The sequence below is a fragment of the Algoriphagus namhaensis genome (genome assembly GCF_042649705.1).
Lineage (GTDB): Bacteria > Bacteroidota > Bacteroidia > Cytophagales > Cyclobacteriaceae > Algoriphagus > Algoriphagus namhaensis.
Genome location: NZ_JBHRZS010000003.1, coordinates 1 through 57,671 on the forward strand (window position 1 = coordinate 1; position 57,671 = coordinate 57,671).

Sequence of the window (57,671 nt, forward strand, 5' to 3'; positions counted from 1 at the left end):
TGCTGAACAGAATGCCGAACCTGATGCTGTATATCGAGGGCCATACTGACCAAAGAGGCAGCGATGAGTACAACCAGAGCCTGTCAGAGCGCAGAGCAGAAGTGGTGAAGGAATACCTGAGAAACCGCGGCGTAGAAGACGGAAGAATGGAAGACACCTGGTTTGGGGAGACCCGTCCGGTGCATGACTGTAACTCGGTGACCTGTACACCAGCAATGCATCAGCTGAACAGACGTACCGAGTTGAGAGTAGGCAAGTCCTCCTTCAGCTACACCGGTAGAAAGAAGAAAGTAGATACCATGGAGGAGTAGTCCTTCATCAGGAAACTAGATAAAGAAAAGGCTTCTGCAATGCGCAGAAGCCTTTTTTNGTGGCGTAGAAGACGGAAGAATGGAAGACACCTGGTTTGGGGAGACCCGTCCGGTGCATGACTGTAACTCGGTGACCTGTACACCAGCAATGCATCAGCTGAACAGACGTACCGAGTTGCGAGTAGGCAAGTCCTCCTTCAGCTACACCGGTAGAAAGAAGAAAGTAGATACCATGGAGGAGTAGTCCTTCATCAGGAAACTAGATAAAGAAAAGGCTTCTGCAATGCGCAGAAGCCTTTTTTGGTTTTGGGATACCAAATCAAGAATAGACTTGAATCTGAAAGTGAATGATTAATAGCCAGCCTTCTCTAATAATTGATTGAATTCAGTATTTATGAGGCATTTGTTCTTTTGATTCTAAGTCGCGGGGGGTGACGATATCGTAATAAATTTTAGGGTCGCTTGTCAATCAATATTCAACTCTTGCTTTAAAAATTTAACCGAATAACCAATTTTGGAGGATATTTCCTCCAAAGGAACTCCGGATTTTAAATACTCTTTTGCCTCCTTTAACTTGATCTTTTTTAGAAACTTTCCTGGAGTGGTCCCAAGTTTTTTGAAGTTTCTGTTAAGCTGAACGGTATTCGTCTCAAAGTGGGCTGCTAATGAATCAACCGTCAGAATGTTTTCTGACCTAATTATGTGTTCAATGTTTGACAATTGCCAAGTACTTTCATTTTCCTTTTCATCCCTCGGGAAGATCTTATTTCTTTTTTTGAAATAGAGCCAAAAAGAACCGAGACCTAGTAAGAAGCCGAGTATTAATAGTCCTAGAACTCCATAATTTTCGAATGCTGAAGGCGTGATACTTAGGCTACTGATTTTGTTGGGGATATAGGATTTGGCTAATTCATAAGTATCTAATTCATAAAGTCCATTAACGGCGCCTACATAGAGAATGTGATTTTTAAGAAGTAGTGCCTCCCTGTTGAATTCTACACCAGTGATAATGGGTATGGGTTCTGGGTATTCAGAAGTTAAAACAAAGAGCCCATTTTCAGAAGCAATCCAGAAGTTACCCAAGTCATCGATTTGGGTCATCACATTATTTTTGGTAGTAGAGATTTGCTCGAGGGTGCTAGGATCAATGCCTCGAAGACTATAGACTCCGGCGTCTGATGCTAAAAAGATGTTCGCTCCTTCCGTATAAATATCCTTTATTCTAGAAGGTAAAACGGCCAAAGTATCGACCATGCCGTTTGTCCAGTGAAAGCTGATTCCCTGGCTGGTAGAGAATATTAAAGATGTACCGAAAGATTCCAAATCAAGATAGTCCAACCCTTGATGAATCGGTTCCAGACTGAATTCAGAGTTTACCTTGCTTACAGATTTCGTGTTTAGAGCATATAGCTCTTCGTTTAGAGAGATGAGTTTCCTAGCCTTTCCTGCAAACAAACTGGTTCCTGAAGGGATTGCTTGGAGAGAGTCTGGGGGAAAAAACTCAGCCAAATCATCCCATGAAAGAAAAAAGCGATTACCTATTTTTTGTAATGGGCCGTTTGAATACTCCGGGAGCTCTGGCCTCAGCGTGTCATTTACATATATTCCAGAGTAAGTGGACACCACTTTCAGACTATCTTCTATGTAGATATCTCGGATCGAAAGAGTATGATAGGACTTTGAATAATGTCTCCTTATCTCGTATTCAAAAAGGGCGCTACCGATGGCCACAAATAGTCTTGAACCTGTGGCAGCGGCTGTAGCAATAAAAGAACCTTTTAAAGGAATCAGTTCTTTCATAGGGTCTGCATCAAACAACTCCACTTTTGGAATAAAGTCTGATTCATAGAAATTCTCATTGTAAAAAACATAGGGTTTTGAAAACTGAAGATCTATTGGCTCCCAATCTCCTTCGTCTCTAAATTGATAAAGACCAGATACGGTTTTTGCATAAATAGCGCCATTTGCGTCAAATACATTTTGTACTGCGCTCTCAAAGTGGTGCTTGGCTACAAAGAGTGTGTCTTGGCCAAAGCTGTTTGAAAAAACATTCAGAAGCAGATAAATCGAAATGATTTTTTTCATTTTTCCATAAAAATTACATTTCAAAATAACAGCTTTAATAAAAAAAACAGAGGATGTTATAAATAATATATGTATCCTAGTTAAAAAAATGAATGGCCTTTAACAAATTTGAGTACAATTAAACCACAAAAAAATGAAAAAATTTCTTTTGAGTCTAGCAGTAATTGCATTTGTCGGATCGCAGGCCTTTGCACAAACGCAAGTTAAGCCGGGGGTCGGTGTAAACACCACGAACATCACTGGTGATGGGCTAGATGCTACGGGTCAATTCGGTTGGCAAATTGGTGCATCAGTAGCTTTTGGTGAAAAACTATATTTCGAGCCTGGTCTGTTTTATCAAACGAATTCATTTGAAGTACAGCCTGTAGGAAACATGCCAGTAACGGATGCAAGGTATAATGGTATCCGTATACCAGTCGCGGTAGGCTTAGATGTTTTGGGTAATGCTGATTCTTTTGCCGGTCTTCGAGTCTTTGGCGGTGGTTCAGCACTTTTAGTTACCGGAACCAATAGTGATTTCTTAGACAAGGATATGGTTGAGTCTCCACAGTGGGGTGTTTTCGCTGGGGTTGGGCTAGACATTGCTCTTTTTTATCTTGATTGGACATATCAGTGGTCACTTTCAAATGTTCAGACCGACATAGACCAAATTGATCTTGGAAAAACCAGAGGTATTTTCTGGACTGCAGGTCTTAGATTCTAAAATTTGACTAATCATGAAAAGAGGATAATCATTATCCTCTTTTTTTTTCTTAAAAATATTGAGTCATGAAATACTTACAGATTCTTTTCCTTTCTAGCCTTTTCTTGATTGCTGCATGTGCTAGTCCAACGGAATCAAACAACAGCGGGGTTGATTCTATGAATGTAGTTTCCGAAGACGAAACAGAATCAACTGAGGAAATTAAGGCTTATACTCAGGATGATCAGGATAATATTCAACGTTTGATCAGATTGACTTTGAACGACTTATTTAAGGAAGATCTGGATCAGCTGGAAATTGACTCCATTGGTAGACAGTTCATTTATGATCAAGTTGACTTAAATAATGATGGAAAGAAAGAGATATTGATAGGATTGATTGGACCTTATTTTTGTGGGTCTGGTGGTTGTACTGTGCTCCTAACCAATGGGTACGGAGATTTGATAACCCAATTTTCTGTTTCAGACTATCCTTTTTATGTAGACCAGGAGACTTCTAATGGTTGGAACAGTCTAATCATCTACAGTGGGAGCGAAAATAGATTAGTAAAATTTGATGGGGAAACTTATCCCTCAAATCCTTCAACTCTTGAAGTATACAGCGGTGATGTAGATCGACTTCTTAAGTTATTGGATATAGAAAATCAGGAGAGAAAATTTTTTTGAATTACTGATTTAAACATTGTGGATAACTTTTTTTAGGACCGTTTTTACAGTTTAGGCATGGATAGTTTCTAATAGGAAAGAAATTGTAATTCATGTTTTTCACTACTAGAATAGATGTTCCTTAGATGTGGATAACTGTTCGAAAATCACTGTAATTGCCTTATTTTACAGAATATTACCATTTTGAACCGAAGTCATTTTGTGTTTCGTAAATTATTAAACTAAATTCAAGTTAAGCTAGAGCTTGAATTTAGTCCTTTTTGAAGAGCACTTGGACTAAGCATGATTATATGATAAGATTTTTACCCAACTGTATAGCTTTTATTAACAGGTGCAGAATAGCAAAAGAAATACTCTTTTCTTTATGTTGTGGATTGCTCTTAATTTCATCTGGAGTTTTTTTTCAGGTTCATGCCCAGAATCTTGTTCACAATTTCGAATTCAATGGAAATCTGAATGATTCAAAATCCACAGGGATCAATTTAACACCATTTAATGTTGCTAGTTCATCTTTTGGTACAAGTCCAAATCAATGGAATTGGACGCAACCAACCAGCCCAGGGGGAGGTCTCGAATTATTAACCAACCGACTTCCCAACCCCAATAGTTATTCGATAGGATTTAGGATATCATTTAGTGAGACAGGTGCCGGGTATAAAAAAATTCTTTCCTTCAAGGGTCCGGGTGTTGATGATGGGTTATATTTTCAAAATAGCAATCTTGAATTTTTCCCTTTTGGTAAAAATGCTGCCATAACATACTCTCCCAATACTTTTTATGATTTTGTACTAACCCGAGATGCTTCAAATAGGATTATCGTTTATGTGGTCGAGGGCAATGGTACGGTAACAGAGGTGTATAACACTACGGATACAAATGGTGCTTCTGTACCTAGGGATGTCAATGGGAGTAGAGAATTCCGTTTCTTCATGAATGATAATGTGGCAACGGAGAACACCACTGGTGGATCTGTTCGAAGTATTCGTATATGGGATGCACCTCTTTCTCCAGCAGACATAGCAGGAGCATTGGGTTCAGTAACCACTGGTGACCCTCTGAGAATCACGTCTTCGACTGCGACGATTACAGGAGAAGTGAATCCTCAAGGTACAAACTCCAGTTTTGTTTTTGAGTATGGAGAAAATACTCCCTTAAATCAAACGATTATTGCCAGCCCTTCAAGTAGTTCAGGCTCATCGGCAATCACGGTGGAAGCAACTATTATCGGCCTTAAGCCAAGTACTACATACAGGTATCGATTGAAATCCACCAATGCCTCTGGAGATTCTTTTGGTTCAGAAAAAACCTTTACTACCCTAAGTGCTCCTGCTAGTGTACCCGGGGCTCAGCTTTGGCTTGATGCTTCTGATCCGGATGCTGATCAGAATACCTCAAATAATCCAGTTGATGGAGCTGACGTGCTACTATGGAAGGATAAATCTGGGTTTGGAAATGATGTAACTACCTCTGGTATTTCTCAAGGGGGTGTCAATGCTCCCTCTTATTTACGGGATCAGTTCAATGGGAATGCTGCGCTACGCTTTGATAAGGCTAATAATGAAGCTCTAGGAAAGATATTGGCATCAGAGTATGTTGGGGACTTTACCATGTTTATTGTTCTCGAAGGTCAATCGACTAATCCCCTTGATTTCGATGCATTCTTTTCTTCTTATGATCAACCGTCTAGTGCCCAAGGTTTTCAGATCGATTATCTAAGTTCTTCTGGGAATTTCCAAGTCCGGACGACTGGAGGTAACTTAGCCTTTGGACCTTTGAACCAAGAATTGGACTTATTTTCGGTTCGTCAAGAGAATAATCGATTAGAAACCTATTCGGATGGGGTTCTCCAAAATGGTGCGACATATTCAGACACTAAGGGATTTAATGCCTACAGGATAGGGGTCAATAGAAACGCAGATCGTTGGTATGATAGCAAGATCGCTGAGGTGATCATTTTTCCAAGAGCTTTGGATGCTTGCGAGTTGGAGCAAATCAATGATTATCTGGGCTCAAAATACGGTAGGGACTATTACAACCTAGCCTCGAACTTTGATCATAGTACCACTTTCCCAAATGAAGTTGCCGGAATAGGGGCTTTTGCTTCGGCATGTACAGGTATTAGGCAAATCAACTCCGGAATCTCAAGCATTCTTACATTCAGCAATCCAAGCTCAAATGATACGCAAGGAGAATTTTTGACATTGGGCAATGATACCGGGTCTTTAACTCCAAATGGAGGCAACCTACCATTTAGTCTTCAAGGAAGGCGAAGATTGGAAAAATCATGGAAAGCAGATCGAGATGGTGATGTGGGCACTGTAGATTTGGAATTTGACGTCAATGGGATCACAGGGATCGGGACTGATTTGTCTGATTTTATCCTCATTGTGGATACAGATGGGGATGGTAATTTTCAAACAGGAACCGTTCAGGAAATTACCGCAAGTGCTTTTTCTGGTGGTTTAGTCAGTTTTACAGGAGTAAACTTGCCTGACAATGCTGTATTTTCAATCACTGTAGGGAAAACCAGTGGCCCTGGAGTTTCTGGAGCAAACCTTTGGCTGAAAGCAGATGAAGGTGCATCAAACAGTGGAAACAACCTGACTGGGTGGACCGACCAAACCGGGATCAACACTTTTACACTAAATGGCACTCCAGCCTTTGCGAGTGATCAAATTAATTTTAATCCAACAGTAAATTTTGATAACGCTGAAGCTTCCACTGCCTTGCCTGGAGATTATTTGGCAGGTGATGAACAAATCACTTTTATTGAAGGTTTTGCAGTTTATCTTAAATCAGATGCAGCTTCAGGTGCGCTCATTGGTGGGGCAAATCCAGCAGCCATATATGGAAAGCAGATTTTTGGTGGGTTTAGTGGTAATGAGGCTTATTTTGCGGAAGGCAATGCATTCCATCAGGTCAATGATGGCAGATTAGCGGCAAACCAGTCAGCAGCTATAGTAAATTATAGCATAAAGGCATCTAACACCTATTTTTCTATAAACGGTGAAAGTCTAACACCCGCAAACGTCCCTCTTTCTTCAATTAGTCTTACACCATGGATTGGGGGCACCAATAATATTGGAGGTGCCCAACCCCAAGCAGGTTGGCGTCACTTTAGAGGCCAGGTGGCTGAGATGGTATTATACCCGGATGAAGTTACACCCACAGATCGACTAAAGATTCAATCTTACTTCGCCATAAAATACGGAATAACCCTCAATCCTTCTCTGACGAATTATGTGGACTCAGACGGAAATGTAGTCTGGAATGATACGAATTATTGGAACGACGTTTTTGGAATTGGCCGGGACGATGCCAGCGGTTTAAATCAAACTCAATCTAATAGTATTAATACCGGAAGCGGTGATGGTACAGGTAAGTCAGGAGCCGGTAATATTAGCTTTTTTACCCCTTCATCAATGGATGATGGGGATTTTCTGATGATCGGTCACGATAATGGCGGGCTTACAGAGCAGGCGACAGATTTGCCAGCCGGATTGGACTTTTTCAGACTGGGAAGAGAATGGAAAGTGAAGCGTACGAATGACGTAGGAACGATAAGTCTTTCTTTTGACCTGGAGGGGATCGCAGTAAGCGGAAATGAGGCCTCAGATTTTCGCCTAATTATCGATACGGATGGAGATGGTGATTTTTCTAATAGTACAACGGTCATTACACCAGATTTTTTGCTAAACGATGTTATCGCCTTCACCAATGTAACCCTACCTGATGGAGCTGTTATCGCCTTCGCCACTGGACAACAGATTGGCCCAGGAGTTCTTGGTGCCAATCTTTGGCTTAAGGGTGATGCCGGCTTAAGCCCTGCTACCGGTACACTAACGGGCTGGATCGATCAAACTGGAAACAATTCATTTACTGTGAATGGTGGTTTTATTGGGATTGTTCCTCTTGGTTTTAATTTTAACCCATCGGTGCGCTTTAATGGAATAAATGATTACTTGCAAGGTGATAACTCGATTGAATTTCAGACTGTTTATGCAGTCTACAAAATAGACGATAGTAATTCCGGCACTGTAATCGGGATTGATCCAGCTGTAGAATTATTCAGTGGAGCCATGTTGACAGGTTCCGACTTGCTAACCACCAGCGATGTTACCGGCAATGCATCAGTCTTTATTTCCACAGGTCAACTGGGTACAGAGAAAGCCAGAATAGCCATTACCCAAATAAACCCTGGAGGGGATCTTAGTAGCCAATATACCTCTATCGATGGGAAAGTTTTTGCCACTCAGGGAATAACAGGGTCTACTTTCCAACCCTTTAACGGTATCCCGATTGTCGGTAGCACTCTTGCTGTAGGTGGTCCTTCTTATTTTGATGGAGAGCTTGCGGAACTGATCATGTATCCGGTAGAACATAGTGACTCAGAAAGGGCAAGTATACAATCTTATCTTGCTATTAAATATGGTATCACTCTAGACCCATCTGTAGGGAGCTATGTCAATTCATCTGGAGCCACAATTTGGAATGATGCCACATATTGGAATGATGTATTTGGAATAGGGAAAGATGATGCTAGTAGCTTAAATCAAACCCAATCCAATAGTATCAATACGGGTAGCGGTCCTGGGACCGGTCAAAGTGGAAAGGGAAATATTGTGGTAAGCAATCCGAATAACTTGGATGACGGTGACTTTTTGATGCTAGGCCATGATGGAGGGGCATTGACAGAACAGACTACAGAATTGCCGGCAGGGTTGTTTAATGCGAAGCGTATCGGAAGAGAATGGCTGGTCAGACACGTAAATAATCTAGGAAATGTGAGCTTGAGTTTTGATCTCAGTGGATTGGCAGTCAGCGGTACTGCAGCAAATCAGTTTGTTTTGCTTCTTGATACCGATGCTGACTTCAGTTCAGGCGCAACTTCCTATGCAGCTGATTCACTGGTCAATGGTCGGGTTTATTTTTCTGGGGTACTATTTCCCCAAGATGTCAATTACATCACATTTTTAACCAGTACCCCAGGACCTGTATCGGGTACCTCGCTTTGGTACAAGGCAGATGCAGGAGTGAGTGAAGGCGGGGTATTCAACTGGCAGAACTTGGGGGGGCTTTCCAATGCGACGGCGAGCCAGTCCAATGCGTCGGCCCAACCGGCTTTGGTATCATCAGGGGCTGACCGGATCAATTTCAATCCGGTGGTACGATTTGACGGGGTGGATGATCAACTGTCCACACCTAGTTTGACCGATGTGGACGGGATCTCCGGGGCTGACACGGTAGTCACCCAGTTTGTGGTGTACAGGGCTTTATCCATTGGTGCGAACAGACCGGTTTATAACTGGGCCGCCGACAACTCAGGATGGAATCTGGGAGCAGAAGTGGATGGGAACCAGTATCAGTACAATATCTCCCGCAGCCTGCCGGTAGCCGGAGGGCAGGTGGTATTGAACTCCATGGCCGGGACAGTGAATGCAGGGTCACAAACCCTCAATTACCGAAGGAACGGATCCGATATAGGTGTTATTTCCGGAGGCTCTTTCAATAAATACATAAGAAACCACCCATTCAGAATGGGGGGATATAATAATGCCGACTTTGCCAATGTGGATATTGCCGAACTTATTATCTATCCAACCATTCTCACTGCTGAGGACAGACTGAAGGTGGAGAGTTACCTGGCACTTAAATATGGGATCTCGCTGGGGAACAATACCGAGTCGGTGGATTATATCAACAGTGCCGGTACTACGATCTGGCCTTCGAACCCTACCTATTTCTATGACATTTTCGGTGTTGGGGTGGACAGCGGTACAGGCTTGAACCAGTTGCAGTCTGCCAGCATTACCACTTCCAATAGTGGGCTTGCTATTGCAACCAGTGGCAACCTCCAGATTACCACAGGCTCCCTGACAGATCAACAATTCCTGATTCTCGGCCATGATAACGGGAGTTTGAACAGTAGCTTTTCAGATGTCCCATCGAATGCGAATGACTTTTTGAGATTGGGAAGGGAATGGAAAGTAAAGAATACCGGGGGGGTAGGCGCCGTTGACTTGGAGTTTAATTTGATCAGGCTAGACTTTATAGGACAGGCTACCTCAGACTTCAACCTGTTGATTGATGAAGACGGGGATGGTGATTTTACCACCGGACCAGTCAGTGTGGTAAGCAGTAGTTCATTTGCTTCAGACATGGTTGGATTTACCGGGGTTACTCTTCCTGACAATGCGGTGATTACCCTTACGACGGGTAAATCGGTGGGACCGGGAGTTTTGGGTGCGGGTTTATGGCTGAAAGGGGATGCAGGAACAAATGCCGGAACGGGCACTCTGACAAGCTGGGTGGATCAGACAGGATTTAACACATTTAATATACAGGGAGATCCGCAGACGGGAAGCGAGTTGATCAACTTCAACAACGCAGTGGATTTTGATGGATCAGGTGATTTTTTAATTGGAAGTACAGGGGTGAAGTTCCAGACGATGTATGCGGTGTACCGCATCGAAAATCCTGGGGCAGATGATCTCAGTGGAATAGATGGCAGTGGCACTTTATTGAGTGCAAGTGTCAGCGCAGGGGCACCAAGAGGAAGGGACTTTGCCAAAGGAGGGAAACTGGCTACCTATGACAATACCTTGACGGAGGCATTTTACTCGAGCGGCTATCTGGGATCGGAACAGGCAAGACTGGCGATCGTGGAAGTGGCGGATGGGCAACCTGCCGGTTCACAGAAGACCTACATTGACGGAGAGCCTTTCTCGACGATTGCGTTGACGGGGACAGGTAATTTTGCAGTAACAACCTCAACACCGATTATAGGGCGCTCACTGAATACAAGTTTTTCGGCATTCTTGGATGGACAAGTGGCCGAGATTCTGATGTATCCTGTACCTCATGGCACACTTGAGAGAAAAAAAATAGAGTCTTATCTGGCCATAAAATATGGAATCAGTTTGGGTAATAATAGCTTGCCTGCAGTCTATTTGAACTCATCAAACCAGCCTGTTTATTCCGAAACCACCTATAAATTTGATGTATTTGGCATTGGTAGAGATGATGCTTATGGACTCAACCAGACTCAGTCAAACAGCATCAACACTGGGTCAGGTGACGGAACTGGCCAAAGCGGGAAAGGGAACGTAGTAATCGAATCTCGGAATACGCTTGACGACGGAGATTACTTTATAATGGGCCATGATAATAACGATTTTTCTGTATCAGCTTTGTCAATTTCAGGGAATTCATATCTACGAATAAATCGTCAATGGAAGGTTGAAGTAACAGGTAGACCTGGTCTTGTAGATGTGAATTTCGATTTGAATGGATTGACTGTACCAGGGGTAGATTTGGCAGATTTCAAACTACTGATTGATACGGATGGCGATGGAAACTTTAGTAATTCAGCTGTAGTCTCAGCAACTGCAATCAATGGTTCGGTAGTGAGCTTTGATAACCAAAGCTTTGATAATTTAAATAATTCTATTGTAACCTTTGTAGTTGGGTTGGCTGATCCATCATGGACATTAGTAAAAAGTACAGGAACTGGCGGTCAAACTACTTATACTCAGGCTGGGGAGGTTATACCTTTTGAAGCAGTCCTGACAAACACTGGAAATGTAGAGATTTCAGGAATTCAGTTAGATGATCCTAGCGCTGCAGATATAACATTGGATCCAAATGTTGGAAGTCCAGGGGATGGTATTTTGAGTCCAGGAGAATCCTGGAGATATCTGATTGTTTATTTTACCACACAAGGAGACTTAGACAATGGAAGCTATACCAACACAGCTACCGCTACAGGTACCCCATCTGGTGGAAACCTCTCTCCAGTTTCAGATTCATTTACTATTACTGCGATTCCAGATCCACAAATGACCCTCGATAAGACTAGCAATGATAAGCCATATAGTCAATTGGGGCAGGTTTTAACCTATAGAATTCGAGTTGAAAATACGGGTAATGTTTCTATCTCAAATGTGGTAGTCTCTGACCCTGACGCAGATGCTCCAGGTCCGATTTATAGTTCAGGCGATTTGGGTAATGATCAAATCATGTCTCCCGGAGAAACTTGGATATATAATGCTACGCATACTATTGTACAAGATGATCTAGATGCTGGCTCATTTACAAATACGGCTACCGCGACGGGTACACCTTCACAGGGTACACTAACCGATCCAACTGATAGTGAAACAATAGCCGCGACGCAAGTACCAAACCTTAATGTGCTGAAAAGGGCCGACAAGACGGGGTATAGCAATACTGGAGAAGTGATTTCCTATGAGATCGTAGTGGTTAATACGGGTAATGTGACTCTTTTGGACGTGGACATAGATGATCCACTTACTGGTCTGATGACCACGATTCCAACCATTACTCCTGGTCAAACGATCATTGCCACTACTTCTTACACCGTGACTCAAGCGGATGTAGAGAGTGGCAATATTCCAAACGTTGCTTCGGTTAGTACTGAGGATCCAACCAACCCTGGTACAAGTATAGACAGAAATGGTAATCTAACTATCACGGGTTCCCGAACCCCACGCTACGAAATCAGTAAGTCAGCTGATGTGTCTTCGGTAAAAAATGCAGGGGATGTAATCACTTATAGCATCTCTGTGGAGAATACAGGAGATCTGGTCCTAGACAATATTGTCGTCACCGACCCGCTTATTTCTCCTAATCCTCTGACCCTTACAAGCGGAGATACTAATTCAAATCAAACTATAGACCCAAAAAGTGTGAATCCGGATGGCAGCACTGCAGTTCCGGCTGAAACATGGATCTATACTGCTACCTATACAGTGACCCAAGCGGACATCGACTCGGGCACTATCAGTAATTCTGCTACGGTGTCAGGTGAAAGCGTCGTTGGGTCTTTACCTTCTGAAAGTGACGACCTAAATATTTCTGTGGACCGAATGCCAGACTGGGAAATAAGAAAATCAGTAGATGCACCTGGTACTTTTGAAAATGAAGGAGACATTCTTACATACACTATTGAAGTAGAGAATATCGGGAATGTAAGTATCCTCAATGTATCCTTGTTTGATTTGAAAACGGAGGCACCGGTACTAGCCTCTGGAGATGTGAATAATATGGGTACACTCGACGTGGGTGAGACATGGGTGTACACCACTTCTTATACTGTCACTCAAACTGATGTAGATGCAGGTACTTTTACAAATTCAGTAAGCGCGACCTCCCAATCCCCAGCTGGAAATTTACCCGAGATCGACGATGATGCCACGGCAACAAGTACGCCTAACCCTTCTTGGACTCTTACCAAGGCTGCATCGCAACCTACTTATGATCGAGCGGGTCAGACTATTACTTACACAATCTTGGTGGACAATACAGGAAATGTATCCATCAGAAATGTGGATGTTCAAGATCCTCAAGCGACCTCCAGTCCGACCTTTGTTAGTGGAGATACCGACGGAGATGTAGAATTGGATCCTAGTGAGGTCTGGGAGTACAGAGCAACTTATGATATCAAGCAGGTTGATCTAAATGACGGTACGTTTACTAACTCTGCGACGGCCTCGGGTACGCCACCAGGCGGAAGCCTTCCTGATGCAAATGGGTCTGAGACGATCACAGCAGTGCCAAATCCATCTGTTGATCTGACAAAATCTGTTACTCCTACCACCTATTCTATGGCTGGGGAGGTACTCAACTATGAGATCGTGATCACCAATAATGGTAATCTGACTCTGACTCAATTGGAATTGGACGATCAATTCTTCAGCAACTCGTCCATACCAGTACCAGATCTAGATCCAGGAGAGACATTTGTCTATACCAATACCTATACGGTGACTCAAGCTGACGTAGATGGTGGTCCGGTGACCAATACCGCAAGCGTTTCTGGTAAAGATCCGAATGGGGGAGATGTTGGGGACAATGATACAGCAACTTCTACGGCTGTTCGAAGTCCAGAATTTGAAGTTAGAAAAAGCACCAACACCTCAGGATTTAATGCTCCTGGCAACATTGTTGCCTATACGATTGAGGTAGAAAATACAGGGAATGTCACTTTGGACAATCTGACTATCGATGACTCTATCATAGCTTCTTCAGATTTGAATTTAATCGGTGGCGATGGACCAACGGTAGGAAATTTGGACGTAGGCGAAACTTGGGTTTATGCTGGTCAATACACCGTGACTCAAGCAGATATAGATGCTGGTATGATTCAGAACACGGTCAGTGTGACCGTGGAAGACCCAGATGGAAACACGATTTCGAGAGGCGATCAAGAGGATCTAAATGGCTCTAAGACCAATGGCATTGCCGTTACCAAGGTTGCGGATCAGCAAGGATATGATACAGCTGGTGATGTTCTGACCTTTAGCATATTCGTTTCGAATGCAGGAAATACTAGAATAGAAAATATTGTATTGAATGATCCACTTATTCCGAGCTTGACCTACGTATCTGGAGATTTATCTCCTCCAAGTGGGACTGGTAGAGACAACATTCTGGATCCAAATGAAATTTGGGTATTCACTGGTTCTTATGTAGTCACTCAGGACGATGTGGATCGGGGAACAATCACCAACACCGTCAATGTGGTGGGTACAGATCCGGATCAGAATCAGGTTACCGATACAGATAAGGATTTGGTGACAGGATCCAAGAACCCTGATATTGATGTAATTAAAAGAGCCAACCCTAATTCATTCAATAATGTAGGTGAGGTAATTACCTATACTATTGAAGTTAGGAATACAGGAAATGTCTCCATATCGAATGTAGTGGTCGATGACCCACTTCTAACTCCTAACCCTCCAAATTTCCTCGGAGATGACACTGATAATGATGATGAACTTGATCCTACTGAGATTTGGACTTACCAAGGCACTTACACAATAACTCAGGATGATGTAGACCGAGGTAGCCTCACAAATACCGTGACTGTGACTGGTAAAGATCCGGATGGTGGAAATGTGGGAGACGGAGATTCCAATTTCATTGGGGGTAATCCTCAGCCGAGAATTGATTTAGAGAAAACTGCCCTAGCATTTGGTTACTCTTTTGAGGGTGAAGTCATCCAATATGAGCTGAGAGTTAGAAATAATGGAAATGTAGATCTTGAAAACGTCCTCCTTGTGGACCCAAGGATTGGGTTCTCTGAAACCATAGGTGATATGGCACCAGGCCAGGTAGAGGTTCGTACAGTGAATTATGCGGTGACGCAACAAGATTTGGATGAAGGCTTTATTGAAAATATTGCTGAGGTTTCAGGAGAAGCTCCAAATCAGGGTACAACAGTTAGAGACTTATCAGAGGTAACCCTCTTTGGATCACAGAATCCGAAGATTCGTTTGCTCAAAACAGTTGCAGAAAAGGGATATGATACCGCGGGGGATGATTTGAATTATACCATCATCGTGACCAATACGGGTAATGTTACCTTAAACTCTGTACTGGTTACAGACCCACTTACCGGGCTATCCACTACATTCAATGTACTTTCTGTTGGTGATAGTCAAACTTTGACACCTACATATACGGTAGATCAGGATGACCTGAATGCGGGAAGAGTTGTGAATACTGCACAAGTTACTGCCAGAGGTCCCAAAGGTCAGACCGTAGATTCTAATGGTGACCTTATTGCGGATCAAAAATCAGTCACGGTCATTGCCTCTAAAAATCCTAGCCTAAGCTTTATTAAAACGGCTACCCCTGCTAGTGTGAGCAATGTAGGTGATATAATTGATTATGAGCTGCAAATAATCAATACGGGTAATCTATCCTACTTCAATTTGATCACGGAAGATCCGCTGACCAACTTACTCGAATCAGAACCGAGACTCGATCCTGGACAAACCCTTACTTACACCACACAGTACGTGGTGGATCAGGCCGATTTGGATAGAGGTTTTGTAGATAATGATGCTAGTCTTCGAGTAGATATTGATGGCAGTAAGGATGATTTCTTCCAGTCTGTCCGAACCCCAGTAAATCAAAACCCACAATTAATAGTTACCAAAACCCCGGATATTTCACAATTTGATTTTCCTGGAGCAACTATAAATTATACTATTACTGTTGAGAATGCAGGTAATATCACGGTTAATAATCTAGTCGTAGATGATCCGAAGACCACCTCCATTCAGTTTACTGGTGGGGATACAGGAAATGATGGCATTCTTTCTCCGGGAGAAATATGGTCCTATACCACAGATTACACTACTGTTCAAGAGGATGTAGATAGAGGTCAGTTTGAGAACACGGCCACTGCAACTGGTGAGCTTCCAAACAATTCTACTATTACCGAAAGAGGAAAGGCTGTTGTTGATTCGGATATCCGAGCCAGTTGGTCCATCACAAAGTCAGCTACCAATAATCCGAAGAATTATAGGGCGGTAGGTGAAATCCTCAACTATGAGATTATCCTTACCAACACGGGCAATGTGACCATAAGCAATGTAAGTGTTACTGATCCTGGTGCCGATGTTGGTCCTGATTTAGTCTCTGGAGATCTGAATATGGACAATAATTTGGACGTTGGAGAGATTTGGACTTATTCAGCTGCTTATACGGTTACCCAAGCTGACCTTGACGCGGGTAGATATATCAATGAGGCAACTGCCAAAGGAAGACTTGTCAAAGGTAATTTACCAGACGTTAAGGACTCTGAAGATGTGCCTGCCTTGCCACTTCCAGGATGGAATCTAGAAAAGAATAGCACCACTCTGCCAAACTCATATGATGGACCAGGTGAGGCCTTGACTTATGAGTTGTTACTCTCCAATACAGGTAATGTAACCATCAGTAACATCACGCTCCAGGATCCAGGAGTAGATTCTGGTCCTACCTTCCGGGGAGGAGATTTGAATAATAATAATAAGCTAGAGTCCACGGAGGTATGGACTTACACAGCAAATTATACCACCAAGCAAGACGATGTAGATAATGGTGAGTTCGTGAATATTGCGACAGCCACGGGAACTCCTGCTGGAGGGAACTTAAGCCCAGCAATTGGACGGGATACTATCCCGGCAATTGTGAATCCGGCGATAAAAGTAACCAAGCGCGCACAGCAAAATGGATATAACAGTGTAGGAGAAACATTGACTTATACCATCGATGTGGAAAACACCGGAAATGTCAACCTGTTTGACGTAGACGTCCAAGATTTGAAAACTGGTCTGACTGATGTTATTCGTTTCTTGGGTGTGGGTCAAAGCGTGCGTTACACAGAGCGGTACGTGGTCACCCAGGCTGATATTGATGCAGGCACCATAGTGAATACAGCTGAGGCTGTGGCGGTGAAACCTGATGGTGGTACTATTTCTGATAAGGACCAGGAAGTAATCAATGGCGCTCAAACACCTGGCTTAAACTTCGCCAAGGGAGTACAGCAAAGTGGTTATTTCCAGCCAGGTGAAATTATCAATTATAACCTCTATGCTCAGAATAGTGGTAACGTAAGCATATTTGATCTTAGGATTTCTGATCCAAAGGTTGAGTTGGATACACTTATTCCAGTCTTGTTACCAAATGAATTTGTGGCATTTGAGGTGCAATACACGACTACTCAAGCCGATGTGGACTTGGGAGAGCTAGTCAATGTCGCTACGGCAAGAGGAACCGATTTGAATGGTCTTGTCCTAGAGGCTTCGGATAGTAAAAGACTTGTAGCTACGCAAAACCCTAAAATGAATGTGGGTAAGGCTTCTTCCACTGTAAATTATCAGGCAGTGGGCGAGGTGATTAATTACACCATATCTGTTGAAAATACGGGTAATGTCACCTTGTTTGATGTTACTGTCACTGATCCTAAAGCAGATATAAATCCAAATGATAACCCGATTGCATCTATAGCTCCTGGTCAAAGCGTGATAGTAAATGCAACACATACTGTCACACAAGCAGATTTGGATGATGGAGAGTACGACAATCAAGCAGAAGTACGGGCTAGGGAACTCGACAATACAGAGCTAAAAAGAAATACCAATCGTGTGGTAGTGCCTGCGCTACAAATGCCAGATTTCACGATTACCAAGTCTAGCCCTACGGCTTCTTATGACGCAGTTGGCGATATTTTGGAATATACTTTAGCAGTCGAGAATACCGGAAATGTGACCTTGACTAATCTGAATATCACAGATCCTAGTGCTGTGATCAATTCAGGTAGTCCGATTGCGAGTTTGTTGCCAGGGGAGGTTGCTACAGTTATCGCCTCACATGACGTAGTACAAGCCGATCTAGACGCAGGTGAATATACCAATACAGCAAGTGGCACAGGCTTAGACCCTAACAACACCCAACTTTCCAGGAATTCCAATATGGTTACCATTCCTGCTGACCAAAAGCCAGTGTTGGAGATTACAAAAGCAACTACGCAAACGGAATACTCCACCGTGGGTGAGCGCATTGACTATGATATCACAGTTACAAACACTGGTAATGTCACGGTGAATAAAATTGTAGTCACCGACCCCAATACGATTATTTCTACAGGTCAATTTATACTTGCTCCAGGGCAATCCAAAGACCTAACGGCAAGACATAATATAACTCAGGCAGATTTAGATGCGGGCGAATACAGGAACACGGCCACAGTTACTGGCCAAACTCCGCAGGCGGCATCCGTGGGTGTTACATCCAATGAGGTGGTAGTGAACGCTGTACAAACTTCCTCCTTAGCTGCTAGTAAGTCCTCGTTGACACCTTCTTATAGTGCGGTAGGACAGCAAATTCAGTACATTATCGAAGTACAAAATACTGGTAATGTCACGCTTACAAATGTCCTTGTCACCGATCCAAAAGCAGACATCGTTTCCAATAATCCGATTGCTACCCTATCTCCGGGTCAGGTAGAGCAAGTAGGAGCAAGACACATCGTTCAACAGGAAGACCTAGATGCAGGTTTCTACGAGAACCAGGCTGAAGCGGCTGGAGTAGACGTCAACAATGACCCTGTCGATGCCACCACAAATCTGGTAAATGTACCTGCGACTCTTACTCCAGATATTCAAGTAATTAAAACAGCCGATAGGGCAGTTTACAGTACTGTTGGTGAAGTTGTCAATTACGAAATCGAAGTTGAAAATACAGGGAATGTTACTCTTGACAACGTTGAGCTAGTAGATCCTCAAACAAAACTGACGGTTACAGTGGGTACATTGGCCCCAGGTCAAGTGGAGATTTACTCTACCTCTTACACTATTGGTCAGAATGATCTGGATCTAGGTATTTTTGTTAATTCAGCGACAGTTTCTGGGGTCAGTGTAGATCCAAGTCAAACTGTCGTTGATGATCGGGGTTCTGCAACAATTCGAGCAATCCAGAATCCTGATATCGCTTTATCTAAAACAACCACAACCACTTCGTATACCAACCCAGGTGATATGATCGATTATGAGCTTGTGGTAAGAAATATAGGTAATCAGACTTTGACTAATGTGTCCTTAGAAGATTTACCGATAAGTTATTCAGTTACGATTGGGGACCTACCAGTAGGAGAAAGTAGAACTTATACTGCAAGCTACATGGTGGATCAGGCTGATATTGATAGGGGAAGTTTTGTGAATTCTGCGACTGTTGTGGCGATTCCACCTCAGGGAAGGCCGATCACAGACGCAGATTCTGTGGAGGTATTCGCCAATCAAATCGAAACTCTAGATTTTAAAAAGAGGGGAGATAAATTCTTCTACTTCGAACCCAATCAGCAAATTATTTATGATCTCGAAGTAACTAACACAGGTAATGTGACCCTGGTGGATGTGGTGATTGATGATCCCAAAATCGGATTGACTACGCCGTCTTTTACTCTCGTTCCAGGTGCCACTACAGTGGTGAAGGCAAACTATACCTTTACCCAGAATGATTTGGATAATGGAGATTTCGTGAATACTGCGGAAGTTACTGCCGTAAGTGCCAGTGGCACCAATCTCCAATCTAGTGACTCTTGGACTGTGCAAGGGATTCAATTGGGAGGACTGCAAGTGTTGAAATCTGTTAGTCCTAGAATTTATGATCAAGCCGGGGAGGTATTGACCTATGATTTCACCATTACCAATACTGGGAATATTACTCTAGATCCCGTTACAATTGATGATCCTAGAATCGGATATTCCGAAAACTTGGGTACCATGGATCCTGGGGAGGTTTTGACGAGATCCTTCGGTTACCAAGTAGTTCAGAGTGATATTGATGATCCAAGTGGGTTGATTAGAAACGAAGTTACGGTTGAGGGAACCGAACCAGACGGTACAGTGATCACAGCGTCAGATGTGGCCTTTGCAGTTTCCACGGGTCGTCCAGCAATTGAAATTGATAAGCGAGCTCTAGCTGCGAATGTAGGATATAGCAACGTCGGAGACCAACTGGAGTATGAGCTGGTAGTGACTAATACGGGTGCTGTCACTTTAGAAAATGTGGTGTTGACTGATGATAACACCGGTTTTAGCGAAGATATTGGAGTTTTAGCAGTAGGCCAATCTATAATCAGAACTGTCACCTATAATGTGGTGCAAGAGGATATAGATAGGGGAGAAGTTGTGAATATTGCTACCGTTACAGGCAAAGGCGAGGGCGCAGGAATTAGCGGCGTCTCCGTTCGAGAAGAGGCTTCTGTAACTGTTCAAGGAATCGAAAACCCATTATTGGAACTCACCAAAACTGCGGATAAGTCCATACTTACGAGTGCAGGTGAAGAGGTAGAGTATACAATTGTAGTTGAAAATATAGGTAATCAGACCTTATTTAATGTCAATACTCTAGACCCACTCGTAGGACTGGATGAGACTATTGCTACTTTGGCTCCGAGTGACCCTCCTGTGGTTTATACTAGAAAGTATGTAGTAAAACAAAGTGATATAGATTTCCTTCAACTTCCAAATACGGCGAGCACAACAGGTGAAAACTTGAACGGAGTGCAAGTGAGAGATGAGGATGGGTTGATTATTCCTGTGCTCAAGGATGCTAGACTACAAGTAGAAAAGTCTGCCGATGTCAACACTGTCAATGCTGCTGGAGATATTGTAAACTATACCGTCACCGTATCCAATCCAGGTAATCTGTCCTTGTCAGGTGGAGCGGTACTCGATGGTAAGATTGGATTGAGTGAAACTGGTCAGGCCCTAAGCCCAGGTGAGAGTAAGTCCTTTACCCTTCCTTATGTAACTACCCAGGAAGATATAAACAATGGCTTCATTGATAACATCGCGGTAGCAAGGTACTTTACGCCACTGCGTCAAGTCGTTACAGCGAGTGACTCACTGAGAATCAACGCTATTCAGTCTGGAGCGATTAACTTGAACAAGACGGTTGATAAGCTTCGCTATAGTCAACTAGGCGAGGACCTTACCTATTCCTTTGAGGTGACCAATACAGGTAATCTTACATTAGAAAATATCAAGCTCGAAGATCAAAGGTTGGGGCTAAGTTTAGATATCGGAACTCTTCAACCTTCGGCATCTACAATTGTAGCCGCGACTTACCAAGTCACTCAAAATGACTTGGATGGAGGAATTATTAGAAATACTGCCTTAGTGGAGGGCACAGGTCCTGGTTCTGTGGTTTATTCGGATCAGTCCAGAGCAATATCGCTTGTAGATCCTAACCCAAGCATAAGCCTGACTAAATTTACTGATGTCAGCACTTATGATGCCGTGGGAGACAATATCCAATACTCTTTAGTGGTAGAGAATACTGGAAATCTTACACTCAATAACGTGGTCCTAGTAGATAATCTACTTGGAATTAATACAAACTTGGGATCAATACCTCCTCAAGGTATACGTACAGTTACAGACGACTATTCGATAACTCTTTCTGATTTGAATCGGGGTGAAGTAGTGAATGTGGCAGCTGTGACAGGGGTCACTCCACGGGGGAATACAATAAATGATGGGGCTACGGCAACTGTGACGGCAATACAGAATCCGGATATTATTCTAGAGAAAACCGCTGACAAAACAGAAGTGAGGACTCTAGGTGAGGCCATTAATTATAGACTGGATGTAAGAAATGTTGGCAATGTTACGCTGACCAATGTTACTGTAATCGACCCGCTCACTAATCTGAGCGAAAATGTAGGTACACTTATTCCAAACGCTGGTGATGTGAGAAATACGACTCACTTGGTTACTCAGGCTGAATTGGATGCAGGATTTGTTGAGAATATTGCGACAGCTATCGGAACTGATCCAACTAATGGGACGGTGAACAGCACGGATGTGGTTAGAGTAAATGTGGTTCAAGAACCACAGATTGAAATTGTGAAAAGCGCTGATAAGTTCTTCTACACTACTGCTGGTGAGCAGGTGGAGTATACTTTAGATGTGACCAATATTGGTAACGTTACGCTATCCGACGTTACCGTCACAGATCCGCTTACAGGTCTGGATCAGAATGTCGGTGTGTTAATACCTGGAGAAACCAAACAGGTCACTAGTACCTATGTGGTTGCTCAATCGGACATTGATGGTGGGTTTATTGACAATGTTGCCACGGTAATAGCCACAGATCCAAAAAATCAGCAGGTTGATAATACCGATAATTTGACGATTACCGCTACGCAAAGACCAGCTTTATTACTTGACAAGGTCGCGGCTGTGACAGAGTTTAATGCTGCTGGAGATGTGATAGATTATACCTTGACTGTAACTAATGCTGGTAATGTTACTTTGACCAATGTATTGGTGACCGACCCATTGACAGGAACAAGCCAGACCTTTGCCACACTTTTACCTGGGGCATCTGAGGTCGTACAGACTAGCTATACTACTAATCAGGTAGATATGAATGCAGGGGTGGTGAATAACACTGCAACTGCTGTAGCAACCGAACCTCGAGGTCAAGTGCTTAGAGCGCAGGCATCTGAAACGGTTATTGGTATTATAGTAGGTGAGATTGAGGTGATTAAAACAGCTGACGTCCCTGATTTCAGTAATGTTGGAGATCCAATTACATACACATTTGAAGTAACCAATACAGGTAATGTCACCCTTTTCTCAGTTGAAATTATTGATCCAATTTTATCGCTAGATATACCGATTGGTCAAATGGCACCTGGAGAGACTCAGGTAAGGTCAGCCGTTTATTTAGTGACGCAAGAGGACCTAGATGATGGAGGTAAAATCAATGTTGTCTTTGCTGAAGGGTTCGATCCGAAATTTGATTTCGTATTGGATCTGGATGCGGTATTGGTTCCAGCAAATCAGAATCCCGAGATTGACATTGTAAAGGATGCTCTTACAGCTGACTACGATACCCCTGGGGATGTTCTGGAATATGAGTTGTCCATAGAAAACACAGGAAATGTCACCCTTCAGAATGTGGAGGTTATTGATCCATTAACTGGAACGGATATCACACTAGGAGATTTTGTGCCAGGGCAAACAGCAGTTGTCACTACATCTTATACAGTGACCCAAGCAGATATAGATGCAGGGACTGTCGCAAATATTGCTACTGTGGAGGGTACAGACCCACTTGGAGCAGTCATTGTTGATACAGATGATGCCTTGGTTAATGCTACTCAGAATCCGGGAATTAGTTTGCTCAAGTCAGCTCTTACTTCGAATTATTCTCAACCAGGGGAGGTAATTTCTTATGAGCTAGTCGTAGAAAACACGGGTAATGTGACATTGGATCCTGTTACCCTTGATGATCCAATCGCTGGAATAAATAATCAAGATTTGGGATTATTTGCACCAGGAGATGTCCATACTATTTCTGGGGCATACACTATTTCACAGTCGGATATTGATGCTGGCGAGGTGATAAATCTGGCGACGGTAATCGGTTTGGACCCGAATCAAGGCCAAGTATTAGCAACGGCAACGGCAACTGTTATGGCAGATCAAGCTCCTGACTTAGCCTTGACTAAAACCGCAAATCCAACTACCTACCAAAATGTTGGGGATCAAATTTCCTATGAATTTGTGATAAGCAATCCAGGCAATGTGACGCTAGATCAAGTTACCTTGAATGATCCTCTTGCTGGTATTGTAGGACAAAATGTAGGAACACTTGCACCTGCAGAAAGTAAGACCATTACAGGCTTCTACACAATAGATCAAAATGACCTAGATGCAGGCGAGGTACCAAATACCGCTACTGTGACCGGAATTGATCCTTCCTCTAACGTAGAGTTGAGGACTGCGACTGCCACCGTTACGGCAATTCAATCACCTGGTCTTACATTAGAAAAGACGGCCGATGTCCAAAGCTTTAGTGCGGTAGGAGATGTGATTTCTTACACTTTGGTGGCGACAAATACAGGAAACGTAACCTTGGATGACGTTATTTTTAATGACCCAATTGCCGGGATTACCAATGTCAATAGAGGTTCTTTGAGTCCTGGGGATACGCTGAAAGTTTTAGGTAGCTATACAATCATGCTATCTGATCTGAATGCAGGGGAGCGTGAAAATACAGCATCAGTCACAGCTACGGATCAAAAGAATCAAAGCATAGATGCTCAAGATATGCTTGTGGTGCCTGCTGATGTCCTTGCTGCGATCCAGCTGGAAAAAGTAGCTAATCCACAAACTTATGCGATTGCTGGTGAAACCATCACTTATACACTTACGGTAACTAATGTAGGGAATGTCACCTTGACGGGGGTTGAATTAGTGGATCCACTAATTGCGAGTACTCCTATTCCATTGTCCGATTTGGATCCAGGAATGACTGCAACCCAAGTTTTGACTTACGATGTTACCCAAGCAGATATTGAAGCTGGTCAAGTAAGAAATGCTGCCACAGCCTCAGGTGTTGATCCGTTTGGCACTATGGTGGATGACGAAGCGATCGAGGTAATTAGAGCAGCCCAACGAGCTGATATTCGTATAACCAAAAGTGCGGATGTCGGTAACTTCCAGACTGTAGGAGAGGTGATCACTTATACCCTCTTGGTAGAAAATACGGGTAATTTGACCTTAACGGATGTCGTGGTTACAGATGATCTTACAGGATTTACTTCTACTGCTACTGTTCTTTCTGCCTTACCAGCAAATGGAAGTTCCATTACCTATACTACCCAATATGCAGTTACGCAGGCTGATCTAGATAGAGGCTTTATCGACAATCTTGCGGAAGTTTCAGGTCGTAGTGTGGCTGGGCCAGTAAGCGATGCAGATTCTGAATTAGTCATCGCTCTTACTTCTCCTGCCATTGATCTGGTCAAGTCAGCTAACCCAACCTTAGTAGTGAATGCTGGGGAAGTGGTGACCTTCACTTTTGAGGTGACCAATGTGGGTAATATTACTGTGGAGGATGTGGTGATCGACGATCCATTGATTCAATTCAACCAGCCTGTGGGTAGCTTAGCTCCAGGTGAGTCCTTCACTATCACCACAGACAGGGCGGTTTCTTTAGATGCACTTCAAACAAGAGTATTTGTGAATGTGGCTACTGCAACTGGACAAGGGGTGGATGGTACTCCTGTTATTGCGACAGATAGGGCTATAGTAGTTTCAGAAGATGATTCAGGTTTAGAGCTTATCAAGACACCAATAGACCGAACGTATAGTCAGCCAAATGATATCATTCGTTACGAGCTAGAGGTTGTAAACATTGGCAACTTTACTCTTGAAAATGTATTGGTAAATGATCCTTTGACAGGAACCGTCAATGAGATACTTCCCAATATTCTTCCAGGTTCATCAGAGTCTATTACGGTGAGCTATGCGGTAGATCAGGATGATATAGATCGCGGCTTTGTCTTTAATGTTGCTACAGCTACAGGTGATGGCATAGGGTCTCAGCGAGATCTTCTAGACATAGACTCGGCTATTGTGATTGCAAGGAGAAACCCATCTATTTCACTCCAAAAGGATGCCCTAGTAAATACAGTTTCCCAACCTGGAGACGTGATTCCATATGAGTTGACCGTAACTAATACAGGTAATGTCACCTTGGTAGATGTGACACTCAATGATCCATTGACAGGAATAACGAACCTTGATCTAGCTACACTTATTCCTGGGGCAAGTACGGTGATCTCTACAGCCTATACAGTTACTCAAACTGACTTGGATACGAAGGTGAGTATTACCAATACTGCCACGGTATCGGGAATGACTACAGCGATTATACCAAGGACCGTAGAAGATATCGACGATGCTAGAGTCGTCACGACCAAAGCTCCGAGTCTTGAGGTGAATAAAACTGCACTGACCAAACAATACTTCTTCCCTGGACAAGTCATTGACTATGAAATAGTGGTAACCAATACAGGAAATCTTACCATTTATAATACAAAGGTTGTAGATCCGCTCACGGGACTCGACACAAATATTCCAACTCTATCTCCAGCAGAATCGAAAACTTTCACGACTAGCTATCAGATTACTCAGCAAGATTTGGATAATGGCTCCTTCGTAAATAATGTTTCTGCACTTGGTGAGGATGGTTTTAGCCGTATAGTTAGAGATGCGGATAGCGAAACAATTAATGCTATTCAAGCATCGAGGCTTGTGCTTGTAAAAGAGGCAACACCCACTACCTATGATTCAGAAGGAGATGTAATTGATTATAGCCTTGTCGTTATTAATGTAGGTAACCTGACCATCGAGAATATTATTATCGATGATCCGCTAATAACACTGGGGGCAGACGCAAATGTGGGTACCCTACTTCCATTCGAGACCGCGACCGTCACCGGAAGCTATGTGATTACTCAGGCAGATGTAGACAATGGGGAATTTATAAACACTGCTTCGGTCACAGGATCTAGCGTGATCAATCCTAATATTAGTGCGGGTGCTAGCGCTACAGTAACTGCAATTCAAGCACCTGATATTTCATTGATAAAAGTCGCTGATCCATTAGTCTATGATCAAGCTGGGGATATCATATCGTACGATTTGATTGTTACTAATTCAGGAAACCTGACTTTGGACCCTGTAACACTAAATGATTCATTATTGGGAATTATCGACCAAAACTTAGGTGTCTTTGCACCTGGAGAGGCACAAACTATCACTCAGGACTATGTGATTACCCAAGCAGACATGGATCGAGGATTTGTAGAAAACATAGCCTCAGTCACAGGGGTAGATCCGAATCAATCAACTCAGTTTGCGGGAGCTAGTGCTACGGTCACTGCAAATCAGGCACCGGGTGTTGCTTTGACGAAGGTAGCTACTCCGAGTACCTATGATCAGGTGGGAGATGTCATAAACTATAATTTAGAGGTAACCAATACAGGCAATGTGACGCTTGATAACGTGACGGTCACAGATCCTTTGACGAACCTAAATATTAATATTGGTAGTCTCGCTCCACAACAGAGTCGCTCAGGAGTTGTCCTATATACAATTGACCAAGATGATCTTGATAATGGTCTTGTAGTCAATACGGCTTCAGCAGTAGGAACAGATCCTAATCAGGTAGATTTGGCTACTACGGCATCTGCGACTGTTCTTGCCGTGCAAAATCCTGATATCACTTTAGAAAAGACTGCTGATCTGAACTTGTTTGATGCAGTGGGTGAGGTAATTAACTATACATTGACCGTGACCAATTCTGGTAATCTGACTATTGATAACGTGGTGGTTACGGATCCATTAACTTCTTTAAATGCGAATATTGGAACCATGTTGCCTGGTCAGGTAGAGGTAGTAATAGCTGCCTATACGGTTACCCAACAGGATCTTGATGTAGGGCAAATAACAAATAATGCTTCCGTGACAGGTGTTGCCAAGAATCAGAGTACCGTTACGGATCAAGCTCAAGTAACTACTCCTGCAAGTACCAATGCTGTACTTACTCTTACCAAAGTTGCAAATCCAACCACATATAACTCAGTTGGCCAGCAAATAAGCTATGTATTAACTGTTAGGAATGTTGGAAACATATCTATTGAGAATACAGTAGTTGAAGATCCATTGACAGGTGCTTCTGTTACTGTTGGAGATTTGGGACCAGGAGATTCTAGGGCCATCAACACAAGTTATTCAATTGTCCAAGATGATATTGATCGAGGCATTGTAATCAATATAGGTACAGCTACTGGAGTTGGCGTGAATGGACAGGATGTTAGAGCTGAAGCTGCTGCTACGGTTACGGCCATTCAAGATCCAGCACTACGACTCCAGAAAACAGCAGATGTCATCGAATACGATAAGGCGGGTCAAGTGATTACCTATACGCTCGAAATTAGAAATGCAGGTAATGAGACCTTGTTTGATGTGATTGTGAAAGACCCTCTTACAAATCTTGACCGAAATATTGGGCAGTTAGTACCGCAACAAGTTGTGTTTGTCCAAGAGCCTTATACAGTCACACAGCAGGATGTAGATAATGGTAGGATTCCAAATGTTGCCAATGTGAGAGGTGAGGATGCGAGTGGCCGCGTAGTGGTATCTGCTGATCGATTGACGATCCCTGCGATTCAAAAGCCTAATCTAGAACTGACTAAGGTGGCAGATGTAAGTGAATACAATGCGGCAGGCGATGTGATTGATTACACGATTACGGTAACCAATACAGGTAACGTGACCTTAAGCGATGTGATTGTAGAAGATCCGTTGACAGGCTTGAATACAAATGTTGGAGACTTGGCACCGGGTGAAAGTGCAACGGTAGTAACCAGCTATACGATTACGCAAGCAGATGTTGATGCAGGGTCTGTGACGAATGCTGCGACGGGCACTGGTCAGACACCAGACGGTGGAGGCGTATCTGGCGGTGGTCAGGTAACGGTACCAGGTATCAGCAATGGAGATCTAGAACTGACTAAGGTGGCANAATCAAAAGTCTTTGTGCTATCTGCTATAAGTTCGTTCAGCTGTGCAAGCTCCTTTTCAGTCAAATCTCGCCACTTTCCAGTGGGTAGGTCTAGGTGAATATTCATGATTCTCACCCGCTTCAATTGCTTCACCTTGAAGCCAAAATGCTCACACATCCGACGAATTTGTCGATTGAGACCTTGGGTGAGAATGATTCGAAACTTAAATGTACTTAGGCGCTGAACTTCACATTCTCGAGTAACTGTATCTAGAATGGGTACACCTTCCGACATGCCTTTTACAAAATGCTCATTGACAGGGCGGTCTACCGTGACTATATACTCTTTTTCGTGATTGTTTCTTGCACGTAAAATTTTGTTTACGATGTCTCCATCCGAGGTCAAGAGGATCAGTCCTTCACTGTCCTTATCAAGTCTTCCTACAGGAAAAATCCGCTCTGGATGTCCAATGAAATCAATAATATTATCTTTTTCTCCTTTGGTATCCGTGGTGGATACAATACCCACGGGCTTGTTAAAAGCGATATAGGTGTGATTTTGGATGGGTGTGCCTACAGCTTGACCGTCAACAGTGACAGTGTCTCCCGGACTGACCTTAGTGCCGAGTTCAGGGATTTTTCCATTGATTTTGATGCGTCCATTCTCTAGAAGCTTATCCGCTTCGCGTCTAGAGCAAAAACCAACCTCACTCAAATACTTATTGATCCGTATTTGATTTTGATCACTCAAGAGAAAGAAGTTTGAAGTGGGGAATTAATCTAACGTGCTCTGAATGATGGGTTGATCATTCTCCTTGGCGAGAAGTCGTTGCTGCTCGGCAGGGAAAGGTATCATCGCTAGCTGCTGCATAAATTGAGATTTCGTCGCTTCAAAGGCCACCAAATTCTCTTTTAAGATAGGCTCGGAAGGCGGGATTTTTTCATTGAGCCAATCTACTTGCTTACCGTTTTTCCAGAATCTAAAGCATAGATGTGGACCTGTAGCCAAGCCGGTGCTTCCAACGTAGCCAATTACTTGACCTTGCTTTACACGAGTTCCAGCCTTAACGCCTGATGCAATTTTAGACATATGGAGATATTGGGTGGTGTAAGTCCCGTTATGCTTAATTTTCACATAGTTGCCATTTCCACCATGATAGGTAGCATGCGTGACTGTACCATCTCCGACTGCTCGGATTTCGGTACCTCTAGCTGCTGCATAATCTGTACCCAGATGTGGTTTGTATCGTTTTTGAACAGGGTGAAATCTACGTAGATTATAGCGAGAGCTAATTCGTGTAAATTTCACTGGATCACGTAAAAAGGCTTTTTTCAAACTCTCTCCATTTTGATCGAAGAAGTTCCATTCACCATTTTGTTCAAATGGAATGGCGTGGTATTCTTGGCCTTTGTGCTCAAAAAGTGCTACCTGGATATCTTCAATCCCGACTACCTCCCCGTCAATAATCTTCTCTTTGTATACTACTTTATACTTATCGCCCTTTTGAAGACTTTGGAAGTCCACGGACCAACCATATAAGTCAGCAAATAAATCGATAAGCTCTGGAGAGACGTCTTGCTTCACCATATCCACATAAAGACTCGTTTGTATTAAACCTGCAACTTGTCTTTCACGAAGTTCAATAGGCTTTTCGACTTTGTAGATATCTCCATCATCCAAATGGAAAACGACAAATTCGGATGGATTAGGTTCGTAAATAAAATATTTTGCGACTGAAGAATCTTCAGGGGTAAGAACTACAAACTTTTGATTTGATCGGATCTTACGTACATCAAAAACTTCCTTGGATTTTTTTGCGATCAAATCGATAGTCTGAAATGAAACATTAAACGGACTCAAAATACTGGACAAAGTCTGATTTCTTTTGACCTGGCCCTCTACGATATTAAGGCCTTTAATATCTATGCCGTAGAGCAAATTTTCTGTACTATCGACCGCTACTACCTCTTCAAAATCTTTTGGGACTTCTTGCTCAACTTCCAAGGGGATGAAATAATAAAAAGAAACAATTGCTAAACTGGCAATGGTACCTAAGGCAATTCCTATCCACTTATTTTTCATTGGGCGTGTTAATTTTTAGTCTAAAGTTGATGAGTTTCGTTGGATAATTCTCAAAACGAAACTATTCGTGGTGATTGCTACAAAAATAGCGTTTTTTGGCAGTCAATATTTTGAATCAATCACTTTTTTTGGAGCAAATTTCATTCCTCCTTTCTGTATTGGGGAGGAAACATTCAAATCTCCCTCTTTTTTGTGTTGGGTCTTGCTCATTTGGTTATCTTTGCGACCTATTTAAAAATGAAATAAATGCTCAGAACGCACACGTGTGGCGAATTGCGCCTCGAAAATGTAGGAAATGAAGTGACCCTATCCGGATGGGTGCAGCGGGTAAGGAATAAGGGTGGCCTAGTATGGGTGGACCTCAGAGATAGATATGGATTGACGCAGTTGATATTTGAAGAAGGCTCTACAGATGAAGTCATTTTGGCCAAAGCCGCCTCACTTGGAAGAGAGTTTGTCGTACAAGCCAAAGGCACTGTCATCGAGCGAACTGCAAAAAATAAAAACATCCCAACGGGAGAGATTGAAATCAAGGTGACATCCATCGAAGTACTCAATCCAGCTAAACTTCCTCCATTTTTGATAGAAGACGAGACCGATGGGGGGGAAGAGCTGAGAATGAAATATAGATACTTGGATCTGCGAAGAAATGTGATTCGAGAAAAGCTTCAGCTTCGTCATCGAATGATGCAGGAGACGCGAAAATATATGGATTCCGCCGATTTTATTGAGGTGGAGACTCCCGTCCTAATAAAGTCTACTCCGGAAGGTGCTCGTGATTTCGTGGTGCCTAGCCGAGTAAATCAAGGTGAATTTTATGCATTGCCTCAATCCCCTCAGACCTTTAAGCAATTGCTCATGGTCAGTGGATTTGATCGGTATTTCCAGATCGTAAAGTGCTTCCGTGATGAGGACCTCAGAGCGGACAGACAACCTGAGTTCACACAAATAGACTGTGAAATGTCATTTGTGGAGCAAGAAGACATTCTGGATACATTTGAAGGATTAACCAGACATCTATTCAAAACTGTAAGAGGAGTAGAGCTTGAAGAAGTGAAGCGAATGACCTATACGGACGCTATGCGCTTTTATGGAAATGACAAACCAGATCTTCGGTTTGGGATGCGCTTCGAAGAGCTCAATGGACTGATGCAAGGTAAAGGTTTTGGAATTTTTGATCAGGCCGAAAAAATCCTTGGAATCTGTGCTGAAGGTGCCGCAGAGTACACAAGAAAGCAACTAGACGCCTTGACTGATTGGGTGAAAAGACCTCAGATTGGAGCAAAAGGACTTGTATACATTAAGTACAATGCGGACGGTTCATTGAAGTCTTCAGTAGATAAGTTCTATTCTTCAGAAGACTTACAAGCTGTAGCCAATCAATTTGGAGCCAAGCCCGGAGATTTGATCTTGATCTTGAGCGGTGATTCTGCTGCAGTAACCAAGCAAATGTCTGAGCTTCGATTAAAAATGGGAGATGATCTAGGGCTTCGGGATAAAAATATTTTCAAACCGCTTTGGGTTATCGATTTTCCCCTACTGGAATGGGACGAGGAAACTGGTCGATATCATGCGATGCATCATCCTTTCACTTCTCCAAAGAAAGAGGATATAGCCTTGCTAGAAACGGATCCGGGAGCTGTACGCGCCAATGCCTATGATTTGGTCATAAATGGTGTGGAAATCGGCGGAGGATCTATTCGTATCCATGACAAATCCACTCAAAGTATGATGTTTACTCATCTGGGCTTTACGCCTGAGGAAGCCAAGAAGCAATTTGGATTCTTACTCGATGCTTTTGAGTTTGGAGCACCTCCCCACGGCGGGATTGCCTTTGGTTTTGATCGTCTTTGTGCGATTTTTGGAGGGTCTGATTCTATTCGAGATTACATCGCCTTCCCAAAAAATAATTCTGGACGAGATGTGATGATTGACTCTCCAAGTACCATTGCAGAGGATCAACTCAAAGAGCTTTCGATCAAAGTAGAGATTGCAGAAAAAACAAAATGAGGCTTCGGCCTCATTTTTTTATTGGGTGCAATATGTGCGTTCGAATGCCCATGACGATCAATAGCTGGGCGGTGGTGTAAGTACCCATAATGAGCACATCCGCGTCTTTGTAAGTTTGAAAGTACTTATCCATGGCAATGATGGCATCGGAGATCACAAAAAGTGCACCTCCAATAAATACCTGCCAAAAAGAAGCTGGATGGCAATTGCCAAATCGGTCCTTGGCGGTGGTAAACATGCTTACAATAGCAATAATATAAATGGCAACCGGAATTTTCATCGCACCTAAATTTGGGCTGATCAGGTAAAAAATAAATGCTCCAAAGAAGTAGATGGGTAGATTGGTGAGGAAGACTCGGACAAAATTGACCCTTCCAAGCTTGTTGGGATTGAACTGGGCGACTTTAAATCCAATGATATAGCAGACCTGGGCTATAAAAAAGGACCCCAAACCATAGGTGAATAAGTCAGACCAAAGAAGAAGTACATCGCCTAGCCAAGAAAAAATCAACCCAGCTAAAATACTTTTGCTCAAAAGCGTGCCCGAAATGGGTTTGGAGAGCTGGTAGAAGTAGGCGATAAGGCCAATTAGGATCAGAGGTTTTGAGAAAAAACGAAGCTCTTCTTTTCTTTCTAAAATGAATGCAATATCCGCCAGTGTGGCAAAGAGAAAAACGTAAAGCCAGAGGATATTTTTTTTTGACAAAATTGATGGGTCAAGCGGTGATTATTTTTGTCGAATTAGGAGTGAATCTACAGAATAATTAAAACAAATTTCAGGGTATCAATGTAAAAATTTGAATTAGATAAAGCCCGAAAATTGACTGATAACAAAATTAAATTTTGAGAAAAGTGATATAACAGGAATTGAGGAAAATTATCTATTAGCTCCAATGTTAATTTAATGTTAAGTTTTAGAAAAACAGGTACAAAAAATTAATCTAAGTACTTCTGTTAAAAGATGTTAGAATATCTAAATTTGCCCCATCAATCAAAATCAATGTTTTAACCAACAAAAAATGAGAAAAAATCTACTCAAAACTTTGATTGTCACACTTTTCGCAATTTTCAGCGCAGAGGTGGCATTCTCACAGGGTGTGACCACGGCTAGTATCCAAGGGTCTGTCGTAGATGCAACTGGGGAACCTCTTCCTGGGGCTAACATCGTCGCAACGCACGAACCTTCTGGTACCCGTTACGGGGCTGTAAGTAACTTAGACGGCAGATTTGTACTTGCCAACATGCGTGTAGGTGGACCTTACACTGTTCGTATCTCCTTCGTAGGATTTGAAGAGCGAACTTATGATCAAATAGTTTTGGGACTAGGCCAAAACTATACAATCAATGCTGAATTGTCTGATGGCTTGGAGCTTGAGGCAGTAGAGATTGTCGCTAGCCAAGATGCTTTGATGAACTCTGATCGTACAGGTGCTTCTCTTAACTTGAACAACGAGCGAATCAATGCGCTTCCAACAGTAAACAGAAATATCAACGACTTTACCCGATTGACGCCTCAGTCTAACGGAACGTCTTTTGCCGGTACTTCTAGCCGATTCAACAACTACACCATTGACGGTAATATTTACAACAACAACTTCGGACTTGGTTCTGGTCAATTCGCCGGATCTAACCCAATCTCATTGGATGCGATTGAGGAAGTTCAGGTTAACTTGGCTCCATTTGATGTGAGACAGGCTGGTTTTACAGGTGCGTCTGTTAATGCGATTACTAAATCAGGTACCAACGAATTTTCAGGATCTGCTTACTATTTCTTCAGAAATGATCAAATGATCGGTGATAAGGTAGGCGATACAAGACTCACAGTAGGTGATTCTAAAAATGAAATTGCTGGTTTTAGAATCGGTGGTCCAATTCTTAAAAACAAGCTCTTTTTCTTCGTGTCTTATGAAGAAGAAACTGAGGCGGTTCCAAGCTTTACCAAGGTGGCTGCTCGTCCAGGACTTGAGCCAGACGGTTTGACAGTTTCTCGAGTTCCTGCTTCTGATCTTGATTTTGTACGTGAAAGCCTTAGCTCCATTTACGGTTACGAGACTGGACCATATGAGAATTATCCTTTCGCTTCTGAGCAAACAAGATTCAATGCTCGTTTGGATTGGAACATCAATGATAATCACAAGCTTTCTGTTCGTTACAACAACTATACTGCATTCACTGATGTACCTACCAATGGTAACTCTATTCGATTCATCAGTACCAGATATAGAAATACAAACCGTACTGGTATTGAAGCAATGAACTTCAGAAATACCAACTATACTAACGATAGAAATGTACAGTCTTGGGTAGCTGAATTGAACTCAAGAATAGGAACAAACATGTCTAACCAAATCAATATTGGTTACACTTCTATTACAGATCCTAAAAGAGGGGTTCCAGGTGGACAGGATTTTCCTTTCATAGAGGTTTTGGAGCCAGATGCTAGTGGCAACTTGCTTTACTACTTCTCTGTAGGTAACGAATTATTCACAGTGGGTAACCTTTTGGAGAATAACATCTTCAACTTCACAGATAACTTCTCTCTTTATAAGGGCAAGCACACTTACACTTTCGGTGTAAACTTTGAGTACATGACCTTTGATAATGCGTTCAACCCTGTATTCAACGGTTTCTACAGATTTACGAGCTATGATGATTTCGTAAATACAGTTATTGACAGAACCCCTGGTACTTATCCTACTGCATTCTCAAAGTCTTTCGCATTGGATGGTTCTACGACTCCTCCAACCGATCAAACTCGATTTGGACAAATCGGATTCTATGTACAGGACGAATATCAAATCACTCAGAACTTGAAAGTGACAGGTGGATTGAGAGTTGACTTCCCATTTTACCCAATCGATATCCCAAGCAACGAGCTTTTGGATGACTTGAACAAGACATTCGAAACTCCAAGCGGAACAATCACTCCAGACGTAGCAACATTCCCTAAAGTGAATCCACTTTGGTCTCCAAGAGTTGGTTTCAACTGGGATGCAAAAGGTGACAGAACGACCCAAGTAAGAGGTGGAACAGGTATCTTCTCTGGTAGAATTCCTTTCGTTTGGCTTTCAAACCAAGTGAATGGATCTGGAGTAGTTAGAGGTGGTCTTGGTTATGAATTTGAAGATGTAGAAGAAGCTTTCGGACCAAACTATGTGTTCAATCCTGATGTAACTTTTGGTAACCCAGAAAACCCAGGTCAGTCTCTCTCTAACGAATTGAACTTGACAGACAGAGAATTTAAGCTACCACAAGTTTGGAGAACCAATCTTGCAGTGGACCAAGTTCTTCCTTTCGGAATCGTGGGTACACTTGAATTCATCTATTCTCAGGATGTTTCTACTCCAATTGCTTACAATCCAGTTCTAAGAGATCCTGACGGAACTCTTGCTGGTCCAGATAGAAGACCTTTCTGGAATGGATCAAACTATTCCAATGACTCTGATTTCAGAAACGTGTTCTACTTGACAAACGCTCAGCAGAATGCAGATTACTACTCTATTACTGCACAGCTTCAGAAAGAATTCGACAACGGTTTCTATGTGATGGCTGCTTATACAAGATCTAGATCTAGAGATCTTGATGCTGCTGGTGGATCTCAAGCGATTTCGCTTTGGCCTGCTACAGTAGCTACAGATCGTAACAATCCTGAGTTAGGGTTTGCTGGTTTTGATATCCCAAATAGAGTGATCAGTACTTTGGCTTACCAGACAGATAACACTACTATCTCTTTGGTATATGAAGGATCTGATGCTGGAAGGTTTTCATACACTTACTCTGGAAACTTTGGAGATGCATCAAATCGCTTGATGTACATTCCAAATAATGCTAGCGAGTTGAACTTTGAAGAATTCAGCATTGGCGGGACTCCTGTCACTGCTGCCCAGCAAGCTGCATTACTCGATGCATATATTGATCAGGATGATTACCTAAGTGAAAACAGAGGGTCTATAGCTGAAAGAAATGGTGCATTGAGACCATGGGTAAATCGATTTGACTTGAGAATTACGGAGGATTTGGTTCTATCTAAAGACAAGAAAAATAGACTTCAGCTTTCTATCGATATCTTAAATATTGGAAACATGTTTAATTCTGAGTGGGGTATCCAAAAGTTTGCTTTCCAGGATAACTTGTTGAACTATAGAGGAAATAACGCTCAAGGTGAGCCAGTATATAGATTGAACACTGTACCAGGTACTTCTGATTTCCCAACTGAGACTTTCAGAAACACCACTTCTCTTGGTGATACTTGGAGAATGCAAGTTGGAGTTCGATACATATTCAACTAATATTCAAAAAATTATAGTATTAAAAAGCATCCCAAAAGGGATGCTTTTTTTATTTTGCGGGAAATTAACATTTGTAAACACCATGTCTTCAACCTTACGATTTAAAGTATTATTGCTAAATCTGGCGTCTTTAGCACTTTTTTTTACTGCAAACGCCCAAACAGATTCTCTAATTCTAAAAAATAAAAACATCATTGTCGGAGAAATCAAAAGCATGGATAAAGGAGTCCTCACTATTGAAACCGATTATTCTGATTCCGATTTTAAGGTTTCTTGGAGCGGGATCGATAAGATTTTTTCTAAAACTAAATTTTTGATCACTACTGAAGATGGAAGACGTTTTAACGGGACCATCAATTCTACAGAAGATGAAGTGGTGAGTATTGATACGTATGATCCGGAAGCTATTTTTCGGCTGAAAAAGAAACCTCTGGATAAGAAAACCGAAGTGAATCAAGGGATAGTCTCAATTCCAATAGATCAGGTAGTTTATCTGAATGCGCTAGATGAAGGGTTCTGGAGTAGACTTTCGGCCAGCATAGATTTAGGTTGGAGTGTGACAAAGGCAAACAATCTACGTCAGCTGAGCATCCGAAGTGGTGTGGGCTATTTGGCAGATCGATGGAAACTGTCCGCTTCTATAAACACCCTTAGCTCCAATCAAGACGAGGTCGATCCTACTAAAAGAACCGATGCTGATTTGACCTACAATTATTTTTTGCCCAAGGATTGGTATCTTTTATACAATATCACCTTTCTTTCCAATACAGAGCAGCTAATCAAGCTAAGAACTGGTAATAAGGTTGGTTTGGGTAAATATTTGGTTCATACAAACAAAACATATTTTGGATTTACAGCTGGGGTCAACTTTAATAATGAGGTCTACATTGAGGAGGAAGGCACTCCGCCAACTGATCCGCGTAGAACGGGGGAAGCTTTCATAGGCTCAGAGTTAAATCTTTACGATATCGGAGATTTGACTTTGTTCACCAATGTGGTAGCATATCCTAGCTTTTCCGAATCAGGAAGATTTAGAACTGACTTTAAATTGGATGTCAAGTATGAGTTTCTCTCAGATTTTTATGTCAAGCTAGGAACGACAGTGAACTATGACAACCGTCCAGTGGCTGGAGCCACCACGGTCGATTACGTTTTTCAGACCACAGTAGGTTGGAGCCTATGATAAGAAAACAAAATTGAGCTTCAATAATCAATTTTCAAGGAGTCTAGCCCTTATTTTGGTATTGTTCGGTGCATCCTTGACTTGGAGCAATATATTTGCTCAGGAAGTCAAGGATTCTTTACGAATGTCCAATGGAGATATCCTCGTAGGGCAAATCAAATCCATGGATAATGGGATTCTGGAAATAGATGTTCCTTATTCGAAAAAGAATATTGAATTAGATTGGAAGGAGGTAGTTTATTTTTCCTCCGATTTTGATGTAGTCCTTTCTTTGGAAAAAGAGATAAGGCTGCGTGGACTTCTCAGTTCCATATCTCCTGATTCTTTACGGTTTGTGGTTTTGGAGCCGATTAATGTTCCTAAAAGCCAAATTGACTCATTTCCAGACACGCTATATCTTCACAATACTGAAATTGTAGAAATTCAGGAAGTTGAAGAAAATGTATTTGATCGGATAAATGGGGAAATCAGTGTGGGGGTCAACCTTGCCCGGTCGAGCAGGCTGCGGCAATACTCTCTTAGGAGCAAAGCTGATTATTTATCAAATTGGTTTGGCGCCTCCGCAAATTTTAATGGAATTCGCTCTACCCAAACGGATAGTGAGCTTATTCAGAGATACGACGGAGGTTTGTCCTTCTTGGCACTTATCCGATATGAATGGTTTGCGATTACTAGGGTCAATTTTTTAAATAACTCAGAGCAACTCATAGACCTCAGATCAGATATTAAATTCGGAATTGGGAAATATCTAATCCGAAAATATCAAAGGACAGTATCCTTGCAGGCTGGAATAAATCTCAATTCGGAAAATTTTAAGGGTGACATACCTTCCAATCAATCTACAGAATTTGTATTAGGCAGTACAGTAGATTTATTTAATATGGGAGATTTCTCTCTGCAAGGAGTATTCCTGGGGTATGTAGGGTTGACAGAAAAGGGAAGGTTTCGATCAGATTCCAAATTTGACATCAATTATAAATTTTTTAATGACTTCTTTCTGAAACTGGGAACCACTATCAACTTTGACAATAAAGCTGCTGAGGATGCTCCAAATTTGGACTATGTGATTCAGACTACAATTGGCTGGAAATTCTAGTATTTCTAGAAATAATTACAAAAAACTGCCTGAATTTCTCCATTGATGGCTAAGATTTGCCTTCAGTGTGATTCCTTCATTTTTGAGACTAGGATAAAGTTAACTTTGTGATCCAGCAACTTTTGTGTTGCAGTCTTGGTTATATTCAGATGCTTTACTACAAAAAATTCCCGCATGAAGAAAGTACCGAATGGGTCGTGTTTATACATGGCGCAGGAGGCTCTTCGGCAGTCTGGTATAAGCAGCTCAAGGACTTCAAAAAGCATTTCAACTTGCTTCTGATTGACTTGAGAGGTCATGGCAAATCCACTGACCTTCCTCAAGCGATATATAATAAAGAATACACCTTTGAGGCTGTGACCCAGGACATCATCGATGTGCTTGACCATGCTCAGATTCCTAAAGCCCATTTTATGGGTGTATCACTAGGAACTATTCTTGCGAGACAGCTCGCCGAAATTCAACCCGAACGCGTGAAATCTTTGGTAATGGCCGGTGCTGTGACTCGTTTGACTATCAAATCTCAAGTTCTGGTCTTCCTCGGCAATACCTTCAAAAAGGTCATTCCCTATATGTGGCTGTACCAGCTATTTGCCTTTATCATTATGCCACGAAAGCAGCATAGTGAGTCGAGGAATCTTTTTATCCGTGAAGCGAAAAAGCTTTGTCAAAAAGAGTTTATCCGTTGGTTTAAACTGACGAAAGATATTAATCCCCTATTGAAATATTTCAAAGAATCCGACTTGGGTATACCAACACTTTATGTGATGGGAGACCAAGACATTATGTTTTTAGAACCGGTAAAAAACATAGTAAAAAAACACAAAGCTTCAGTTTTGGAGGTGTTGGAGAAGTGCGGACATGTAGTGAATGTGGAGCAACCCGAAAATTTCAATTCCTTATCTCTAAAATTTATCCAGCAGCAAGCTTAATCAGCCTAACACCACCTGTTCAGTATGAAAAAACAAACAAAATCGATCCTAATTGTAGGCATCATTTTAATTGTCGCAGCAGCATTTCTTTATCCGAGATGGGATAAGCGAAAGTCCAATTCAGCCCCTCCTCCGACAGTTCAATCCAATGCAGGTTTACCTGTGGATGTAGTAGAAATGAAGCGAGGCAACTTGAAAAATGAACTACAGGTTACTGGTACTATTTTGCCGAACGAAGTGGTGGATTTGCGCCCTGAGGTATCAGGTTTGGTTCGAAAAATCTCTTTTTCTGAAGGTCAATATGTATCCAAGGGTACACCCTTACTTTATCTCAATGATGATGAGCTTCAAGCCCAGTATCAGAAGCTTGAGTACACTCAGAAACTTTTTGAAAGTCAGGAAAATAGGCAAAAACAACTTTTAGCAAGAGAGGCGATTAGCCAAGAAGAGTATGATATCGTTTTGAATCAATACAACACCACACTTTCTGACCTTAAACTTGTGGAGGCGCAGATTCAAAAAACAGTTGTTCGTGCTCCTTTTAATGGTATTTTGGGACTGAGAATGGTCAGTGAAGGATCGGTGATTGGGACGGGTGACGTGATTGTCACGGTAGTAAATATGGACCCAATCAAAATTGAATTTTCGATCCCGGAGCGGTATGCAAATCTCGTGAAGTTAGGTTCCCCTGTTTATTTCTCAAGTGAGTCATCTCCTGAAGAGGTTGAGGGTACGGTATACGCCTATGAGCCACAAATTGACGCCGCTACCAGAACCTTGAAATTACGAGCTCAAAGTTCCAACAAGGAGGGTAAATTTTTACCTGGAATGTTTGTGAAGATTCGATTTGTTCTTGACGAAATAAATGACGCATTAATGGTCCCTTCTGAGTCAGTGATTCCTGAGCTCCAAGGGTATAAAGTTTTCGTGGTAGATGCAGAACAAAAGGCCCAAGAGCGAAAGGTGGAAATCGGTACCCGTACGGAGAGTGAAGTTCAGATTTTGAGCGGTCTCGAAGAAGGCGACTTGGTCTTGGCTACCGGTGTGCTCCAAGCTCGTACCGGCACTGCATTGGAAGTAACCAAAATCAATTGAAATGGCCAGCTTATCTAATTTAAGTATCAACCGCCCTGTATTGGCCATAGTGATGTCCATCATCATTGTGCTATTTGGGGTGATCGGGATTTCCCTTTTGGGAATTCGAGAGTATCCCAGTGTGGATCCTCCGGTGATTTCTGTACGGACGAGTTATGTAGGGGCCAATGCTGATGTAATTGAAGCCCAGATCACTGAGCCACTCGAGGAAGCCATCAATGGTATTCAGGGAATTAAATCCATGAATTCCACTAGTAACGACGGAACGAGTAGCATCACCGTGGAATTTGATGTCGGGGCGGACTTGGAGGCTGCTGCCAATGACGTGAGAGACAAAGTAGCCGGAGCACAAAGAAATCTTCCTCCTGACGCAGAACCTCCTGTGGTCTCTAAAGCTGATGCTGATTCCAATCCTATTGTTTATCTATCAGTGCAGAGTAATATCCGAAGCTTGCTCGAGGTCTCTTACCTTGCAGATAACATATTTAAGGAGCGGCTTCAGACCATTCCAGGGGTAAGTAGAATTCAAGTTTGGGGAGATAAAGAATACGCCATTCGACTTCGTATGGATCCATTGAAAATGGCTTCCTATGGAGTGACTCCACTCGATGTACTCCAAAAAGTACAAAGCGAAAACGTAGAATTGCCTTCAGGTAGAATTGAAGGTTCTACGATTGAGCTTTCGGTGAGAACCAAAAGCCGTTTGAGTACACCTATGGAATTCAACGATCTGATTATCAAAGAAGATCAAAACAATATTGTGAGATTCCAGGACATTGGAAAGGCTGAGCTTGCAGCTTTAAATGAGCGTACCATCTTGAAAAGCGACAATACCCCAATGGTAGTCGTTGTTTTGGTGCCTTTGCCTGGGTCCAACAACATCGAAATTGTTGATGAGTTTTACAGAAGAATCGCAAGTATTGAAAAGGATCTACCGGAGGATATCATTACTGAAGTCACGTATGACTCCACGAAGTATATCCGGAATTCAATAGCTGAGGTTCAGGAGACGATTATCATTGCCTTTTTCCTTGTAGTTGCTATTATTTTCTTATTCCTCCGTGATTGGCGTACTACCTTTATTCCTGTACTTACCATCCCGATATCTCTGATCGGAGTTTTCTTCATCATGTATTTGATGGATTTTTCGATCAATGTTTTGACCTTACTCGGTATCGTGCTATCCATTGGTCTAGTCGTGGATGACGCCATTGTAGTATTGGAAAATATATATACCCGAATAGAAAAAGGGGAGAAGCCTCTCGATGCTGCGGCGAAGGGTTCTGAAGAAATTTTCTTTGCAGTTATTGCTACCACAGTTGCTTTGGCAGCAGTATTCTTACCTGTAATCTTTTTGACTGGAACTACTGGACGACTATTTAAGGAATTTGGTATTGTCGTAGCAGGAGCGGTGATTATTTCTTCTTTTGTGGCATTGACCATGACGCCTATGCTTTCTTCTAAACTTCTGAAAAGAAGAGAAAAGCACAATGCCTTTTACAATTGGACTGAGCCAGGCTTCGTTTGGTTAAACAATCAATATGATAGGGTGCTCAGCAAGTTTATGAAAGTACGCTGGGTTGCGTTCTTAGTGATACTAGCTATGGGAGGAGGGATCTATTTGCTCATCAATAACATTCCGACCGAACTCGCGCCTGTAGAAGATCGTGGAGAAATACGTGTTGTAACCACGGGTCCGGAGGGTGCCACTTTTAATTACATGGAGCCTGTTTTGGATGAGCTAGTGACTGATTTGATGGAAGAGCTCCCCCAAGAGGAGCGTGTGAGAATGATCAGCGTAACCTCTCCAAGTTTCGGAACGGCCAGTGCCAATTCAGGATTTATCCGATTGATCTTAACAGACGCCGAGAAGCGAGAGCGAAGTCAGCAGCAGATTTACGATCAAATCAATCAAAAACTTAGGAAAATAACTACCGTAAGAGCCTTTGCCTCACAGGCCCAATCTATTGGTGATAGAAGAGGAGGACTTCCGGTTCAATATGTGATTCAGGCCCCAACTCTCGAGAAACTGAAGGAAGTGATTCCCACATTTATGGAGGAAGCTGGCAAAAGTCCAAAATTTATTTTCTCAGATATCAATTTGAAATTCACCAAGCCTGAGCTTGAAATCGAGATCGACAGACAAAAGGCCAGAAACGTGGGTGTCTCCGTCCAGGAGATCGCTCGTACGCTGCAGCTTTCTTATTCTGGACAGCGATTTGCCTATTTTATCCAAAATGGGAAGCAATATCAGGTGGTGGGTGAAATGCAACTTGCCGATCGAAACGAACCTGTAAATCTAAGAATGCTTTACGTGAGAGGTGACAATGGCCAACTCGTTCAGTTAGATAATCTCGTACGAGTGGTGGAAAAAAGTACTCCTCCTCAATTGTATAGATACAATAGATTTGTGAGTGCAACCGTTTCTGCAAGTTTGGCCGAAGGATTTACCATTGGAGATGGTCTGGACGAAATGGATCGAATTGCTGCAGAAGTACTGGATGATTCCTTCTCTACAGATGTGGCAGGTGCGTCAAAAGAATTCCGTGAGAGTTCTAACAGCTTGCTGTTCGCATTTCTATTTGCTTTGGTCTTGATCTATCTCGTGCTTTCTGCCCAGTTTGAAAGCTTCCGAGATCCATTGACCATCATGTTTACGGTACCATTGGCCCTTTTTGGTGCATTATTTACACTTTGGGCTTTTGATTACACCTTAAATATTTTCAGTCAGATTGGTATCATTATGCTGATCGGATTGGTGACCAAAAACGGTATCCTTATCGTTGAATTCGCCAATCAGCGGAAAGCCCAAGGAATGTCCATAGATGAAGCCATTTATGGAGCAGCTGTGGCGCGTTTCAGACCTATTTTGATGACGAGTTTATCTACCATTCTAGGTATTTTGCCCATTGCCTTAGCGCTAGGCGCAGGTGCAGAGAGCCGGGTACCTATGGGAGCTACCGTCATCGGTGGGTTGGCATTTGCCACTATCCTTACCCTATTTATCATTCCAGCTATTTACACTTATCTCACTTCCAAAGAAGCAAGATTAGCCCGTATATAATGAAGAAAATCCCTTTAGCCATCCTTTCCTTTTTGTTTGCCACCTTCTCTTTGGTGGCTCAAGACCAAGAGGCATTAAATCTCGAAAAAGCCATACAGCTTGGATTAGAGAATAATTTTGAAGTAAAAATCGCGGTGGAGAATATCTCCCTTACTGACTATGATCTAAAAATTGGCGTTGGAGATCTGTTTATGCCATCCCTAGACGCGACTTATTCGCGCTCATTTGGTACAGAAGACGTCGAGCAGACTTTTATCAATGATCCAGAACCAAGGGTGATTGATGGAGCAAAGTCTCGTACGGAAAACTTCACCATGGCTGCGATTTATGGGTTTCGACCTGAGAGCTTTGTGGTGATGAAGCGATTGGGACAACTCAACGAAATCAGTGAGCTCGATGCAAAAGTGATCATTGAGAATACAGTAGCTAACATTTCTTCGGCCTACTATCGTCTCGTTTTGGAGCTGCAGCGCTACCAAGTTCTTGAAAGAACTCTAGAACTAAGCCAGTCTAGATTGGATATTGCTCAGGCTCAATATGAATTGGGAGGTGCAGGTAGACGAGATTTCTTGACTGCCGAGGTGGATTATTACTCAGATTTGACCTTGCTTACGGCGCAGGAGCAAGTCATCAATAACGCTAGAGTTAATCTTAATCAGCTCATGGCACTCGGACCAGAAAATGACTTCGCGGTCAAGGACACAATTCTTATTGGTGAGCCACTAAACCTAATGGAGCTGCAGGAAAATGCCTTTGTTGAGAATAAGCAACTGCTCATTATCCAGAGACAAGAAAATGTGGCCTACCTTCAGGAGAAAGAATTGCGTACATCAAGATTGCCAGTCTTGAACTTAAACGGGAGCTACGTAAATAACACCTTCAATTCAGATGCGGGCTTCTTGATCCAAAATCAAAGACAAGGATTCAATTTTGGAGGAAATGTCACGGTAAACCTATTCAGTGGACTTACGCTGAATCGAAGAATTCAAAGTGCAAAGGTGCAGCAGAAAATCACCCAATATGCCTTGGATCAATATGAGGTTCAATTGAGTTCGGATATTCAACGGTCCTTTAATACCTATGAGACCAATAAGGCATTATTGGAAATCGAGAAGAAGAACTACGAAGTGGCCAAAGAAAACACGGAGCTCGCTTTGGAACGATTTAGATTGGGTATTTCGTCTTATCTGGAATTTAGAGATGCCCAGGTCAATCTTCTGAGTGCAGAAAACCGTCTGATTACCTCCATCTTTAATATCAAAGAACAGGAGATCGAATTGATGCGTCTGTCGGGAAAAATATTTTTTGCAAACAGTTTCGAGCCTTTGGATGGTGTCCTTGCTAATTGATCACCTTCCTTTCAAACCATCTTAAAAGAACTTAACAAAAAAGCTTTGGCATAGCATTTGTCTAAAGGGAACGTCGTACCATCCTGAATCTGAGGGTTCTACTGAATGAGAAGATCGTTTTCTTTATTTATCACCCTTTCCGTGGTGCTCCTTTTTGGTGTGCAATGCACCTTTTTGGAGAAGCATTTCGGGAATACTTTTAAGGAAGATAAATACATTTTGGATCTCGCAGGGATTCAAAAAAGAGGTGTAATTCGCGCTGCTGTGGACAATAATTCCACTGGCTACTACATCTATAGAGGCAGAAGAATGGGCTATGAATACGAGCTCCTTCGTGATTTTGCCAAGCGACTCGACGTGGTCTTAGACGTGGTTTTAGTCTCTGATATTCAAGATGCATTTACCAAACTTGAGAATGGAAGCGTAGATATCATTGCCATTAATCTGGAAAAAACTCCTGACCGAATGGAATCAGTAAGTTTTAGCATTCCTCTGGGTAAAATGAATACAGTTCTGGTTGGACTGAAAGAAAATGGGAAAGTGACGGATTGGAAAGATTTGGAGGGCGATACAATTTATGTTCGAGAAAATTCAGCTTATGCATATCAACTTCTTTCTCTCCGTGATTCCTTAGGTCTTAATTTTATTGTCCGCGAGGACCAAAGGCATGAGGAATCGCTCATTGATGCGGTCGTAGAAAAAGAAATTTCTTGGACCATGGCAGATCAAAATGTAGCCAAGGCCAATACGACGTACTACGATGGATTAGATATTTCTTGGGTAGTTCAAGAGGCGGGCGAAGTTTCATGGGTAACTCGAGACAATTCGCCTAAACTACTCGAAACTCTTAATGAATGGCTGGAAGATAAGCACAAGAGGTTTATTCCAGATCTTTATGCCAAGTACTTTCTAAACCCTAAAAACGGGTATTTCCGAAGCAATAGTCCTTTTTCTTCTATCGCTGGAAGTAAAATTTCCCAATACGATGAGCTCATCAAAAACGGCGCAGAGTATTTAGGCTGGGATTGGAGATTGCTTTCCTCCCTCGTTTACAAAGAGTCTCGATTTGATACCTCAGCTACTTCCTATGCCGGTGCTCGTGGTCTTTTGCAACTGATGCCTGTGACACTAGAGCGATTCGGAGTGACCAATCCAAATGATCCCGAGCAGTCCTTGCTGGGTGGGGTTAAATATTTGGGCTATTTGGATAAGTTTTGGATGAGTAGAGTTCCCGATCCCAACGAACGTCTCAAATTCATCTTAGCGTCCTACAATGTAGGTCATGGCCATGTGGAGGATGCATGGAGGCTTACTTTGAAATATGGAAAAGACACCCAGAGTTGGGAAGATGTAAGTGAGTTTTTGGAGCTGAAAAGCGACCCAGAATACTATAAAGATCCCATCGTCAAAAGTGGCTTTGCCAAAGGGCATTTAGCCGTGGCTTACGTGAAGGATGTCTTAAGTATTTTTGAGGCGTATAAAGCCCTAGTTTCCGCTTAGTCTTCCACAAGCTCAAACATTGCCTCGATTTCTACTGGAATCCGATCAGGTAATGAACCCATTCCCACAGCAGAGCGTACGCCAACGCCGTTTTCAGGACCCCAAACGGCCGAAAAGAGTTCACTGCAACCATTGATCACATAGGGATGCTTGCCGAATTCAGGCACAGCGTATACCATCCCGAGTACTTTGATCACCCGCTTCACTTTATCAAGTGAGCCTAGGTTTGCCTTGATGGTGGAAAGCATAGCAAGACCCACTTGCCGAGCCGCAAGTTTAGCCTCTTCTAGATCTAGATCTTCGCCGACCTTTCCGATGATCAAGGAGCCATCCGTCTGCACAGTGCCATGACCGGAGAGATAGAGGTATTTTCCATCGCGTAGACAAGGTTTGTACACCCCAAGTGGCTTGGGAGGTGGAGGGAGGACTAGTCCAAGGGACTCAAAGTTACTTTCTGCTGTTGCCATAGTTTTTATATCACTAAATCTAAAATAAGTACGCCAATTAATCCGAAAACTGCTACCAGAGTTTCCATCACTGACCAAGTTTTGATCGTGTCCTTGATGCTCACATTGAAGTATTCTTTATACATCCAAAATCCCGCATCATTGAAGTGAGAAAACATCAGGCTTCCTGCTCCGATGGAAAGTACGAGCAGATTGGGGTCTACATTCATGGTGGTGACCAAGGGCGCAATAATTCCTGCTGTAGTCAGTCCGGCTACCGTAGCAGAACCAACACAAACACGGATAATTGCTGTAATCAGCCATGCTAAAATAAGCGGGTGCATCTGCCAGGTACTTAAACCTTCTGCAATGACTTGGCTTACTCCGGTATCCGTAAAGACCTGCTTGAGCGCCCCAGCTCCAGCCACGATCAGGAGAATCATAGCGATATCCTTGGTGGCTACGGTATAGATCTCCATAATTTCAGGCATGCGATAGCCCCGCTTGAGTCCAAGTGAAAAAGTGGCTACCAATACCGAAACCAACATCACAATAGCCGGATCGGCAATAAAACTTACCAAAGGACGAAGAGGACTCTCCTCTGCGGTCGAAAAGCTCAACAGGGTGGTGCCCACCAGAAGAAAAACTGGCAAAAGGGCGGTAAAAAAGCTATTGCCGATGGAAGGGAGTTCGGACTCGGGGCGAACCTCCGCCTGGAAAGTTGCCAAAGGCTTGGCTTCGATTTTTTTTAAAGTTCGGGCGAAAATGGGCCCTGCAATAATTACGGTAGGAATCGTAATCACCATCCCATAAAATAAGGTCAGCCCCATATTGGCATCAAACTGGGCCACAAGTGCCGCGGGAGAGGGGTGAGGAGGGAGGAAGCCATGTGTCACCGAGAGTGCTGCCAAAAGTGGAATCCCCACATAGACTACGGGCAGCTTGTACTGATAGGCCAGGGTAAAAGCCAAGGGCACCAAAAGCACAAAGCCCACATTATAAAAGAGTGGAATGCCCACCACCAGACCGGTCAGCGACATGGCCCAGGTGATGTACTTTTCCCCAAAGATATTCATCAGAAAACCCGCAATACGCTGCGCTGCCCCGCTTTCGGCAACGAGCTTGCCGAGCATGGCCCCAGTCACGATCACGATCACCAGATCCCCGAGCAGTACGCCCATTCCAGTCTGCACCGACTTGGCGATCTGATCCAGCGGGAGTCCGAGGAAAAATCCGGCACAGATCGAGGCGATCAAAAAGGCCAAAAAAGGATTGATCTTGGCCCAAACAATCAGTAGCACCAAAATCAAAATACTGAGCAATACCAGCAAAATGGTCATAGGATGGAGGCAGGTTTAACTTCCAAGATAGGGAAATATGAAAAAGGAAAACAAGTCTTTTATTTTTTCAACCAGCGGGTAAAGTGGGAGTGATCCCTGGAATAAATCTGAATGGCATATACCCCAGGTGCCAAAGTGGTGAGGTAATCTTGCAATTCTACCAGATTCAGTTTGGCGGTGTAAATGTAGTGGGAAGCAATGCCTATCACCTGAACGAATGCAGAAGAATGATCCAAATCATCTGGAAGTAGAATTTGCAGCGGACCCGAAAAATGAGGATTGGGATAAATTTTTAATTCTGCCGATGGCAAAGGATCCGAGCGAAATACTTCAGACCAAGAGAATGCTCCAGAAAAGTCGATTTGCTTAAGTTGATAAAAGACGGGGGTTCTATTTTGGCGGGTAGTGTCTTGAAATGTATAGGTTCTTTGCCCCTCTGTATCTCCTAGGCTTTTGACCTGTCCAAGTTTTTGCCAGTCAGCCAAACCATTTGTACTTCGGTAAATTTCAAAGTAGTCATTATCCTCTTCTTGAGATACTTTCCACTCTACCTGGGTATACCTGCCAAGGTTTTCCGCACTTAGCTCAAGCCAATTCAAAGGCAAAATGCTAAGTGTTCTATAGCTTCCTACTGTAAAGTTTGTGCTTTCCAGCTCGCCAAAAGTCAGAGAGCGTCGAGCCCAAAGTTCAATAGGATCCAAACCGGGAAGGTGGCTTCCAGGAGCTGCATACCCAGTACCTACGATTCTGAGATCATCTACATTGTCAACGATTAGTTCATCCGCTGAAATCCTCATTTCAATAGGTAAAGACGAGGGAGATACTCCGGAAAAATCGAAATAGCTATATAACCGATATAAAATAGGGGTGCCATCTGAATCATTAAATTGGGGGTCAAATTCTGCTCCTGAGAATTCTTGAAAATTAAGGCTTAGGCTTCCTCCGGGCGAGCTACCGAGCAGTTGTACCTTGCGAATTCCGCCCTGAAATTGGTCTAGAAATGGCAAGGTAAAATTCGTAGCATTCATAGTCGCGGGCAAATTGAAATAGTTTAAAGTCGAGATGTCGCGCCAATATCCACCCGAGTACTGTAGTCCCCCTGTCCCCAAAAGGTTTATGCCAATTGCGTTTTGCTGCAGGTTTAGACCTCCAGCTATCATTTCGAGTTGTGACAAAATCTGTAAATCTCTATCGAAGGATACTTCACCGGATGGTTTATTGAGACTAAGGTTTAACGTAATTAGAGGAAAGCCGAAAATAGTCTGATCGCTGTTACCCACGACGGATAAACTTGTAGAAGTAAAATCAAATGTACCTGTACTACTTTGGATCAAATCGCCAGAAATTGAAAGATTTGCCGGTAATTGTAGGTTTTGGGATGACCGTAACTCTAAATCATGTAAAGAAATCGGGAAGTTTGATGTAGGAAATGTTTTGGTGATAAATGATTTTGTGCTTGTGCCTGATGCGAAAGTCACTTTTCCATTTAACTCATATTGGACTACTTCCAGTTCTGGGTTGTTTCCTTCAAATATGGCCTCTCCTCCATCCATTATTTCGAAAAGAGCAGCGCTTCGACTGGCGGAGCGAAAGAGAATATCTTCATTACATTTAGAAATAAAGGTGCCCCCATTTTCAATAATGAAATCCCCATATTCATTGAGTCCAAAAAAATCTTCAGAATTGAAAGATAACGTGGCACAAGCTGGAGTAGGGCCTAAATTGTCAATTTCTTGAATCAGCGTTCCTGAGCGAATAATGAAACGCATACTTTTTACCGGTTCTTCAATTGTTAATTCGACTCCATCTCCGGGATCAAAAATGATGGAGTATCTACTTCTTATAGAAAAGCCACTCCAAGCTCCTTTCGGCACGATTGTTCTTGAGTTACCTTTAAAGATCAATCTGCTATCGATGGAATTTCCAATCCAATTTATCGAATTCCATGACCCTGTTGGATTACCTGGTGCTGGGCCATCGAAAGCCTGAAGTGTGCCAAATATTTCAAGTGCATTACCGTTAAGTAGTAGCTTTTGACCTGCTCCAGCTTCAGCATTTATAAAGAGGGATTTTACACTTTGGTTTCCCACAAGGCTAAGTGTATGCGTTTGATCTATATAAATATCGTTGGCAGCCATGGGTAGAGATAGGGCTGGATTCCAAGTACTACCATCGAATATCTCCCAAATGCTAACATCATTAAAGAATCCTGAGCTTGTGGTTCTAAAGGAATTAATTTCTTGGCAATAGAGTGGGCATACGACACCTACCACCCATGCAACTGCAAAGAATAACCTGTATATTCGGCTGAAAAAGTACTTTTGCCGAAACGATATCGGAGCTAGAAAAACCATTAACCAAATCCTAAAAAAGTAACTAAATATAACAGTATGGATTTTAAAAATAAAATTCTAGGTGTATTTTTTTTCCTGACAATCATAGGTTTAGCCCCGGTTTCGGCCCAGCAAGTGGAGATTAGTTTGCTGACTTGTGCCCCGGGAGCAGATCTCTATTCGGCCTTTGGCCATAGTGCTATCCGGGTACGGGAGCGGGATACGGGACGCGATCTGGTTTTTAACTACGGCACCTTTGACTTTGACACCCCTTTCTTTCTGGTGAAGTTTGCCCGGCGCACCCTAGACTATCAGCTCTCCATCACCACCTATGAGCGATTTGTACGGGCCTATGCTGCCGAGGAGCGAAATATGAGCGAGCAGGTGCTGGCACTGAATCCCCAGCAGGCCCAGGCCATGAGGGACTTTCTGGATATCAACTATCTGCCTGATCAGCGGAGCTATCGCTATGACTTCTTCTTTGACAACTGTGCCACCCGGATCCGCGATGTGCTCGCCAGTATCCTGGGAGAGCAGCTGATCTGGAATGATCCTCAGCCGGTAGCGGAGGAGCGTACCTTTCGTGATCTGATCGATGAATATATCCTCTCCAAGGTTTGGGCGGATTTTGGCATTGACCTGGCCCTAGGGGCGGTGATCGATGTGGAGGCCAGCCCCTATGATGCGCAGTTTTTGCCAGACTATATGGCGGCAGCTTTTGCGCGAGCAGAGATTCAAGGGGATGGACCCACCCGGTCACTGGTGAAGGAGACACGTACGATTTTACCCTTTCCTCCGGTGGCGACTTCGGGATGGGGGCTCTTTAATCCCTACCTCTTGCTTTGGCTTCTGGCCATTATATTTGGGGTGATGACCTATCTGGGCTTTAAGCGAAAGCGCCTCTATATCGGTATGGATATTGGGCTTTTTGGCCTGCTAGGGGTTTTGGGAGTGGTGATGTTTTTGCTTTGGTTTGCCACGGATCATGTGGCCACTAAGTGGAACTGGAATCTGCTCTGGGCTTTTCCCGGACATTTGATTTTGGCCAAAGGCCTACTCGCCAAATCCCTCAAACCTTGGGTGCGGAAGTATTTGCTTTTTGCCCTGATTATGGCCGATGCCGCTGTGGTCTTTTGGATTCTGGGCTGGCAGTCTTTCCATCCAAGTTTGGTACCTCTGCTGCTGGTGATCATTTTGCGAAGCAACTATCTCTACTATAATGTGGAGAGGATGAAAGCCTTTGCAAAAAAGTAAACCATTTGGGGGGCTAGGGGTGTTGCATAGAAGCAATAGATATTATGGATTTTAAAATTACCTCAGAATACGTACCCACGGGCGATCAGCCCAATGCCATCCATCAGCTCAGTGAGGGAATCCAAGCTGGAGAACCTGCACAAGTGCTGCTCGGAGTGACCGGATCGGGGAAGACCTTTACCATGGCCAATGTGATCCAGAATGTGCAGAAGCCGACTTTGGTTTTGTGTCACAATAAGACCTTGGCAGCGCAGTTGTACGGGGAGTTTAAGCAGTTTTTTCCTGAAAATGCCGTGGAGTATTTTATCTCCTACTATGATTACTACCAGCCGGAAGCCTTTATTCCCACTTCGGGGACCTATATAGAAAAAGATCTCTCCATCAATCAGGAGATCGAAAAACTACGACTCAGTGCCACCTCCTCTTTACTCACTGGTCGTCGAGATGTGATCGTGGTGGCCTCCGTGTCCTGTATTTATGGTATAGGAAATCCAGAGGAGTTTGGTAAAAATGTAATCCGACTGCAGGAGGGCGACCGTATTCCAAGAAATCAGCTCCTGTTTAAGCTAGTGGATATTTTGTACAGCCGAACGCATCAGGATTTGACCCATGGTACTTTTCGGGTGAAAGGGGACACCGTGGATATTTTTGTGGCCTATGCAGATTTTGGGTATAGGATTTTCTTTTGGGGAGATGAAATCGAGGCCATTCAGCGAATCGATCCGGCCACAGGGATGAAAATCTCCGATGAGCGGATCATTTCCATTTTCCCAGCCAATCTCTTTGTGACGGGAAAAGATGTGTTGCAGCAAGCCATCAAGGAGATTCAGGACGATATGGTGGCGCAGGTGAATTTCTTCGAAAAGGAAGGACGATTTATTGAAGCCAAGCGACTTCAGGAGCGAACGGAGTTTGATCTGGAGATGATGCGGGAGCTAGGCTACTGCTCTGGGGTAGAAAACTATTCCCGCTATTTCGACCGAAGGGAGCCAGGTATGCGGCCCTTCTGCCTGCTGGATTACTTCCCGGATGATTTTCTCTTGATGATCGATGAAAGCCATGTGACTGTGCCTCAGGTGCGCGCAATGTGGGGTGGAGATCGAGCGAGAAAGGTCAATTTGGTGGATTTTGGGTTCCGTTTGCCCTCAGCCATGGACAATCGTCCTCTGCGCTTTGAAGAATTTGAGGAACTCACCAATCAGGTGGTGTATGTCTCGGCAACGCCGGCAGACTACGAGCTGAGCAGGACCGAAGGAGTAGTGGTGGAGCAAATCATCCGACCTACCGGATTGTTGGATCCCACGATTGAGGTTCGCCCAAGTCAAAACCAGATCGATGATTTACTGGAAGAAATTGATCAGACTATTCAACGGGGAGCGAGAGTATTGGTGACCACACTTACCAAGCGAATGGCAGAGGAGCTACAGAAGTTTCTGGAGCGCGCTGGGGTCAAATCACGATACATTCACTCCGAAGTGAAGACCCTGGATCGAGTGGAAATTTTGCGAGAGCTAAGACTGGGAGTGTTTGATGTGCTGGTGGGAGTGAATCTACTCCGTGAGGGGCTGGATTTACCTGAGGTATCACTGGTGGCAATTTTGGATGCAGATAAGGAGGGCTTTCTTCGAAATGAGCGGAGCCTGGTTCAGACCATTGGTCGGGCGGCGCGAAATGACGAAGGCCGCGTGATCATGTACGCAGATAAAATTACCGATTCGATGGCTTCGGCTATTGATGAGACCAAACGTAGGCGTGCTCTGCAGATCGAATACAACACTGAACATGGGATCACTCCGCAGACCATCATTAAATCGCGGGATAAAATCATGGGTCAAACCAAAGTAGCAGATAGTAAGAAAAACGCAAAGGTTTATGCCGAGCCAATCGGTGCAGAAAGTACGATGGCGGCAGATCCTGTCGTTCAGTTTTTATCTGCGGATAAACTCGAAAAGCTGATTTCTCAAACGCAAAAACTTATGGAGAAGGCCGCCAAGGAGCTGAACTTTATGGAGGCGGCAAGATTCCGAGACGAATGGATGGCGCAAAAGAAAAAGCTGGAAGAATTAAAACGAGGTCCTGGAAACTAAGCATAGACAGAGAAAATAATGCAACTCGCTGATGTAAAAAGACTGGCCGGGAGAGGGGAAGGGCTGACCATTGAGTTTAAGAAGAAGGCTGCCCATCCAGAAAAAATCGTGCGTGAGCTCATCGCCATGGCCAATACGGCTGGAGGAGTACTACTCGTGGGTGTGGATGACGATGGGACGGTGAGTGGGCAGAAATTTATCGAGGATGAAGTTTATGTGTTGGAAAAAGCCATTGAGGAGCTGATTTTCCCTCCTTTGAACTATACTAGGGAGACACTGGCGATCAACGAAAAAAAGGGCGTGGCGATTTTTGAGATTCCTTTGAGCGATGCTCGTCCTCATTTTTTGAAAGTTGATGGAATGCGCAAGTCCTACATTCGTGTGAAGGATCGAAGCGTACAGGCGAGTAAGGAAGTCTGGGAGATTTTGAAAAAAGGAAAGCGGGAAAAGGACGTGATATTCACCTACGGAGAAAAAGAAGAGTTGCTACTCAAGGCGCTGGACGAAAAGGAACAAATCACAGTAAAAGAATACGCCAAACTGGCTCGAATCCCTAAATTTCTTGCCTCTAGAACGCTTGTTCGATTGGTTTTGGCCAATGTGCTGGCTATTCATCCTCAAGAAGCAGAAGATTTTTTTACGCTGAAGGGGGGAGTTTAATCTGGGTTCGTTCAGTAAAACCTTGATTGCCCTGTAGCCCACCGGTATGAATGAGGAGAATTTTGGATCCTGCCGGAAAGTACCCTGATTTGATTTTTTTAAAGATAGCAAAAGCCATTTTTCCAGTGTAAATGGGGTCCAATGGAATGCCGAATCTAGTGTAGAAATCCCAAATAAAATCGATGAGCTCAGGAGTCGTTTTGGCGTAGCCACCAAAGTGAAAGTCTGTATCAATATGTATCCTTGGAGGAAGAGCAGAAGCCGTATGCAGGATCAAATTTTTCACATCTTCCATAATAAATGCACCCTTGAGAGAAGAAATACCGATTAATTCCTGGTTATCCGATTTGCCTGTAGCGATACCCGCGAAAGTTCCTCCGGTACCGATAGCACATGCCAAATGGGTGAATTTATTGTCTTCTTGACTTAGGATTTCTTGAGTGCCTTGGATAGCCCGTTCATTGGTTCCGCCTTCTGGAATGAGATAAAATTGGCCAATTTCTTTGCGCAGCTTTGCAAGGAAATCCGGATCTGTTTTTTGCCGATAGGTAGACCGATCGAGGTAAATCAGTTTCATACCTGCGTCGCTCGCTGATTGAAGCGTTGGATTTAAAGGAGGGGTGAGCTCACCGCGGATCATCCCTATGGAATTCATTCCTAGAGATTGGGCTGCCTGAGCGGTGGCATGGATATGATTGGAATAGGCTCCGCCAAAGGTTAGAATCTGCTTGTGGCCGAATTCTACTGCTTTTTGGAGATTGTATTTGAGCTTGAAAAATTTATTTCCGGGAATTTCAGGATGTACTAAATCCAGCCTCTTGACCCAAACTTCAAGGCCTGCAGCATCAAAATCAGGACTAGATAGCTTTTCGTTTGGAATGGGCCGGGCTGTGAGCAAGGGGAAGATTTTTGATTACAGACAAAGTTACAGGAGATCCTGTTATTTTTGCTCCATGAGCGAATTACCAGAGGAGGAATTTGAATCGGATGATTTAGAGCTTTTTGAGCATCACAAAATTGTAGTAGATAAGGGGCAAAGCCCTATTCGAATCGACAAATTTGTGAGCGAAAAACTCGCCAATGCCACCCGAAATAAAGTGCAACAGGCACTGGATACGGGAAATATTCTGGTCAACGGGCTTCAGAAGAAGTCGAATTACAAAATTAAGCCCAATGATGTGATTCAAGTTTTGCTCGAGAGCCCTCCCAAGGATAATGAAGTTTATCCAGAAGACATTCCTCTAGATATTCTCTATGAAGATGAATACCTCCTTGTGGTCAATAAACCCGCTGGAATGGTGGTACACCCGGCTCATGGTAACTGGACGGGAACTTTGGCGAATGCCTTGGTCCATCATTTTCAGGATTTGCCTGAGATGAAAGGCAATGAAGGAAGACCTGGGTTGGTACATCGCATAGACAAGGATACCTCAGGCTTATTAGTGATTGCAAAGGAAGAGGGTGCCATGACCAAGCTGGCCGCTCAATTTTTTCATCATACCATTGAGCGGACCTATTTGGCTTTGGTTTGGGGAGAACCTGAGGCAGATCGTGGAACGATCGTCGGGAATGTGGGGCGAAGTCATAAAGATCGAAAGGTGATGGATGTCTATCCGGAAGGCAATGAAGGGAAGCATGCAGTGACTCATTGGGAGGTAGAGGAGCGATTGCGCTATGTGAGTTTGATCAGATGTAATCTGGAAACAGGGAGAACCCATCAGATTCGGGCACATATGAAATATGCTGGACATCCACTTTTTAACGATGCGGTCTATGGCGGGGATAAAATTCGAAAGGGAACTCAATTTGCCAAGTACAAGGCCTTTATACATAATTGCTTTGAGGCGCTACCAAGACAAGCCCTTCACGCCAAATCCTTAGGTTTCGTACATCCTGTTTCAGGAGAGAGCCTATATTTTGAAATGCCCTTACCCGAGGATATGCAGACGGTTTTGGATAAATGGCGGGACTACGTGCAATACGAATAGGGGTATTAGCCTTAATTTCAAACAATTCGTATCATCTTTTTGAATTTTTTGGCCTTGGAATCCTGAAGGGTTTGGGCATGTCTCATCTAGAGGGATCATTAGATTTGCATTTTTTTAAGGTTGTAATCTGATTCACTTCCGATTTGGCAAAATCCAAGGAGAAATCGGCACTTAAATTATCGAATAATTAATGAAAAGAGTTTTTAAATAAAAATACCGTAAAAAAATAATTAAATCTTTGAAATATTTGCAATAAAGAATCTGATTCATTTATATTTGTACATACCAAAAGGGTAAAAAACACACATACTGTAGGATGTTGAAATTGGCAGACAAGCCCTCCTGTCTCGGGGGTGGAGGTCATGGGATAAAGCACTTTAGCGAGCTCGTAAATTTGCCTAACTACTCCGTGGAGGTTCGAATCCTTCTCCTACAGCAGGTTATTTTGGGTTTATTGTTAATTGACAAAACCATGAAATTATGTTTCATGGTTTTTTTTTGCTCCAGATTTAAGTGGCCAATTATGGAATCG

General features: G+C 43.1%; 25 protein-coding genes. 18 read left to right on the forward strand and 7 right to left on the reverse strand.

Annotated elements, in window-relative coordinates:
* Both ACFOSV_RS01810 and ACFOSV_RS01815 read left to right on the forward strand, forming a co-directional pair.
* Positions 1–311: OmpA family protein (locus ACFOSV_RS01810; RefSeq protein WP_377902789.1), on the forward strand; the 311-nt coding region annotated here is incomplete at its 5' end.
* A 79-nt stretch (positions 312–390) separates the two neighbouring features.
* The gene (locus ACFOSV_RS01815; RefSeq protein WP_377902791.1) at positions 391–555 is read left to right on the forward strand and encodes a hypothetical protein; all 165 of its coding nucleotides are present in this window, start codon (positions 391–393) and stop codon (positions 553–555) included.
* Positions 556–776: 221 nt separating this feature from the next.
* Here the strand turns inward: ACFOSV_RS01815 and ACFOSV_RS01820 are convergent, their stop codons facing one another.
* Complete coding sequence (locus ACFOSV_RS01820) at positions 777–2,396, reverse strand: helix-turn-helix domain-containing protein (RefSeq protein WP_377902793.1); 1,620 nt, start codon at positions 2,394–2,396, stop codon at positions 777–779.
* Between the two features lie 133 nt (positions 2,397–2,529).
* On the opposite strand from ACFOSV_RS01820, the gene ACFOSV_RS01825 reads away from it, so the two are divergent.
* The 3 genes from ACFOSV_RS01825 (at position 2,530) to ACFOSV_RS01835 (ending at position 28,549) form a co-directional block, all read left to right on the forward strand.
* Positions 2,530–3,099 (forward strand): outer membrane beta-barrel protein, encoded by a 570-nt coding sequence (locus ACFOSV_RS01825; RefSeq protein WP_377902795.1) that lies wholly within the window; start codon positions 2,530–2,532, stop codon positions 3,097–3,099.
* A 65-nt stretch (positions 3,100–3,164) separates the two neighbouring features.
* Entirely contained in the window at positions 3,165–3,764 is a 600-nt protein-coding gene (locus ACFOSV_RS01830) for a hypothetical protein (protein ID WP_377902797.1), read from the forward strand.
* 374 nt (positions 3,765–4,138) lie between these two features.
* The gene (locus ACFOSV_RS01835; protein WP_377902799.1) at positions 4,139–28,549 is read left to right on the forward strand and encodes a DUF7507 domain-containing protein; all 24,411 of its coding nucleotides are present in this window, start codon (positions 4,139–4,141) and stop codon (positions 28,547–28,549) included.
* A 656-nt stretch (positions 28,550–29,205) separates the two neighbouring features.
* Here ACFOSV_RS01835 and ACFOSV_RS01840 read toward each other — a convergent pair.
* Positions 29,206–30,513: a peptidoglycan DD-metalloendopeptidase family protein gene (locus ACFOSV_RS01840; RefSeq protein ID WP_377902801.1), complete on the reverse strand. Its 1,308-nt coding sequence runs from the start codon at positions 30,511–30,513 to the stop codon at positions 29,206–29,208.
* Positions 30,514–30,759: 246 nt separating this feature from the next.
* On the opposite strand from ACFOSV_RS01840, the gene aspS reads away from it, so the two are divergent.
* A complete protein-coding gene (gene aspS / locus ACFOSV_RS01845) occupies positions 30,760–32,523 on the forward strand; it encodes an aspartate--tRNA ligase (protein WP_377902803.1) in 1,764 nt (587 codons plus the stop codon).
* A gap of 10 nt (positions 32,524–32,533) precedes the next feature.
* Here aspS and ACFOSV_RS01850 read toward each other — a convergent pair whose 3' ends face one another.
* Positions 32,534–33,229 (reverse strand): lysoplasmalogenase, encoded by a 696-nt coding sequence (locus ACFOSV_RS01850; protein ID WP_377902805.1) that lies wholly within the window; start codon positions 33,227–33,229, stop codon positions 32,534–32,536.
* 313 nt (positions 33,230–33,542) lie between these two features.
* Between ACFOSV_RS01850 and ACFOSV_RS01855 the strand changes: the two genes are divergently transcribed.
* The 8 genes from ACFOSV_RS01855 (at position 33,543) to ACFOSV_RS01890 (ending at position 47,031) form a co-directional block, all read left to right on the forward strand.
* The gene (locus ACFOSV_RS01855; protein ID WP_377902807.1) at positions 33,543–36,812 is read left to right on the forward strand and encodes a TonB-dependent receptor; all 3,270 of its coding nucleotides are present in this window, start codon (positions 33,543–33,545) and stop codon (positions 36,810–36,812) included.
* 82 nt (positions 36,813–36,894) lie between these two features.
* Complete coding sequence (locus ACFOSV_RS01860) at positions 36,895–37,995, forward strand: DUF481 domain-containing protein (protein WP_377902809.1); 1,101 nt, start codon at positions 36,895–36,897, stop codon at positions 37,993–37,995.
* Positions 37,996–38,008: 13 nt separating this feature from the next.
* On the forward strand, positions 38,009–39,091 hold the full coding sequence (locus tag ACFOSV_RS01865; RefSeq protein WP_377902811.1) for a DUF481 domain-containing protein: 1,083 nt from the start codon (positions 38,009–38,011) through the stop codon (positions 39,089–39,091).
* A 149-nt stretch (positions 39,092–39,240) separates the two neighbouring features.
* Positions 39,241–40,023: an alpha/beta fold hydrolase gene (locus tag ACFOSV_RS01870; RefSeq protein WP_377902813.1), complete on the forward strand. Its 783-nt coding sequence runs from the start codon at positions 39,241–39,243 to the stop codon at positions 40,021–40,023.
* Positions 40,024–40,047: 24 nt separating this feature from the next.
* A complete protein-coding gene (locus ACFOSV_RS01875; RefSeq protein WP_377902815.1) occupies positions 40,048–41,118 on the forward strand; it encodes an efflux RND transporter periplasmic adaptor subunit in 1,071 nt (356 codons plus the stop codon).
* Position 41,119: 1 nt separating this feature from the next.
* Complete coding sequence (locus ACFOSV_RS01880; RefSeq protein WP_377902817.1) at positions 41,120–44,182, forward strand: efflux RND transporter permease subunit; 3,063 nt, start codon at positions 41,120–41,122, stop codon at positions 44,180–44,182.
* The gene (locus ACFOSV_RS01885) at positions 44,182–45,531 is read left to right on the forward strand and encodes a TolC family protein (RefSeq protein ID WP_377902819.1); all 1,350 of its coding nucleotides are present in this window, start codon (positions 44,182–44,184) and stop codon (positions 45,529–45,531) included. The genes ACFOSV_RS01880 and ACFOSV_RS01885 overlap by 1 nt, the downstream gene beginning before the upstream one ends.
* 105 nt (positions 45,532–45,636) lie before the next feature.
* A complete protein-coding gene (locus ACFOSV_RS01890; RefSeq protein WP_377902821.1) occupies positions 45,637–47,031 on the forward strand; it encodes an MltF family protein in 1,395 nt (464 codons plus the stop codon).
* Here ACFOSV_RS01890 and ACFOSV_RS01895 read toward each other — a convergent pair.
* Genes ACFOSV_RS01895 through ACFOSV_RS01905 form a run of 3 tightly spaced genes read right to left on the reverse strand, consistent with a single transcriptional unit; the run spans position 47,028 to position 50,955 of the window.
* Positions 47,028–47,498, reverse strand: coding sequence for a RidA family protein (locus tag ACFOSV_RS01895; protein WP_377902823.1), 471 nt, complete (start codon positions 47,496–47,498; stop codon positions 47,028–47,030). The two genes, ACFOSV_RS01890 and ACFOSV_RS01895, sit on opposite strands and share 4 nt — an antisense overlap.
* A gap of 5 nt (positions 47,499–47,503) precedes the next feature.
* Positions 47,504–48,817 carry a gluconate:H+ symporter gene (locus ACFOSV_RS01900; RefSeq protein ID WP_377902825.1) on the reverse strand — a complete coding sequence of 438 codons (1,314 nt, stop codon included), beginning with the start codon at positions 48,815–48,817 and terminating at the stop codon, positions 47,504–47,506.
* A gap of 59 nt (positions 48,818–48,876) precedes the next feature.
* Positions 48,877–50,955, reverse strand: a complete 2,079-nt coding sequence (locus tag ACFOSV_RS01905) for a T9SS C-terminal target domain-containing protein (protein ID WP_377902827.1) — start codon at positions 50,953–50,955, stop codon at positions 48,877–48,879.
* A 252-nt stretch (positions 50,956–51,207) separates the two neighbouring features.
* Here ACFOSV_RS01905 and ACFOSV_RS01910 point away from each other — a divergent pair, with 252 nt between their 5' ends.
* The 3 genes from ACFOSV_RS01910 to ACFOSV_RS01920 are packed head-to-tail and all read left to right on the forward strand — an operon-like array spanning position 51,208 to position 55,151.
* On the forward strand, positions 51,208–52,404 hold the full coding sequence (locus ACFOSV_RS01910; protein ID WP_377902829.1) for an Lnb N-terminal periplasmic domain-containing protein: 1,197 nt from the start codon (positions 51,208–51,210) through the stop codon (positions 52,402–52,404).
* A gap of 44 nt (positions 52,405–52,448) precedes the next feature.
* Positions 52,449–54,491 (forward strand): excinuclease ABC subunit UvrB, encoded by a 2,043-nt coding sequence (gene uvrB / locus ACFOSV_RS01915; protein ID WP_377902831.1) that lies wholly within the window; start codon positions 52,449–52,451, stop codon positions 54,489–54,491.
* An 18-nt stretch (positions 54,492–54,509) separates the two neighbouring features.
* Positions 54,510–55,151, forward strand: coding sequence for an AlbA family DNA-binding domain-containing protein (locus ACFOSV_RS01920; RefSeq protein ID WP_377902833.1), 642 nt, complete (start codon positions 54,510–54,512; stop codon positions 55,149–55,151).
* Here the strand turns inward: ACFOSV_RS01920 and ACFOSV_RS01925 are convergent.
* Positions 55,129–56,049 carry a 1-aminocyclopropane-1-carboxylate deaminase/D-cysteine desulfhydrase gene (locus ACFOSV_RS01925; protein WP_377902835.1) on the reverse strand — a complete coding sequence of 307 codons (921 nt, stop codon included), beginning with the start codon at positions 56,047–56,049 and terminating at the stop codon, positions 55,129–55,131. The two genes, ACFOSV_RS01920 and ACFOSV_RS01925, sit on opposite strands and share 23 nt — an antisense overlap.
* Positions 56,050–56,104: 55 nt before the next feature.
* On the opposite strand from ACFOSV_RS01925, the gene ACFOSV_RS01930 reads away from it, so the two are divergent.
* Positions 56,105–57,139, forward strand: a complete 1,035-nt coding sequence (locus ACFOSV_RS01930; protein WP_377902837.1) for an RluA family pseudouridine synthase — start codon at positions 56,105–56,107, stop codon at positions 57,137–57,139.
* Positions 57,140–57,671: the final 532 nt, after the last annotated feature.

Coding starts and splice junctions, on each gene's coding strand:
- ACFOSV_RS01815 (WP_377902791.1), top strand. CDS start 391: ATGGAAGACACCTGGTTTGGGGAGACCCGTCCGGTGCATGACTGTAAC.
- ACFOSV_RS01820 (WP_377902793.1), bottom strand. CDS start 2,396: ATGAAAAAAATCATTTCGATTTATCTGCTTCTGAATGTTTTTTCAAAC.
- ACFOSV_RS01825 (WP_377902795.1), top strand. CDS start 2,530: ATGAAAAAATTTCTTTTGAGTCTAGCAGTAATTGCATTTGTCGGATCG.
- ACFOSV_RS01830 (WP_377902797.1), top strand. CDS start 3,165: ATGAAATACTTACAGATTCTTTTCCTTTCTAGCCTTTTCTTGATTGCT.
- ACFOSV_RS01840 (WP_377902801.1), bottom strand. CDS start 30,513: ATGAAAAATAAGTGGATAGGAATTGCCTTAGGTACCATTGCCAGTTTA.
- aspS (WP_377902803.1), top strand. CDS start 30,760: ATGCTCAGAACGCACACGTGTGGCGAATTGCGCCTCGAAAATGTAGGA.
- ACFOSV_RS01855 (WP_377902807.1), top strand. CDS start 33,543: ATGAGAAAAAATCTACTCAAAACTTTGATTGTCACACTTTTCGCAATT.
- ACFOSV_RS01860 (WP_377902809.1), top strand. CDS start 36,895: ATGTCTTCAACCTTACGATTTAAAGTATTATTGCTAAATCTGGCGTCT.
- ACFOSV_RS01870 (WP_377902813.1), top strand. CDS start 39,241: ATGCTTTACTACAAAAAATTCCCGCATGAAGAAAGTACCGAATGGGTC.
- ACFOSV_RS01875 (WP_377902815.1), top strand. CDS start 40,048: ATGAAAAAACAAACAAAATCGATCCTAATTGTAGGCATCATTTTAATT.
- ACFOSV_RS01880 (WP_377902817.1), top strand. CDS start 41,120: ATGGCCAGCTTATCTAATTTAAGTATCAACCGCCCTGTATTGGCCATA.
- ACFOSV_RS01885 (WP_377902819.1), top strand. CDS start 44,182: ATGAAGAAAATCCCTTTAGCCATCCTTTCCTTTTTGTTTGCCACCTTC.
- ACFOSV_RS01890 (WP_377902821.1), top strand. CDS start 45,637: ATGAGAAGATCGTTTTCTTTATTTATCACCCTTTCCGTGGTGCTCCTT.
- ACFOSV_RS01895 (WP_377902823.1), bottom strand. CDS start 47,498: ATGGCAACAGCAGAAAGTAACTTTGAGTCCCTTGGACTAGTCCTCCCT.
- ACFOSV_RS01900 (WP_377902825.1), bottom strand. CDS start 48,817: ATGACCATTTTGCTGGTATTGCTCAGTATTTTGATTTTGGTGCTACTG.
- ACFOSV_RS01905 (WP_377902827.1), bottom strand. CDS start 50,955: ATGGCTGCCAACGATATTTATATAGATCAAACGCATACACTTAGCCTT.
- ACFOSV_RS01910 (WP_377902829.1), top strand. CDS start 51,208: ATGGATTTTAAAAATAAAATTCTAGGTGTATTTTTTTTCCTGACAATC.
- uvrB (WP_377902831.1), top strand. CDS start 52,449: ATGGATTTTAAAATTACCTCAGAATACGTACCCACGGGCGATCAGCCC.
- ACFOSV_RS01920 (WP_377902833.1), top strand. CDS start 54,510: ATGCAACTCGCTGATGTAAAAAGACTGGCCGGGAGAGGGGAAGGGCTG.
- ACFOSV_RS01930 (WP_377902837.1), top strand. CDS start 56,105: ATGAGCGAATTACCAGAGGAGGAATTTGAATCGGATGATTTAGAGCTT.